Annotated in this window: 59 protein-coding genes and 1 pseudogene (1 of these 60 cut by a window edge); 32 read left to right on the top strand and 28 right to left on the bottom strand. The window is 67.4% G+C overall.

Annotated features, from left to right (window positions below; genetic code table 11):
- A pseudogene (locus tag GV044_RS22605) lies at nt 1-211 on the bottom strand (hypothetical protein); the annotation flags it as partial.
- Between the two features lie 124 nt (nt 212-335).
- Between GV044_RS22605 and GV044_RS16630 the strand changes: the two are divergent.
- Entirely contained in the window at nt 336-1223 is an 888-nt protein-coding gene (locus GV044_RS16630) for an SDR family NAD(P)-dependent oxidoreductase (protein WP_159872941.1), read from the top strand.
- A gap of 4 nt (nt 1224-1227) precedes the next feature.
- Here GV044_RS16630 and GV044_RS16635 read toward each other — a convergent pair whose 3' ends face one another.
- Nucleotides 1228-4233, bottom strand: coding sequence for a GAF domain-containing protein (locus tag GV044_RS16635; protein WP_159872943.1), 3006 nt, complete (start codon nt 4231-4233; stop codon nt 1228-1230).
- A gap of 268 nt (nt 4234-4501) precedes the next feature.
- Here GV044_RS16635 and GV044_RS16640 point away from each other — a divergent pair, with 268 nt between their 5' ends.
- The 7 genes from GV044_RS16640 to GV044_RS16670 all read left to right on the top strand — a co-directional run bounded on the left by GV044_RS16640 (nt 4502) and on the right by GV044_RS16670 (nt 9876).
- Complete coding sequence (locus tag GV044_RS16640) at nt 4502-6166, top strand: pilus assembly protein (protein WP_159872945.1); 1665 nt, start codon at nt 4502-4504, stop codon at nt 6164-6166.
- A complete protein-coding gene (locus tag GV044_RS16645; RefSeq protein ID WP_159872947.1) occupies nt 6163-6750 on the top strand; it encodes a TadE/TadG family type IV pilus assembly protein in 588 nt (195 codons plus the stop codon). The genes GV044_RS16640 and GV044_RS16645 overlap by 4 nt, the downstream gene beginning before the upstream one ends.
- A complete protein-coding gene (locus GV044_RS16650; RefSeq protein WP_159872949.1) occupies nt 6747-7418 on the top strand; it encodes a TadE/TadG family type IV pilus assembly protein in 672 nt (223 codons plus the stop codon). The genes GV044_RS16645 and GV044_RS16650 overlap by 4 nt, the downstream gene beginning before the upstream one ends.
- A 110-nt stretch (nt 7419-7528) precedes the next feature.
- The gene (locus GV044_RS16655) at nt 7529-8068 is read left to right on the top strand and encodes a nuclear transport factor 2 family protein (protein WP_159872951.1); all 540 of its coding nucleotides are present in this window, start codon (nt 7529-7531) and stop codon (nt 8066-8068) included.
- On the top strand, nt 8065-8961 hold the full coding sequence (locus tag GV044_RS16660; RefSeq protein ID WP_159872953.1) for an SDR family NAD(P)-dependent oxidoreductase: 897 nt from the start codon (nt 8065-8067) through the stop codon (nt 8959-8961). The genes GV044_RS16655 and GV044_RS16660 overlap by 4 nt, the downstream gene beginning before the upstream one ends.
- Nucleotides 8962-8968: 7 nt before the next feature.
- Nucleotides 8969-9517: a nuclear transport factor 2 family protein gene (locus tag GV044_RS16665; protein ID WP_159872955.1), complete on the top strand. Its 549-nt coding sequence runs from the start codon at nt 8969-8971 to the stop codon at nt 9515-9517.
- Nucleotides 9517-9876: an SDR family NAD(P)-dependent oxidoreductase gene (locus GV044_RS16670; protein ID WP_159873741.1), complete on the top strand. Its 360-nt coding sequence runs from the start codon at nt 9517-9519 to the stop codon at nt 9874-9876. Before GV044_RS16665 ends, GV044_RS16670 begins: the two co-directional genes overlap by 1 nt.
- Nucleotides 9877-9960: 84 nt before the next feature.
- On the opposite strand, the gene GV044_RS16675 is transcribed toward GV044_RS16670, so the two are convergent.
- From GV044_RS16675 to ubiA, 3 genes are all read right to left on the bottom strand, one after another.
- A complete protein-coding gene (locus GV044_RS16675) occupies nt 9961-10200 on the bottom strand; it encodes a hypothetical protein (protein ID WP_159872957.1) in 240 nt (79 codons plus the stop codon).
- 24 nt (nt 10201-10224) lie between these two features.
- Nucleotides 10225-10431: a hypothetical protein gene (locus GV044_RS16680; RefSeq protein ID WP_159872959.1), complete on the bottom strand. Its 207-nt coding sequence runs from the start codon at nt 10429-10431 to the stop codon at nt 10225-10227.
- Between the two features lie 108 nt (nt 10432-10539).
- Entirely contained in the window at nt 10540-11451 is a 912-nt protein-coding gene (gene ubiA, locus GV044_RS16685; RefSeq protein WP_159872961.1) for a 4-hydroxybenzoate octaprenyltransferase, read from the bottom strand.
- A 192-nt stretch (nt 11452-11643) separates the two neighbouring features.
- Between ubiA and GV044_RS16690 the strand changes: the two genes are divergently transcribed.
- From GV044_RS16690 to GV044_RS16700, 3 genes are all read left to right on the top strand, one after another.
- Nucleotides 11644-12420, top strand: a complete 777-nt coding sequence (locus GV044_RS16690) for a 16S rRNA (uracil(1498)-N(3))-methyltransferase (RefSeq protein WP_159872963.1) — start codon at nt 11644-11646, stop codon at nt 12418-12420.
- A 10-nt stretch (nt 12421-12430) separates the two neighbouring features.
- The gene (locus GV044_RS16695) at nt 12431-13816 is read left to right on the top strand and encodes a glutamate--cysteine ligase (RefSeq protein WP_159872965.1); all 1386 of its coding nucleotides are present in this window, start codon (nt 12431-12433) and stop codon (nt 13814-13816) included.
- Between the two features lie 98 nt (nt 13817-13914).
- The gene (locus GV044_RS16700; protein WP_159872967.1) at nt 13915-14523 is read left to right on the top strand and encodes a flavodoxin family protein; all 609 of its coding nucleotides are present in this window, start codon (nt 13915-13917) and stop codon (nt 14521-14523) included.
- Between the two features lie 15 nt (nt 14524-14538).
- Here the strand turns inward: GV044_RS16700 and GV044_RS16705 are convergent, their stop codons facing one another.
- The 5 genes from GV044_RS16705 to GV044_RS16725 form a co-directional block, all read right to left on the bottom strand.
- Nucleotides 14539-15879: an isoprenylcysteine carboxylmethyltransferase family protein gene (locus GV044_RS16705; RefSeq protein ID WP_159872969.1), complete on the bottom strand. Its 1341-nt coding sequence runs from the start codon at nt 15877-15879 to the stop codon at nt 14539-14541.
- Nucleotides 15880-15955: 76 nt separating this feature from the next.
- Nucleotides 15956-17311: a PQQ-binding-like beta-propeller repeat protein gene (locus GV044_RS16710; protein WP_236555044.1), complete on the bottom strand. Its 1356-nt coding sequence runs from the start codon at nt 17309-17311 to the stop codon at nt 15956-15958.
- Nucleotides 17308-18069 (bottom strand): tetratricopeptide repeat protein, encoded by a 762-nt coding sequence (locus tag GV044_RS16715; protein ID WP_236555045.1) that lies wholly within the window; start codon nt 18067-18069, stop codon nt 17308-17310. The genes GV044_RS16710 and GV044_RS16715 overlap by 4 nt, the downstream gene beginning before the upstream one ends.
- A gap of 176 nt (nt 18070-18245) precedes the next feature.
- Nucleotides 18246-19373 (bottom strand): glycosyltransferase, encoded by a 1128-nt coding sequence (locus tag GV044_RS16720; protein WP_236555046.1) that lies wholly within the window; start codon nt 19371-19373, stop codon nt 18246-18248.
- A gap of 8 nt (nt 19374-19381) precedes the next feature.
- The gene (locus tag GV044_RS16725) at nt 19382-20257 is read right to left on the bottom strand and encodes an alpha/beta fold hydrolase (RefSeq protein ID WP_159872973.1); all 876 of its coding nucleotides are present in this window, start codon (nt 20255-20257) and stop codon (nt 19382-19384) included.
- 207 nt (nt 20258-20464) lie between these two features.
- Here GV044_RS16725 and GV044_RS16730 point away from each other — a divergent pair, with 207 nt between their 5' ends.
- Nucleotides 20465-21934 carry a succinylglutamate-semialdehyde dehydrogenase gene (locus tag GV044_RS16730; protein WP_159872975.1) on the top strand — a complete coding sequence of 490 codons (1470 nt, stop codon included), beginning with the start codon at nt 20465-20467 and terminating at the stop codon, nt 21932-21934.
- Nucleotides 21935-22085: 151 nt separating this feature from the next.
- Here GV044_RS16730 and GV044_RS16735 read toward each other — a convergent pair whose 3' ends face one another.
- Entirely contained in the window at nt 22086-22823 is a 738-nt protein-coding gene (locus tag GV044_RS16735; RefSeq protein WP_236555047.1) for a hypothetical protein, read from the bottom strand.
- Between the two features lie 292 nt (nt 22824-23115).
- On the bottom strand, nt 23116-23538 hold the full coding sequence (locus GV044_RS16740) for a glycine zipper 2TM domain-containing protein (protein WP_159872977.1): 423 nt from the start codon (nt 23536-23538) through the stop codon (nt 23116-23118).
- A 177-nt stretch (nt 23539-23715) separates the two neighbouring features.
- On the opposite strand from GV044_RS16740, the gene rarD reads away from it, so the two are divergent.
- Nucleotides 23716-24612 (top strand): EamA family transporter RarD, encoded by an 897-nt coding sequence (gene rarD / locus GV044_RS16745; RefSeq protein ID WP_159872979.1) that lies wholly within the window; start codon nt 23716-23718, stop codon nt 24610-24612.
- A 51-nt stretch (nt 24613-24663) separates the two neighbouring features.
- Here rarD and GV044_RS16750 read toward each other — a convergent pair whose 3' ends face one another.
- The 5 genes from GV044_RS16750 to GV044_RS16770 form a co-directional block, all read right to left on the bottom strand.
- Nucleotides 24664-25986, bottom strand: coding sequence for a dihydroorotase (locus GV044_RS16750; protein ID WP_159872981.1), 1323 nt, complete (start codon nt 25984-25986; stop codon nt 24664-24666).
- A gap of 155 nt (nt 25987-26141) precedes the next feature.
- Nucleotides 26142-26642 (bottom strand): nuclear transport factor 2 family protein, encoded by a 501-nt coding sequence (locus tag GV044_RS16755; RefSeq protein ID WP_159872983.1) that lies wholly within the window; start codon nt 26640-26642, stop codon nt 26142-26144.
- A 97-nt stretch (nt 26643-26739) separates the two neighbouring features.
- On the bottom strand, nt 26740-27861 hold the full coding sequence (locus tag GV044_RS16760) for an ATP phosphoribosyltransferase regulatory subunit (protein ID WP_159872985.1): 1122 nt from the start codon (nt 27859-27861) through the stop codon (nt 26740-26742).
- A 177-nt stretch (nt 27862-28038) separates the two neighbouring features.
- A complete protein-coding gene (gene serA, locus GV044_RS16765) occupies nt 28039-29622 on the bottom strand; it encodes a phosphoglycerate dehydrogenase (protein WP_159872987.1) in 1584 nt (527 codons plus the stop codon).
- 137 nt (nt 29623-29759) lie between these two features.
- A complete protein-coding gene (locus GV044_RS16770; protein ID WP_159872989.1) occupies nt 29760-30890 on the bottom strand; it encodes a phosphoserine transaminase in 1131 nt (376 codons plus the stop codon).
- 213 nt (nt 30891-31103) lie between these two features.
- On the opposite strand from GV044_RS16770, the gene GV044_RS16775 reads away from it, so the two are divergent.
- The 4 genes from GV044_RS16775 to GV044_RS16790 all read left to right on the top strand — a co-directional run bounded on the left by GV044_RS16775 (nt 31104) and on the right by GV044_RS16790 (nt 33803).
- Nucleotides 31104-31763 (top strand): extensin family protein, encoded by a 660-nt coding sequence (locus GV044_RS16775; protein ID WP_159872991.1) that lies wholly within the window; start codon nt 31104-31106, stop codon nt 31761-31763.
- 120 nt (nt 31764-31883) lie between these two features.
- Nucleotides 31884-32564: a DUF2490 domain-containing protein gene (locus tag GV044_RS16780; RefSeq protein ID WP_159872993.1), complete on the top strand. Its 681-nt coding sequence runs from the start codon at nt 31884-31886 to the stop codon at nt 32562-32564.
- 112 nt (nt 32565-32676) lie between these two features.
- Nucleotides 32677-33216, top strand: coding sequence for a hypothetical protein (locus tag GV044_RS16785; protein WP_159872995.1), 540 nt, complete (start codon nt 32677-32679; stop codon nt 33214-33216).
- Nucleotides 33216-33803 (top strand): OmpA family protein, encoded by a 588-nt coding sequence (locus tag GV044_RS16790; RefSeq protein ID WP_159872997.1) that lies wholly within the window; start codon nt 33216-33218, stop codon nt 33801-33803. Before GV044_RS16785 ends, GV044_RS16790 begins: the two co-directional genes overlap by 1 nt.
- Nucleotides 33804-33917: 114 nt before the next feature.
- Here GV044_RS16790 and GV044_RS16795 read toward each other — a convergent pair whose 3' ends face one another.
- A complete protein-coding gene (locus GV044_RS16795) occupies nt 33918-35186 on the bottom strand; it encodes an amidohydrolase family protein (RefSeq protein WP_159872999.1) in 1269 nt (422 codons plus the stop codon).
- Nucleotides 35187-35376: 190 nt separating this feature from the next.
- Here GV044_RS16795 and GV044_RS16800 point away from each other — a divergent pair, with 190 nt between their 5' ends.
- Entirely contained in the window at nt 35377-36651 is a 1275-nt protein-coding gene (locus GV044_RS16800; protein ID WP_159873001.1) for a cytochrome P450, read from the top strand.
- A gap of 22 nt (nt 36652-36673) precedes the next feature.
- Here the strand turns inward: GV044_RS16800 and GV044_RS16805 are convergent, their stop codons facing one another.
- The 3 genes from GV044_RS16805 to GV044_RS16815 all read right to left on the bottom strand — a co-directional run bounded on the left by GV044_RS16805 (nt 36674) and on the right by GV044_RS16815 (nt 39406).
- Nucleotides 36674-37921 (bottom strand): dipeptidase, encoded by a 1248-nt coding sequence (locus GV044_RS16805; protein ID WP_159873003.1) that lies wholly within the window; start codon nt 37919-37921, stop codon nt 36674-36676.
- A 112-nt stretch (nt 37922-38033) separates the two neighbouring features.
- Nucleotides 38034-38549, bottom strand: a complete 516-nt coding sequence (locus tag GV044_RS16810) for an SRPBCC domain-containing protein (RefSeq protein WP_159873005.1) — start codon at nt 38547-38549, stop codon at nt 38034-38036.
- A complete protein-coding gene (locus GV044_RS16815; protein WP_159873007.1) occupies nt 38546-39406 on the bottom strand; it encodes a TIGR03620 family F420-dependent LLM class oxidoreductase in 861 nt (286 codons plus the stop codon). Before GV044_RS16815 ends, GV044_RS16810 begins: the two co-directional genes overlap by 4 nt.
- Nucleotides 39407-39540: 134 nt before the next feature.
- On the opposite strand from GV044_RS16815, the gene GV044_RS16820 reads away from it, so the two are divergent.
- The 3 genes from GV044_RS16820 to GV044_RS16830 are packed head-to-tail and all read left to right on the top strand — an operon-like array spanning nt 39541 to nt 41917.
- The gene (locus tag GV044_RS16820; protein ID WP_159873009.1) at nt 39541-41136 is read left to right on the top strand and encodes a GMC family oxidoreductase; all 1596 of its coding nucleotides are present in this window, start codon (nt 39541-39543) and stop codon (nt 41134-41136) included.
- A gap of 53 nt (nt 41137-41189) precedes the next feature.
- The gene (locus GV044_RS16825) at nt 41190-41471 is read left to right on the top strand and encodes a DUF427 domain-containing protein (RefSeq protein ID WP_159873011.1); all 282 of its coding nucleotides are present in this window, start codon (nt 41190-41192) and stop codon (nt 41469-41471) included.
- 5 nt (nt 41472-41476) lie between these two features.
- A complete protein-coding gene (locus tag GV044_RS16830; protein WP_159873013.1) occupies nt 41477-41917 on the top strand; it encodes a cupin domain-containing protein in 441 nt (146 codons plus the stop codon).
- Nucleotides 41918-42301: 384 nt separating this feature from the next.
- Here the strand turns inward: GV044_RS16830 and GV044_RS16835 are convergent, their stop codons facing one another.
- The 4 genes from GV044_RS16835 to GV044_RS16850 form a co-directional block, all read right to left on the bottom strand.
- Nucleotides 42302-42604, bottom strand: a complete 303-nt coding sequence (locus GV044_RS16835) for a hypothetical protein (protein WP_159873015.1) — start codon at nt 42602-42604, stop codon at nt 42302-42304.
- Nucleotides 42604-42975: a response regulator gene (locus GV044_RS16840; RefSeq protein ID WP_159873017.1), complete on the bottom strand. Its 372-nt coding sequence runs from the start codon at nt 42973-42975 to the stop codon at nt 42604-42606. The genes GV044_RS16835 and GV044_RS16840 overlap by 1 nt, the downstream gene beginning before the upstream one ends.
- A gap of 34 nt (nt 42976-43009) precedes the next feature.
- Nucleotides 43010-44098: a PAS domain-containing protein gene (locus tag GV044_RS16845; RefSeq protein WP_159873019.1), complete on the bottom strand. Its 1089-nt coding sequence runs from the start codon at nt 44096-44098 to the stop codon at nt 43010-43012.
- Between the two features lie 113 nt (nt 44099-44211).
- Nucleotides 44212-44541: a Rieske 2Fe-2S domain-containing protein gene (locus GV044_RS16850; RefSeq protein ID WP_159873021.1), complete on the bottom strand. Its 330-nt coding sequence runs from the start codon at nt 44539-44541 to the stop codon at nt 44212-44214.
- 123 nt (nt 44542-44664) lie between these two features.
- On the opposite strand from GV044_RS16850, the gene GV044_RS16855 reads away from it, so the two are divergent.
- Nucleotides 44665-45090, top strand: a complete 426-nt coding sequence (locus tag GV044_RS16855) for an OsmC family protein (RefSeq protein WP_159873023.1) — start codon at nt 44665-44667, stop codon at nt 45088-45090.
- Nucleotides 45091-45179: 89 nt separating this feature from the next.
- Here the strand turns inward: GV044_RS16855 and GV044_RS16860 are convergent, their stop codons facing one another.
- Both GV044_RS16860 and GV044_RS16865 read right to left on the bottom strand, forming a co-directional pair.
- Nucleotides 45180-45632, bottom strand: coding sequence for a COG3650 family protein (locus GV044_RS16860; protein ID WP_159873025.1), 453 nt, complete (start codon nt 45630-45632; stop codon nt 45180-45182).
- 10 nt (nt 45633-45642) lie between these two features.
- Nucleotides 45643-46416, bottom strand: a complete 774-nt coding sequence (locus tag GV044_RS16865) for a DUF72 domain-containing protein (RefSeq protein WP_159873027.1) — start codon at nt 46414-46416, stop codon at nt 45643-45645.
- 149 nt (nt 46417-46565) lie between these two features.
- Between GV044_RS16865 and GV044_RS16870 the strand changes: the two genes are divergently transcribed.
- Together GV044_RS16870 and GV044_RS16875 are read left to right on the top strand one after the other, a co-directional pair.
- A complete protein-coding gene (locus tag GV044_RS16870) occupies nt 46566-47129 on the top strand; it encodes a hypothetical protein (RefSeq protein ID WP_159873029.1) in 564 nt (187 codons plus the stop codon).
- 118 nt (nt 47130-47247) lie between these two features.
- Nucleotides 47248-47841: a hypothetical protein gene (locus GV044_RS16875; RefSeq protein WP_159873031.1), complete on the top strand. Its 594-nt coding sequence runs from the start codon at nt 47248-47250 to the stop codon at nt 47839-47841.
- Between the two features lie 99 nt (nt 47842-47940).
- On the opposite strand, the gene GV044_RS16880 is transcribed toward GV044_RS16875, so the two are convergent.
- Nucleotides 47941-48354, bottom strand: coding sequence for a DUF6491 family protein (locus GV044_RS16880; protein WP_159873033.1), 414 nt, complete (start codon nt 48352-48354; stop codon nt 47941-47943).
- Between the two features lie 121 nt (nt 48355-48475).
- Between GV044_RS16880 and GV044_RS16885 the strand changes: the two genes are divergently transcribed.
- The 8 genes from GV044_RS16885 to GV044_RS16920 form a co-directional block, all read left to right on the top strand.
- Entirely contained in the window at nt 48476-49930 is a 1455-nt protein-coding gene (locus GV044_RS16885) for an ATP-binding protein (RefSeq protein WP_159873035.1), read from the top strand.
- Nucleotides 49931-49940: 10 nt separating this feature from the next.
- A complete protein-coding gene (locus GV044_RS16890; RefSeq protein ID WP_159873037.1) occupies nt 49941-50120 on the top strand; it encodes a DUF4169 family protein in 180 nt (59 codons plus the stop codon).
- Nucleotides 50120-50320, top strand: coding sequence for a hypothetical protein (locus GV044_RS16895; protein ID WP_159873039.1), 201 nt, complete (start codon nt 50120-50122; stop codon nt 50318-50320). Before GV044_RS16890 ends, GV044_RS16895 begins: the two co-directional genes overlap by 1 nt.
- 197 nt (nt 50321-50517) lie before the next feature.
- On the top strand, nt 50518-51681 hold the full coding sequence (gene bioF, locus GV044_RS16900) for an 8-amino-7-oxononanoate synthase (protein ID WP_159873041.1): 1164 nt from the start codon (nt 50518-50520) through the stop codon (nt 51679-51681).
- Nucleotides 51672-52313, top strand: a complete 642-nt coding sequence (locus GV044_RS16905) for an alpha/beta fold hydrolase (RefSeq protein ID WP_236555048.1) — start codon at nt 51672-51674, stop codon at nt 52311-52313. Before bioF ends, GV044_RS16905 begins: the two co-directional genes overlap by 10 nt.
- The gene (locus GV044_RS16910; protein WP_236555049.1) at nt 52271-53062 is read left to right on the top strand and encodes a methyltransferase domain-containing protein; all 792 of its coding nucleotides are present in this window, start codon (nt 52271-52273) and stop codon (nt 53060-53062) included. The genes GV044_RS16905 and GV044_RS16910 overlap by 43 nt, the downstream gene beginning before the upstream one ends.
- Nucleotides 53063-53068: 6 nt before the next feature.
- The gene (gene bioD, locus GV044_RS16915) at nt 53069-53701 is read left to right on the top strand and encodes a dethiobiotin synthase (protein ID WP_159873043.1); all 633 of its coding nucleotides are present in this window, start codon (nt 53069-53071) and stop codon (nt 53699-53701) included.
- Nucleotides 53698-54568, top strand: the 5' portion of a protein-coding gene (locus GV044_RS16920; RefSeq protein WP_159873045.1) for an adenosylmethionine--8-amino-7-oxononanoate transaminase. The gene runs 383 nt beyond the window's last position; the window shows 871 of its 1254 coding nt (coding positions 1-871); its start codon is at nt 53698-53700; its stop codon lies beyond the right edge, outside the window. Before bioD ends, GV044_RS16920 begins: the two co-directional genes overlap by 4 nt.

Genomic DNA, 54568 nt, shown 5'->3' on the forward strand with positions numbered 1-54568 from the left:
CCAGGCTGGCGCCCCCTTGCGCGCGGCGGGCGTAGTATTCGGCCGCATCGTCGCCGGGCACGCCGCCTTCGCAGACTTCCAGGCCCATCGGCGGGAACACGAAGCGGTTGGGCAGCGTGAACTTGCCGAGCTGGAACGGCGTGAACAGGCCTGCGAAGCTGTGATTATCCATGCATCTCACCCACGTTGCCCATGTCACGAAGGCGCCCATCGGAGAGGCGCCGGCGCGCCGGGTAGCGATGTCCTATCGCGATTTGAGCAGTCGCTCAATAATGTGCACAAGAGCGCTCCCGACTCGCCTCGATCAAACAGGGCGGGCGGCAAGAGGAGAGGCCATGGGATTGCTCGGAGCGCATCGCGCACTCGCCGGAAAGATCGCCATCGTCGTGGGCGGTGCGGCCGGCCACCTGGGGCGTGGCGCCTCGCTCGCGCTGGCGCAGGCGGGCGTGCGAGTGATCTGTTGCGACAACGACCGCGAGGGCATCGCCGCGATCGGTGACGAGGCGGAAGCGCTCGGGGGCACGGTCGAAGCTCATTACGCGGACGTGGCGGACCCTGCCTCGCTCGACGCGTTCTACGACATGCTGCAGGCAGACATCGGCCGTGCCGACATCCTGATCAACATGGCGGGAGGCGTGCGTCGCAGCCTGTTCGACAAGACCATGCGCGAGGATCATGCCCGCGACATACGGCTGAACTACGGCTACGTGGTCGACAGCTGCCATCGCGCGCTGCCGCTGTTGCGCGCGAGCGGCAATGGCGGAGCGATCGTCAACTTCACCACGATCGAGGCACATCGCGGCGCTGCGACTTACGCGGTCTACGCCGGCGCCAAGGCCGCGACGACCAACTTCAGCCGCGCACTGGCGGTGGAATTGGGCGCCGAGCAGATCCGCGTGAACTGCGTCGCCACCGACACCACCCTCGCCCGCGCATCCAACGCCGCGCTCGCGCCGCAGGACTACGAGCGCCTCGCGGAACTGGGCGCGGATGCGCTGGCCAAGTCGATCGAGCTCTACGTGCCGCAAAAGCGCGCGCCGTCGATCGAGGACGTGATGAACGGCGTGCTGTTCCTGGTCAGCGATCTCGCCCGTGCGATCACCGGCACCACACTGCACATTGACGGCGGCACCATTGCCTCGCTCGGGTTCCTCGATTGGCCCTACGGCGACAGCTTCATGCCCGCGCCGCTGGGCGGAACGCTGAAGCGGCTGGTGGACTGACGGGTCAGTTCAGCATCTGCGCGGACGCCATCGCGCCGTCCAGCGCCGCGGCCAGGTCTTCGCTGCGGAACGGCTTGGCGAGGCGCGGCAAATCGGGCGCGATATCCTCCAACGCGGCATAGCCCGAGACCACCAGCACGCGCGTGTCGGGCGCGGCAGCAAGCACGTCGCGGGCAAGCTGCGTGCCGCTCATCCCCGGCATCAGGTGATCGGTCACGAGCACGCGCGGGCGCAAGCCTTCGCGCACGCGTTGCAGCGCTTCCTCCCCGCTAGATGCCTCGGTGACGGCGTAGCCCAAGTCGGCGAGCATCTCGGCCGTGCTCATGCGCACCAGTTCCTCGTCGTCGACCAGCAGCGCAGTGCCGCTGCCGGCCGGACCGGCGGCGAGCGCTTGGGCGGTGCCGTCGCTGGCATCCTCGTCCACGCAGACCGGCAGCCACAGGCGCACGTTGGTGCCGAGGCCTGGCCGGCTCTCGATGGTCATGGCACCGCCGAGCTGCAGCGCCAGGCCGTGGACCATCGACAAGCCAAGCCCGGTCCCCTTGCCCAGGCCCTTGGTGGAGAAGAACGGCTCGATCGCGCGGGCCGCAGTCGCCTCGTCCATGCCTTCGCCGGTGTCGGCAACCGAGAGCCGCAAGTAGTCGCCCGCCGGTAGTCCGAGCGCTCGTACCGCTGCAGCGGGAGCCGGCTCGGCGCTGATGCGCAAGGTGCCGCCATCGGGCATCGCATCGCGCGCGTTCACGGCCAGGTTGAGGAGCGCCATTTCCAGCTGGTTGCCGTCGGCGCGCGCACGGGCGAGGTCCGCGGCGATCTCCACCGCCACCTTGATCTGCGGCCCCGCCGTGCTCGCGATCAGGTCGGCCATGCCGCGCACCAGCTCGGCCAGATCGACCGCCGTGGTCTGCAGCGGCTGACGGCGCGCAAAGGCGAGCAGGCGTTGCACCAACACCTTGGCGCGTTCGGCGGACTGGCTGGCACCCGCGATCAGCCGCTGCTCGCGCTCACCACCCAGCTGCTTGCGCTGGAGCATGTCTAGGCTGCCGATGATCGGGGTCAGCAGGTTGTTGAAATCGTGCGCGACGCCGCCGGTCAGCTGGCCGATCGCCTCCATCTTCTGCGACTGGCGCAGCTGGTCCTCGGCCGCGGCCAGCCGCTCCTGCTCGCGATGGAGCTCGGTGATGTCGCGTCCGATGAGGTAGGCGGCGGTCACCTCACCCTCGCCGTCCCGAACCGGGCGGAAGCGCATCTCGTAAAGCTGCGCACTCGCGCCCTCGCCCCACCAGGCGAGCTGTTCGAAGGATTCGCCGCTCAAGGCACGGTGCCATACCCCCAAAGCCGCGGCGCGCTCCTCGGGGACCGAACTGATGAAGTTGGGCAGGCCATCGCCCACTTGGGGCCGCGCGCCGAAGATATTTTCGTAGTCCTCCTGCGCCGCGGCGTTGATCGCGAGGAAGCGCAGCTCCGTATCGACCATCTGGATGGGCGCGTCGGTGTCGGCGACGATGTCGGCGAACAGCTTGCGCTCGGCCAGGACCTCGTCGACGCGCTGCTCGAGCGTGGCGTTGAGGTGGCGCACCGCATCCTCGGCGCGTGCTCGTTCTACCGCCGCCCAGGTCCGCTCGGCGACTTCGAGGGCGATCTGTCCCTCCAGTTCCGACCACGCGCGCGGTTCGCCCTCGTGCAGGTAGAGGATCGCTGTCAGCTTGCCGTGCTTGATCAGCGGCACCACCAGCAGCGCCTTCGTGCCGATGCTGTCGTAGCCTGCCGAGTAGGGCGCCGAGAGCGGGTCCGCTTCGATCGAGGGCAGGCGCAGGATCTCGCCCGCTTTCAGCGCGTCGATGATGGCGGGGCCGAAGATCGCGAGCGGACGCGTCTCGCCCGCGAGCGAGCCCATGGTGCCATCGTGCCAATCCCGCTCGACGGTGACGTGTTCGACCGCCTCGTCGATCTCGCCATAGCCGACGCGGCCGACATGCAGCTCCTCGCCCAGCAGGCGCGCGGCGGTCTCCTGGATGGCGCCGGGATCGGACAGCAGCCGCACTTCGTCGCCCATGCGCAGCAGGAACGCCTGGCGCCGCGCGAGCGCCCGCAGGTCGGCTTGCGCATGCGCTCGCTCGACTGCGGACCAGGTGCGCTCGGCCACCTCCTCGATCAACGCGATGTCAGCCTTGGTCCAACGACGTGGCGAACGATCGTGGAGGTAGAGCACCGCGACGAGCCGCCCGCCCTTCACCAGCGAGACGGTCGCGGCGGAGCGCACCTCCAGCGCGGCGAAGGCGGCGCGCGCCTGCTCCGAGGCCGCACGGTCGTCCGCCAGGGTGTCGTCGACACTCAGCGTGATGCCGGCGCGCAGCGTGCCGAAGATCTCCGGGCCAAAGGCGGCAAGGTCGTGGGTGCCGTTGAAATTGGGGACCGAACCATCGGTCCAGTTGCCCTGCGTGGTAAAGTACCGCTCGCTCAGATCCAGGCTGCCATAGCCGACGCGGCTCACGCCGAAGTGCGTGCCCAGCGCGGCTTGCGCGGCGGAGACGATCTCCTCGGCTTCGGCGAGGTCCCGAAACGCCGCTTCCAGGCGCATCAGGAACTCCTGACGGGCGCGAGCGGCAACCGCGTCGGTGGTCTCGCTGCAGACGCACAACGCTGCGAAGACGGCGCCATCCTCGTCGCGAACCGGGCTGTAGCTGAACGTGAACCACGCCGTGCGCGGCTCGGGCCGGTGGAGGACGACCGGTAAATCCTCGTACAAGCTGGATTTGCCGGCAAACGCGCGGTCGATGACGGGCCCGATCGCCTTCTCGACCTCGGGCCACACCTCGAAGAACGGGCGCCCCATGGCTTTGGGATGATGCGGCCCCAGGATCGGGATGTAGGTATCGTTGTAGATCAGCCGCCGATCTTCGCCGAGCAGCACGAACATCGGCACGGGCGCTGCGCGGATCACGCCAACCAGCAGCCGGGCGCTTGCCGGTTGCCCCTCCAGGATCGCAGCCCATTGCGCTTGATCCGTCATGCCTGCCGTGTCGACCCCGTTGCCTCTGCGGCTGACCTCCCGATGCGGGCGTGGCAGTCAGCCGTCCATGTTTCGCGTATGTGCCGGAAAATAGCAACGCAAGACCCGTCCATCGGGGCAGCTAGCCCCGTGAAAACACGCGGCTTTGCGGCTCACCCGCGGGATCGTGGTTGGTGAAAATTTACCATGGCCGTTGCACGGGCAGTTACGCCTGAGAGCGCAGAGCAACCTTGGATCATAACCGGAGTCGCACCTCGTCATGCCTCGCGTGGCCTTATCCGTTTCAGCAGCCCGCATCGCGGGCTGGCTCCGGCGCCTGGGCAGGGACCAGCGCGGCAACACGTTCCTGATCGTTGCAGCGGCGGTGATCCCGATGCTGGCGGTGATCGGCGGCGGCGTCGACATCAGCCGCGGATACCTGTCGCGCACCCGACTTCAGCAGGCCTGCGATGCCGGCGTGCTGGCGACGCGCAAGAAGATCGGCGGCACTGTCATCACTACGGGCATTATCCCAACGGACGCCAATGCGGTGGGGACGCGGTTCTTCAACCTAAATTTCCAGGATGGCGCCTACGGCACGACCGGCAGGACCTTCGCGATGACCCTGTCATCCGATTACACCATCAACGGCTCGGCCAGCGTGAGCGTGCCGACCTCGGTAATGAAGCTGTTCAGCGTCGATACCCTGCCGGTGTCCGTGAACTGCTCGGCGCAGTTCCACTACGCCAACACCGACATCATGATGGTGCTCGACGTCACCGGGTCGATGAACGACACCAACCCCGGGGACAGCAGCAGCAAGATCTCCGTGCTACGCCAGACGGTGAAGGACTTTTACGCCTCAATCGAAAGCAACAAGACGCAAGGCACGCGCATCCGCTACGGCTTCGTGCCGTATTCGACAAACGTCAACGTCGGCTCGCTGCTGCAATCGAACTGGGTGGCGCAGACAGCCAACTACGAGAGCCGCGAGGCGGTCAGCACCCCCAGCGGCAAACAGTGGCAATACCACACCATGGCGATCAACGTCGGCCCGCTGCAGAACGGCGAGACCAACAAGCTGATCAAGGGCGGCTCGATCAAGATCAAGATGGGCGGCACGCCTTCGGCTCCGCTCGACGTCGACGTCCTTTTCGACGGCTGCATGGAAGAGCGAGCGACGTACGTCATCGACGATTACAACAACGTCGACCTGACCCGTGCGCGCGACCTCGACATCGATGCGGTGCCGATCAAGGGGACGCCCGACACCCAGTGGAAGCCGATGCTGGATGACGCGGCGTGGCTGCGCGCGTTCTCGATTACCAAGAACTGGAACGGCAGCCTCAGCATCAGCGGTTCCTGGCAGGGGACGACGACAGGCTCTGCATACAGCACGGGCAATTACGCGCAGGCCAATGCGGTCGGTCTCGCCGCCTGCCCCGCCGAAGCGCGCAAGCTGGCCGAGATGAGCGCCAGCGACGTCGCAACGTATGTTGACGGGCTGAATGCGGCGGGCAGTACTTACCACGACATCGGCATGATCTGGGGCGGACGCCTGATCTCGCCCACGGGCATCTTCGCCAGCGAGAACGGCGACGTGAACGGTCGGCCCAGCATGCGCCACCTGATCTTCCTGACCGACGGCGAAACGGCTCCCCTGGAGTATTCGTACACGTCCTATGGGGTGGAGCCGCTGTCCCAGCGTCGGTGGAATCCGAGCTCGAAGTACACTCTCACGCAAACCGTGGAAAAGCGCTTCAGCTATGCGTGTAATCAGGTGAAGAACAAGAACGTCACCGTGTGGGTGATCGGCTTCGGCACCAACGTGACCGACCTGATGAAGGACTGCGCGGGTTCTGGTCATTGGTTCCAAGCCGCCAATGCGACGCAGCTGGCCGATGCCTTCGCCGCGATCTCCGCTGCGATCGGCGACTTGCGGATCATCAAGTGAGCTGGCTCCGCAATCTCCGGCGTGATCGGCGCGGCGTCAGCGCGGTGGAGTTCGCGTTGTTGACGCCGGTCCTGCTGATCGCACTGCTGGGACTGCTGGACCTGGGATACAACATGTACACCTCCTCGATTCTTGAGGGCGCGATCCAGGCCGCAGCGCGCAGCTCGACACTGGAGAACGCCTCGTCCAAGTCGACCGCGATCGACGACGCCGTCACGCTGGCGGTCAAGGACATCGCGCCCAGCGCGACGCTCACCTTCAAGCGCACCGCCTATCCCTCGTTCTCCTCGACCGGCAAGCCCGAGGACTACGACGACAACAACCACAACAACAAGTGCGACAACGGCGAGCCGTTCGAGGACGTCAACGAGAACTCGGTGTGGGACTCGGACCAGGGCTCGGTCGGGATGGGCGGCGCGCGAGACGTTGTCGTCTACCTGGTGACGGTCACCTACCCGCGCCCATTCCCGGTCGCCAGCATGCTGGGCGCGCCGTCCACTTACACGCTCAGCTCCAAGACGGTGCTGACCAATCAGCCTTGGACCAACGTGATCAAGACGCCGCCGATAAGGAACTGCACTTGAGCCGCTGCCGCGCCATCTCGCGCCTGTTGCGCCGCCTGCGCTGGGACCGCTCGGGTCTGGCGATGACGGAGTTCGCGCTGATCATGCCGTTCTTCCTCACCGCCGGGCTATACGGCGTGGAACTGGCCAACTACTCGTACATGAACATGCGCGTGGGACAGCTCGCCGCGCAGATCGCCGACAACGCCTCGCGCATCGGCGATTATTCCAAGCTCCAGAACCGCAAGGTCTACGAAAGCGACATCGACGACCTGCTGATCGGCGCGGGGCTGCAGGCTGGCACGCAGATGGACCTGTTCAACCGCGGCCGGATCATCATCAGCAGCCTGGAGAAGAACAGCTCCGGCCAGCAGTACATTCATTGGCAGCGGTGCCTGGGCAAGAAGAACGTCACCTCAACCTATGGCATCCAGGGCGCAACCCGCACCGTCGGCATGGGGCCGGCTGGCAACGAGGTCTACGCACTGGACACCAAGGAAGCGGTGATGTTCGTCGAGGTGCAGTACGATTATCTGCCGCTCGTTAGTGCCAGCTTCATCGGCACGCCGAAGCTGGTGTCGATATCCTCATTCACGGTGCGCTCCAGCCGCGACCTGAGCCAGTTGTACCAGACCACGCCCTCGAGCCCGTCCATGACCTGCGACAAGTTCACCACCACGGTCGCGTGAAGCGCGGTGCGGATTGAACGGCTGTCCAAAAAGGTCAAGCAGATCTACGTGCGACGCGCTACTCCGTGTAGAAAGGGCACAACGCCCGCACACAAGGAGAGGCGTGCGCAATGGAAACAACTCTACGGGCGCTGCTGGACCGTGAGGCGATCCGCAGCTGCGTCATCCGCCTCGCTCGCGGCGAGGATCGGCGGAGCGCCAAGCTGATCCGCTCCTGCTGGTGGCCCGAGGCGAAGTTCGATTACGGCGTCCATGCGGGCGACTTCGAGGCCTATCTCGCCTGGGTCGCGCCGGGCGCCGACGCGATCAAGAACACGCAGCACGTGATCGGCCAGACGCATATCGAACTCTCCGGCGCGAGCGCCAAGGCGGAGACCCACGCGATCTCCTATCACCGTCTGGACCTGGGCGCGGAAGCGGGGGGCGAGCGCGACACTTGCATCGGCGGGCGCTACCTCGACAGCTTCGAGAAGCGCGGTGAGGAATGGCGCATCGCCGACCGCATCATGCTCTACGATTGGGAGCAGGACTGGGGAATGGCGGCCGACTGGTCGAAGGGCGTGATGGGCTACCCCTTCTCCGCCGAGCACTTCGCCGGCCGCGCCAAGGGCGACTTCAGCGAGCGCTGGTTTGCCGGAGAGCGCGCATGAGCGCTCCGCTCGCCGGCAAGGTCGCCGTGGTTACGGGCGCAAGCCGCGGCATCGGCAAGGGCATCGCCCTGGTCCTCGCCGAGCAGGGCGCAACCGTCTACGTCACCGGCCGCACCGTGCGCGAGGGTGACTACTACTTGCCCGGCACCGTCGGCGGCACCGCGGCCGAGTGCGCCGAACGCGGGCGCGATAGCGGCGGCACGGGCATCGCAGTCGCCTGCGATCACGGCGACGATGCCGCGGTCGCCGCCTTGTTCGAGCAAGTCCGTGCCGAGCAGGGCCGGCTCGACGTGCTGGTCAACAATGCCTTCACGCTCTCCGACGATCTGCTGGAGCCCAAGGGGTTCTGGGAGAAGCCGCTCTCGAACCTCGAGATGTGGGATGTGGGCGTGAAATCGAACTACGTCGCCGCCTGGCATGCGGCGCGCATCATGGTGCCGCAAGGCTCGGGTCTGATCGTCGCGATCAGTGGCTTCGCGGCGGTGACCTATACGTACGGCACGATCTTCGGCACGTCCAAGTCCGCAGTCGACCGCATGGCGCGCGACATGGCGATCGAACTGGAGCCGCACGGCGTCGCCAGCCTGGCGATCTGGCAAGGCCTGACGTTGACCGAAAAGGCGCAGGACAATCTCGCCAGGATGGGCGACAAGATGACCGCCTCGATCACCTCGATGCACGGCAGCACCGTCGAGCATCCCGGCCGGGTAGTCGCCGCGCTCGCCGCCGACCCGCAGATCATGAAGCGCTCGGGCGGGGAGTTCATCACTACGGAGCTCGCCATGGAATACGGCGTCACCGACACCGACGGATCGGTGATCCAGTCAGCCCGCGCGACGCGCGGCTCGCCCATATGGAAGCCCATTTCGGAGGTCGACTACCGTGGCAAGTGACTCGCCCATGAGCCGGGAAGCACAGCTCGACGCCTTGCTGGACAAGCAGGACATCCTGGAAGCGCTCGCCCGCTTCTCGCGCGGCATGGATCGGTTCGACCGGGACACTTACTTGTCCGCATTTTGGCCCGATGCCGAGATGGCAGCCGGACCCTTCGTAGGCAACGCGCAGGATTGCTGGGACTGGGCAATTCCGATGCACGAGGCAGGGCAGATCCTGACCCATCACGCCTTGCTCCAGACCACCATCCATCCGGATGGCGACACGGCGCATACCGAGACCTATTACCAGTTCGTCGGCCGCAACCGGGACGAGAGCCTATGGATTGCGGGCGGCCGCTACATCGACCGGCTGGAGAAGCGCGATGGCGCGTGGCGGATCGCGTTGCGCACCAACATCATCGAATGGGCCTGCCTGCCGCCGCCGATGCCGCTCCCCTTCGCCGACGTGCCCGACATCGCGGTGAACGGCGTCTCTTCACGCAATCGGGAGGACCCGTCGTACCAGCGCCCGCTGGTCAATCGGCGCGCTGCGGCCAACGCCGGCAAAGCTTGATGGGGGCGCTGTCGGGGAAGGTCGCGCTGGTCACCGGCGCCAGTCGCGGCATCGGCAAGGGCGTGGCCTGCGCGCTCGCCGAGCAGGGTGCAACGGTCTACGTCACCGGACGCACGGTCGCGGCGGGGCAGCAGCCCTTGCCGGGCACGCTGGCGCGGACCGTCGCCGAAGTGAACGCCCGCGGCGGTGTGGGCGTCGCCGCGCCGATGGACCTTGCCGACGACGCGCAGATCGCCGCCGTGTTCGATCGCATCCGTGCAGAGCAGGGCCGGCTCGACGTGCTGGTCAACAGTGCGATGGCGATCCCCGACGCCATGACGCAGCGTCGGCTTCTGAAAGAAGCCGCTCGACGAGTGTGAGATCTGGGAAATGGACCTGCGTGCCGCCTACCTCCTCCCTCACGGGAGGAGGGGCGCCCGATCTTAAATTGATTGTCCTTAAGATCAGGCTTGCGGCGCTGGCGGCTTCTTCACGACCTGCCCGGCCCACTCGATCTCACCCGCGTCCGGCGCAGGTTCGGAGTCCGGCCCGCCGGGTCGCAGCACGGCTTCAACGCCGTCATCGGCCTGCTCGTCCGGCGCCTCGCCCTGCACGCCGCCGACATCGTCGTTAACGCGCTCGCTCAAGGCGTCCGGGTCGGCGGGCTGCTTGGCCGATCCGTCGCTCGGCTTGTCTTGCGACATCGCGGTTCTCCTGCCGTCCTGAGTTCAGGGCATCGTGCTCAGGATATCGCCCGCAGCCGTGGCGCTGGCAGGCGGCGTGTCGGGATCGGATTGGATGCGCGCCTGGCTGCTCAGCGGCCCGCCGGCGAGCGCCACCTGGCCCGCGTTGCCGCCCTGCGTGGCCTGGTTCTTCTGGAGGTAACGGTATCCGGCATAGCCGAGCGCCCCAAGGGCCGCGAGTTTGACGAGCATGGCTCACTCCTGTTGTTGAGCAGGAAGAACGCACGGGCCCGTGCCAAAGTGCCGGTCGGCTGATCTCGCCTTTCGTTCGGCTCGCCCCGCCCCGCGTTGCAACGTCCGTCAGGCGTTCCCGACGACCCAGCATGCCAGCGCCATCAGCAAGCCGGCGAAGCGGTTGGAGCGGAAGCGGTCCAGCGCATTGCCGTCCCCGGCAAGCTCCAGAGTCGCGACCTGCCACAGCAGATGCGCCGCCATCGGCAGCAGCGCCGCAAGCGCCAGCCAGTCCGGTCGCAGCAACCAGAAGGCGCCCGCCCAATAGCCGATCGCCAGCACGTAGAACGCCGCAACGCCGCCGCGCACGTGCGAGCCCATCCGCAGGGCCGAAGAGCGCACCCCCACCAGCGCATCGTCCTCCCGGTCCTGAAGCGCATAGATCGTGTCGTAGCCGACCACCCAGGCGATCGATCCCGCATAGAGCAGCGCCAGCGTACCCAGGCCCCAATCTTTCGATGCGCCGCGCACCTCGACCCAGCCGACCAGTGCCGCCCAGGAGAACACCAGGCCAAGCCACGCCTGCGGCCACCAAGTGATCCGCTTCATGAAGGGATAGGCTGCGACGGGAGCCAGGCTGCCCAGCGCGACCAGCTGTGCCTGCCAACGTAGTTGCAGCAGCACCACGAGCCCGATCAGGCACAGCGTCAGGAGCCAGATCCAGGCCGCCTTGCCGCTCACCCGCCCGCTCGCGACCGGCCGCGCGGCAGTGCGGACGACCTGGCGGTCGATGTCGGCATCGACGATGTCGTTGTAGACGCAGCCGGCACCCCTCATGGCGATCGCGCCCAGCAGCAGCCAGGCGATCAGGCCCCACCGCTCCTCGCCGCCAGCTAGCAGCACGCCCCAAGCGCCCGGCCAGAACAACAGCCACCAGCCGATCGGCCGATCGAACCGCGCCAGCAGCGCAAGATCGCGCAAGGTGGGCGGCAGCGCGGCGACAAGGCCGCGGTGCTGGGTGTCGGGGACGATCTGGGACATGGGGACGGGATAGCGATAGCGCGTGCAGATCGCCACCTCGATCCTCCCCTGCAAGGGCAGGGAGATCACCAAGGTGGTGGAGGGGCGTAACTCCTGTCGTCTAAGCACTCCTTTAGCGGTGGAAACCTCCGTCAGTCCTTCGGACTGCCACCTCCCCTTGCAGCGGAGGACCTTGCGTTCCATGGAACCTCCATGCCCGCCACCCCCGCTTGGCCTCCGCGTAGCGCCCCGCGCCTGTTCGTCGACGGCCCGCTAGCCGAGGCCATGGTACTCACCATCGACGGCCCGCAAGCGCATTACCTCAGCCGCGTCATGCGCGCCGGCCCTGGCGATGCCGTGATCCTGTGCGACGACCAGACCGGCGAGTGGGCCGCTGAAGTCACCCAGGCCAACAAGCGCGACCTGACCCTGGCCTTGCGCTCCCATCTCCGCCCGCGCGAGCAAGTGCCTGACTTCTGGCTCTGCGCCGCACTGCTCAAGAAGCCGAACTTCGATCTCGTGCTCGAAAAGGCGACCGAGCTCGGCGTCCGGCGAATCCAGCCTATGCTCACCCGACGCGGCGTCGCCGACAAGCTTAACGACGAGCGCGCGCGCACGATCGTCACCGAAGCGGCCGAGCAGTGCGCCCGCACCGCTCTGCCCGAAGTGGCCGAGCCGGCCAAGCTGGACGCCTTGCTCCGCACCTGGCCTGAAGGCCGCGCGCTTTTCTTCGCCGACGAGACCGGCGGCGACCCTGCGGCCGAGGCGTTCCGCGCCCATTCCGGCCCCGCCGCGCTGCTGGTCGGCCCGGAAGGCGGCTTCGACCCCGCCGAGCGCGAGGCCATCCGCGCGCTGCCGCAAGCACGGCCCATAGGCCTCGGGCCTCGCATCCTGCGCGGCGAAACCGCAGCGATCGCAGCTACCGCCTTGTGGATGGCCGTCGCGGGCGATTGGCACAATTCGCTGGCGCAGCAATCGCCGCTCGCTTAACGGCTCGCGCATGAGCACGCGTGAGGTTTCGGATCGCGACGATCCGATGATCGAGTCCATTTCGCAACTGGCCGAGCCGATGGCCGCAGGCGAAAAGCCGCGCGAGCGCTGGCGAATCGGCACCGAGCACGAGAAGCAGGTCTATCGCCTGTCAGACCACCGCGCACCGTCCTACGATGAGCCCGGCGGCATTCGCGATTTGCTGAGCGGCCTCAACGCATTCGGCTGGGAGCCGATCGAGGAGATCGGCCCTGGCGGCACTAGCAATGTCATCGCGCTGAAGGGCGCGGACGGCAACGTCAGCCTGGAGCCTGCGGGCCAACTCGAGCTGTCAGGCGCGCCGTTGGAGACGCTGCACGACACCTGCAACGAAACCGGCCGCCACCTGGAACAGGTCAAGGCCGTGGGCGACAAGCTGGGACTGGGCTTCCTCGGCCTCGGCATGTGGCCGGACAAGACTCGCGCCGAACTGCCGATCATGCCCAAGGGCCGCTACGACATCATGCTGCGGCACATGCCGCGCGTAGGCTCGCTGGGGCTCGACATGATGCTGCGCACCTGCACCATCCAGGTCAACCTCGACTATGCGAGCGAGGCAGACATGGTGCAGAAGTTCCGGGTTTCGCTGGCGCTGCAGCCGCTGGCGACGGCGCTGTTCGCCAATTCGCCGTTCACTGAGGGCAAGCCCAACGGCATGCTCTCGTACCGCAGCCACATCTGGTCGGACACCGATTCGCACCGCACCGGCATGCTGCCGTTCGTGTTCGAGCAGGGGTTCGGCTACGAGCGCTATGTCGACTACATGCTCGACGTGCCGATGTACTTCGTGTTCCGCGAAGGGCGCTACATCGACGCAGCGGGACTTTCGTTCCGCGACTTCATGGCCGGCGAGCTCTCGGTCCTGCCAGGCGAACTTCCGCGGATGAGCGACTGGATCGATCATCTTTCCACCGCCTTCCCCGAAGTGCGCCTCAAGTCGTTCCTGGAGATGCGCGGCGCCGACGGCGGCCCCTGGAGCCGCATCTGCGCGCTCCCGGCGTTCTGGGTCGGCCTGCTCTATGACCAGGGCGCGCTCGATGCGGCTTGGGACCTGGTCAGGGACTGGGACATGGACGGCCGCGAGCGCCTCCGCAACGAAGTGCCGCGGCTCGGCCTCGATGCCCCGCTGCCTGGGGGCGGGACGCTGAAGGACATCGCTGCCGAGGTGGTGAACATCTCGCGCTCAGGCTTGGCGGCGCGGCGCAAGCTGAACTCCATGGGCGAGGACGAGACCGGCTTCCTCGCGCCGCTCGCCGAGATTGCGCAGTCGGGCAAAGTGCCGGCACAGCGCCTGCTCGACAAGTTCCACGGGGAGTGGGGCGGCGATATTGCCCGGGTCTACGAAGAGCGGTTCTGAGTTTCTCCGCCTGCCCCTGCCCCTGAGGTCAGCTGTAGCGGCGGCATGGCACATCTGACGACGGCATGGGTTCTCCTGCAAATCGCTGGAGAACAACAATGTCGCTCAAGGCCATAGCACTCAACTGCACGCTCAAGGCGGATACATCGCAGCCCTCATCCACGGATTCGATGATCGCCGTGCTAGCGCAAGCGCTCGCCGAAACAGACGTCGAGATCACCGAGACCGTCCGGATCGCCGCGCTCGACATCAAGCCAGGCGTCACCTCGGATGAAGGCGATGGGGACGACTGGCCGGCGCTGCGCCACAAGATTCTCGAACACGACATCCTGATCTTTGGCGGCCCGATCTGGATGGGGCAGATCGGCAGCGTGGCGAAGCGCGTGCTGGAGCGGATGGACGCGTTCCTGTCGGAAACCGACGACCATGGCCGCATGCCCAGCTACGGAAAAGTCGCGGTCGCGGCGATCGTCGGCAACGAGGATGGCGCGCACTTCTCAAGCGCGCAGCTGTTCCAGGCGCTCAACGATGTGGGCTGGACGATCCCCGCGGTGGCTGCCTGCTATTGGGTGGGCGAGGCGATGGGATCTCAGGATTTTCAGGATCTGAAGGAAACCCCGGAGATGGTCACCAAGACAGCCAAGATGGTGGCTTCCAACGCTGCCCACCTTGCAGGGCTGCTGAAACAAAGCCCATATCCGGGATGAAATGCGCGAGCGAAGCTACTCGGCAGGGTGCGGCATTGCCGCCCTCGGCCGCAGCAGGCGGACAACGGCCGCGATCGTCCGCGTGATCGGCGCATTGTCGGCCATCCAGGCATGATACGCGCGATACTTGGCGTCTTCGGCGAGCAAGTGCGCCTCTTCCGTGCGTGCGCGCCAGTAGTAGATCGCGCTCACCACGCCCAGCATCACCGTGTTGCGCACCATGTCGGTCAGCGAGCCGTTGGTGACCAAGAACGGCATCGTCGAGCACCACCAGAACAGGTTCTTGGACAAGTACGCCGGATGGCGCGTGAACCGGTAAGGCCCGTTCGTCAGCACGCCACGATACGTCAAATTCGAGAAGCGGATGCCGAACGCGAAGGTCGCCCAGGCGTAAACCCCGGTGAGGAACACCAGCAGTGCCCCCCAGGCCCACAGCAAGGGCGCGCTGCCCGCAAGCCAATGCGCCCAGTCCGCGGTCGCCGCCTGGTAGCCCAGCACGTCCGCCCGTCCCATCGTGCCCCAGACGAACGGCGGATAGCACATCAGGGCCGCTACCCATCCGGCGAGGAGTGGATTGCCGCTGCGGATATGGGCGTCCAGCGGGCGGAAAGTCAGGAGGTAGCCGACAGTCCCGATCTGCACGTCGATCAGGAATAGGGTCTCGATCAGGGTCTGCACCAGCCTCACCGGATCGTGCGCGATGGCCGCGAAGTCGGCGTTGACGACGATCGCGAAACCGGGCGGCAGAATCGAGATCATGAAGGCTCCGAAGAACCCCTTGATGATCCAGGCGCGCCAGTGCTTGGCGACTTGCGCGCGGTCCCAGTCCTCGCGACCGACCAGCATCGCACCGAAGTGCCAGGTGGCGTCCCGTGGGTCCACCAGCTTGCGATCGAGCCACAGGACGTAGGGAACCGAAAGCACGAACATCGGCACGGCGAACGTGCCGATCACATCCATGGCGAAGAGGTACTGCCCGTCCCAGTACCAGCGGCCCAGGCAATAGGAGAAGCCGATCGCAGCCCAGGTTGCCCAGTAGCCGGCGAGCTTGGTGATCGATACGTCGAACGTCTCGCGCCAGGCGCCGCGCAGGCTCCAGTCGATGCCGGTGGAAGGCCGGCGATGGACTTTGTCCACCAGCAGCGACCATGCGACCATCGGCAATGCGGTGAACAGCAGCGTCGCGACCGCGGCGTTGGGTCCAGCCATGGGCATACGCGGACCAGGGATGCCGAGCGCCTCGGCGACACTCGCCCAATTGCGGCAAATCGCGATCCAGCAGAACAGCCCCGCCACTCCGACCAGGCCGACGGCGGCGGAGACGTCGCTTTGCGGGCGTTGCGGGGCGCTGCTCATGGCGACCCGCTTAGCGCGCAAAGGTTAAGGGTGGTGAAATGACGAGAGATCCTCCCCTTGCAGGGAGGATCTTGGATCAACGATACGCCGTGATCCGACCGCCATCATCGAGCAGGTACAGCGTCTGGTTGGCAACGACCGGCGCCAGGCTGATCGAGTCCTTGAGCTCGGCATAGGGCGTCAGCGTGCCCTCGGACGGATCGGCATAAGCCAGTTCGCCGCGCGAGTTGGCCACCCACAGGCGATTGCCCGCGAGCACCGGGCCGACCCAGAACACCGGCCCCTTGCGCTTCTTCTCCTTGCGATAGCGCATCAGCTGATTCATCCAGCGCACCTTGCCGGTGGTCCGCGCGATGGCGAGCAGCTGCGCGTGATCGGTCAGCGTGAACACCCAGTCTCCGGCTACTGCGGGAGTCGAGATACCGGCGAGGTTCAGTTCCCAGATGCGCTGGCCGGTGACGAGCTCGTAAGCCGCCATGCGACCGCCCTGGCCCAGCGCGAACACGCGGCCCCGATCGATGATCGGGTCGGCATCGACGTCGGTCAGGCTGCCCACTTCGGTGGAGATCGAGGTGCGCGCCAGCGCGTCGGACCACAGCTGGCGGCCGTTCTCGTAGCGGTAGGCAACCAGTTCACCCGAGGAGTAGCCGGCGACGACGGTGCCCTGCCCGGCCGCCGGCGCAGCGACGCCGAACACGCCCGATTGCGCGGTCGAGGCCGATTCGTTCCACAACTGCTTGCCGTCCGCCGCGTTGAGCGCGACGATCTGGTTGTCCTGCGTCATCACGTAGACGGCCTCGAAGCCGATCGTCGGTGCGCCGCGCAGCGGGCCCGCAGGCTTGACCTTCCACTTCTCGGCCCCGTCGGCCGCGCCCAGCGCCGCGACTTCGCCGATGCCGGTGGTGACGTAGACGTTGCCCGAATCGTAGCTGACGCCGCCGCCGAAGATCGCCTTGCTGTCACCGCCAACGTCGAAGTTCTTGCTCCACACCTTGGCGCCGGTGTCGGCGTTGAAGGCGTTGACGACGCCGCTGGTGTCCATGACGTACACCCGGCCGTCACCCACCACGGGCGAGGCAGCCAGGCGGCGCTTATTGGTGGCGCCGGCCACTTGAGCGGTCCAGATGCGGGTCGGCGAGGCGCCGAGCGCCAGGTGGCCCGAAGCCTTGTTGGCCGGACCGCCGGCTTGCGCCCACTCGGTGTTCGCTTCGGCAGGCGGCAGGATCACCGATACGCCGGCGAGCGCCGGATCGACCTTGGCCCCCGACTCGATGCGCGAGAGGATCGGCACGCGATCACCTACGGTGGGCGTCTTGGGACCGCCCTTGCCCTTGAGAATGCCGCAACCCGACACGCCCAGCGCCAGAGCGAGGAGCAGGACCGGCGCCAGCTTGCGCGTCGTCATGTGGTCAGGCTTACGAGCCAAGTTCATTCTCCCCCGGCGCCCGGTGCAACTGCACCTGAGGACGCACCATCTTCACCCGACGCGCTCACGACATCGTCGATAGCGTCATAGCCGAGTTGCCCCGCCATCTGCCGCACGCGTGCGCGCAGGCCTTCGGGCTGGGTCTTGTCCTTTGCGATTCTGGCGAAAAGAGGGCCGGCCTGCTTGGGCTTGCCCTGCTTCAGGTAAGCGCCGCCGACCAGCTCTCCGGCCACGCCGAACCACGGGTTGCCGGGCTGCGCCAAGGCCGACAGGCGATCGATCACGGTCTGCGGCGGCAGCTTGTCGAACCCTGCGGCGACTTCGCGCACGGTCGCCAGATCGCGCAAGGGCTGCGCGACATCGCCGTTCTGCGCGACCTTGGAATACAGGTTCGCGGCCTCGTCGGTCCGCCCCTTGTCGAGCGCGATGCCCGCCTGCGCCAGTTGCGCGAGCGCGGCATGACCCGCATCACCCTGCGTCAACGGCGCCAGCTTGGTCTGCGCGGCAGCGGCGTTCCCGGCATCAAGGTCGTCGAGTGCGAGGATCAGCTGCTCGGACGCGGCGGCAGACTCGGCCTTCTGGCGGTGCTGCCAGTAGAGATAGCCGGCGAAGGCCAGCAGCCCGACCACGATGACGGCCAGCAGCGGCTTGCCGTAGCGACGCAGGAAGGTCTCGACCTGATCCTGGCGCAGCGCATCGTCGACTTCGCGCATGAACACGCCGCTCTGCTCGGCCTGTCGGCGAGCGGCGGCAGCATTGGTCACCGAATTCTGCGGAGGAACGGCCAAGAGCTTAGCGCTTTCTGGGTACTTGATAGGTCAGCGGCGCTGTTTAGCGGATGAGCGGCGCAATTCAACGTCCATCGTCTTTGCTGCGGCTCGGGTGAAGCGTGGGTGAATGGCGTCGGCTAAACCGAAGGAGCCGCTGGCCTGCTTCCGGCTCAGGGGAACTCGGCCCGACCCATGGCACGCGCATAGACGCTCCGATACGACCCAATCATCGCCGCCTCATCATAATGGGCCAAGGCATGAGCCCGGTTCGCCGCCCCTACCCGCGTCCGCAGCCCTGCATCGGCGGCTAGCTGCCCGAGCACCCCCGCCAAAGCCGCATCGTTGCCCGGCGCACAGATCAACGGCCGGTTCTCGGGCGCGACCATCTCGGCCACGTCGCCCACCGCGGGCGAGGCGACCGGCAGGCCCGCCGCCATCGCCTCGACCATCGAGATCGGAAACTGCTCGGAGTCCGAAGACAGCGCGAAGACGTCGAACAGGCCGACAGCCTTGCTCGGATCTGGTGCGAAGCCTGGCAAGTGCACGCGATCGGCAACGCCGCAGCTAAGCGCTTGCGCCTTGATCGCGCCTTTCTCCGGCCCGTCGCCCAGGATCACCAGCTGCCATTCGGACGGCAGCCCGGCAAAGGCGCGCACCAGCCGCGGCAGGTTCTTCACTGTGCGCAAGCCGGCCAGCGTGCCGACCCACAGCTCGCCCGGGCGTTTGACGATGCGCGGGAGAGCGTCGGCCTTGGGCTTCTTCGCATAAGTTCCGAGCGCGATGCCGTTGGGGATCAGGTGGACACGGCCGCGTGGTTGCTGCCAAGGCCCGAGCGCCACCGCCTCCAGCAGCCTCGAGGGCACAACCAGCGCCGCCACGCGCCCGAGTGCCAGGCGACGGTACCAGTTGCGCGTGGGTTTGAGCCGCTCCGCCTCGTCCTCGTTGAAACCGTCCTCGTGGTGAACCAGCGGCGGCAGCTTTAGGAGGTCGCGGAACACGGTGTGCGCCATGACCGCGTCCATCGCGCCCCAATTGTAGGTGAGCACCAGGTCATACCCACGCATCGCCGCAGCCAGGCGCTGCAGCCGCGTCGGCGTGGGCCGGCCCGAAAGGCTCGGGAAGTCTTCAGGATAGGCGACATCGATGCCTCGCTCGATCGCCGAGGCGGCGGCGAGCGCGCCCGGCACCGCGGAGACGACGTGGTGCGTGACGCCAGACCCGAACGCATTCATCAGCCGCGCCGCGCGCAGCTCCTTGCCTCCGCGATCGAAGCTGGAATGGAGATGGAGGATCCGCAAAGGCCGGCTCAGGCGACGCGTGCCAGCAGGCGATCGATGGCGGCCTCAGACCCCGGCTCGCTCAGCGTCGGCGGATGGCCGACGTCGGGAATGGTCACCGCCTCAGCCCCGGGCAGACGCTCCAGCATCCGGTCGAGCGTCGTCGTGCTGAGCAAGTCCGACAAGGCGCCCCTCAGGATCAGCACCGGCTTGTCTCGCAGCGCGTCCAAAGCGGGCCACATGTCGTACTGTTCGGCCGCAGGGTCGAGCTGCGCGAAGGGCTCGGCGATCTTCATGTCGTAATCGAAGACGATGCGTGCATTGCTGCCCAGCGTCATCACCCGCTTCGCCGCGGCGATCCAGAATGGCAGGTCCTTGCCCGGGTGCGCGGCGCCATGCATTTCCTCCAGCCCGCGCGCGGCGTGGACCCAGGTGGGGAAGCTGCGCCCCTGCCCGACATAGCTCTTGATGAATTCCAGCCCGCTCGGCTCCAGATAAGGGCCGACATCGTTGAGCACGGCCCCCGCGATCCGTTCCGGGGTCATCGCGGCGAACAGCATCGTCATCAGCCCGCCCAGCGAAGTGCCGACGGCCACGAAACGCTCGATCCCCAATTCGTCGAGCAGCAGCGTGACGTCTTCGACATACTGCTGCGGCTTGTAGCTGGCGCTTTCGCGCGCATACTCGCTCTCGCCACGGCCGCGCAGTTCGGGGCAGATCACGCGCCACTCGGGCGAGAGCCGTTCCGCCAGCGCCTCGAAGTCACGCGCGTTGCGGGTGAGGCCATGCAGACACAAGATCGGCGGCCGCCCATCGATCGGCACGGCGTCGCCGCCGGCGTAATCCCGGTAATGCAGCTTCAATCCGTCCCGGCTGGACCAGAACCGATCCTGGTAACGCGTCATTTCCAGCGGCGCCTTCGATCTGTCGCCCGGCTTGATCGGCGGGCACCTGACCCGTTATCGCCAAAGAGCGCACGATCCGCAAGCGAGTGCCTGCCTGCTACCTCGACGTGCAGGGTTAACGAGGACGTCGTTCATAACCCGGTAGGACTCCCCGTGGCATAGCGGCGCGCTCGCAAACTGGCGGCACGAAACGGAACATCAACCCTAATGGAACGCCTTTCGACCCGAGACGCGCCCGCGCAGAGCACGGGGTCCTTCCCTCGCGCCGCCTCGGTGCCCGAACTCGTGTCGTATGAGCCAGCGACTGGGGCGGAGGTCTGGCGAGGTCCCGTTGGCGATGTCGAGGACGTGGTCGAGCGCGCGCGCCGCGCCGCGCCGGCGTGGGCCGCGCAGCCGCTATCCACCCGCATGGAGCTGGTCCGCCGCTTCGCCAACGAAGTGCGCAAGGATGCGGAGAGCCTTGCCACGACCATCGCGCGCGAAACCGGCAAGCCGATGTGGGAGGCCAACGCCGAAGTCGAGAGCGTGCTGGTGAAGGTCGAAATCTCGATCCGCGCCTATGCCGAGCGAACCGCCCAGCGCAAGCTGGACAGCGCGCTGCAGGGCACCATGGCAGTGCGCCACAAGCCGCATGGCGTGCTGGTGGTGCTCGGCCCCTTCAACCTGCCTGCGCACTTGCCCAACGCGCATATCATCCCGGCCCTGATCGCGGGCAACACCGTGATCTTCAAGCCGAGCGAGAAGACCCCCGGGACCAGCGAACTGCTCGCCCGATGCTTTCACCGTGCTGGCATCTCGGCCGCCATCATGCAGGTCTGCCAGGGCGGTCCTGCCGAGGGCCAGAAGCTGGTTGCGCACGATGGCATCGATGGCGTGCTGTTCACCGGCTCCGCCAACATCGGCATCTCCATCAACCGCAAGCTGGCGGCGCGGCCGGACAAGCTGGTGACGCTCGAGATGAGCGGCAACAATCCGCTGGTGGTGTGGGATACGCCCAAGCTGACCGACGCCGCGGCGCTTGTCGTGCAGTCCGCCTTTGCCTCGGCCGGGCAGCGCTGCACCGCGGCGCGCCGCCTGATCGTCAAGGATTCGATGTACGAGCCGCTGCTCGCCGAGGTGAAGGCGCTGGCGGATCGCATCATCTTCGGCGCACCGTTCGACGATCCGGCTCCGTTCATGGGCCCGGTCATCGACAACATGGCCGCCGACGGGCTCACCGAAAGTTTCCTCTATCTGCTCAGTCACGGCGGGCGCGCGATCAAGCACTTGGTCCGACCCGACGAATCGCTGCCGTTCCTTTCGCCCGCGATCATCGATGTGACCGCCATGGTCGAGAAACCCGACGTCGAGCTGTTCGGCCCGATCCTCCAAGTGGTGCGCGTCAGCGACTTCGACGAGGCGATTGCCGAGGCCAATGCGACGCGCTTCGGCTTGGTCGCGGCCTTGGTGGGCGGCACACCGCAGGAGTACAATCGCTTCTGGGGCAGCGTCCGCGCCGGGATCGTCAATTGGAATCGGCCGACGATTGCGCCTTCTCACGCGGGACCGGTGGGCGGCACCGGTCTGTCCGGCAATCATCGTCCGACCGGGTACTACGCTGCGGATTACTGCGCCTATCCGGTTGCCTCGGGTGAGATGGAGCAGCCGCGCGCGGTGATCGGCGTGGGGCTTAAGTGATCTGAGATCCTCCCCTGCAAGGGGAGGTGGCGCGCGCGGAGCGTGACGGAGGGGTGTAACCCTATCGTCCGGGTACTACGCCAGCGGTGACACCCCTCCGTCAGCCGCTCCGCGTCTGCCACCTCCCCTTGCAGGGGAGGATCTAGACGGCTCACCCACCGCTGGCGATCAGGTCCACCTCCGTCAGTCCGTTCCCCTGCTTGCGCGCGTAGACCAGGTATGACTGACCGCCTTTGCGCCCGCCGAGCACATGGTCGGAGCCGTCCATTCGGTAATCCGCACCGTACCCTGCTGCCGTCGCCTTGGTGTAGTAGAAGTCCACCACATCCTTCGGGGCGACTGGGCTGACGAAGTTTACCACGCGCAAGTGGCAGCCGTCGGCATCGGTTCCGGCCGCTTCCTGGACCGCGCCGCGCGGGTAGACCGGCAGGTCCTTGGGCAACTTCGCTGCCCATGTCGCGGAATACTGCGCCTTTTGCGTGCAGTCGGTCGTGGCAGCCTTGGCCTCCTGGGCGACTTGCGCTGCCGTGGCGGCGTTCTCCACCAGAGAGGACGCCGCGCCGGGCTTGGGTGCAGGCGCGGACTTCAGCGTGCCGCCGGCTTGCAGCATCGCCTCTTCCCGCGCTGCCGCCGCCGCTTCGGGCGATCGCTGTTGTGCGGGCAGCTCTATCGCGCCACCGTTTGCCGCCACCGCAGCGCCGTTGTTGCCGGACATGTTGGGATCGACCATGATCTGCTCGCCAAGCGCGCCCGTTACTGCCGGGTCGCTCTCGACGGGGACCGGAGCATCTTGCTTCGACCCGCAAGCGGCGAGCAGAACCAGCATCGCCGCGGCGCTGCCGTTCAGGATAGGTCGGGCGGTGATGACGTAACGGGCGCGGCTCAACATCTTGGAGACTTTCCCCAGCGTGCTTAATGAGCCGTTAGCCTTGTGCGGCAATCGTTAACGACGAGTTGAGAAGCGTAGTTAATCCTCCGGCCGTCCCGATCCGGGAAGGTCGGCTGCGGAGACGTGAATGCCGAAAGGCGCGAGCGAGCACGTGCACTCCAGACATGCAAAGGAGGGCGCTCCCGCAGGATGGGAAGCGCCCCCCCGGCCCGGTCCGCGACGGATGTGAGGCCGCGGTTACCGGACCGTTCCCTCGCGCGTCGCCGTCCGCACGAGGAAACCGGTCAAAGGGTTAGCGGCAGCGCGAGTCGCTGCGATCGATGGCACGGCCGGCCAATGCACCGGCAGCGGCGCCGAGCACGGTGCCCAGGGTCTTGTCGCGGCCACCGTCGATGGTGCGGCCCAGAAGGGCGCCACCTACGCCACCGATCAGCAAGCCGGTGGTGCCATTCTCGCGACGGCAGTAGTAGCGGCCATCGTTACCGCGCCAGGTGCGGCCCTGGTTGCGGTAGCTGTTGCCGTAGCCGCGGCGGTAGTCGTCGCGCGAGTACCGGCGGTCGCCACGCCAGTCGCGGCGATCGTTGTAGGTCTGCTGCCCGGGCGCGGCGAACGCGGCCTCATGGGCGCTGTACGCAACGGCAGCGGTAGCTGGGATCGCGGTTGCGAGGGTGGCACTGGCAGCGGCGAGTGCGGAAACCTTCAGCAGAGTGTTCATCGTTATTCTCCTTGTCGGCGGCGGCACCGGGGAGATCATCCGCCTTACGCATTCATCTTTAGGCCACTTAATCTGAACAGATCGCAACGCGGCTGTCAGGATCGAAGATTGCGACGAACTGAGTTGAAGGCGTCGACGAGTTGTCACGCTGCCCGCCTCTGCCTAGAGCGCAGACCCATGCATTCTGGCTCACAACGCGCCAGCGGGCTCCCCCACGCTATCGGCGCGTACCTGATCTGGGGATTGATCCCGCTCTACTTCCGGCTGCTCAAGGCAGTGCCGCCGATGGAGGTCGTCGGCTGGCGAATCGTGTTCACGCTGCCGGTCTGCTTCGCGCTCGTGGCATTGCTGCGCCAATCCGGCGAGGTGCGCCGGGCACTTTCCGATCGACGCACGCTGGGCCTCCTTGCAGGCAGCGCGCTGCTGATCGGGACCAATTGGCTGATCTACGTCATCGCAATCGCCACCGGACACGTCTTCGCGGCAAGCCTGGGATACTACATCAACCCGCTGATGAACGTGCTCGCGGGCACGCTCTTCCTGCGCGAGAAGCTGTCACCGCGGCAGTGGGTGGCCGTAGCACTGGCGGCGGCAGGCGTCGCGGTGCTCGCGTGGGGCGCGGTGAGCACCTTGTGGATCAGCATGGGCCTGGCGCTCAGCTTCTGCGGCTATGGCCTGGTGCGGAAGCTGGCGCCGGTCGAGTCGCTGCCGGGTTTGACGGTCGAGACACTGGTGCTGGTCGTGCCAGCGCTGGCGATGATCGGTTGGCAGAGCACGCAGCAGGCCGGAGTTGCGCTGGGTCAAAACACGATGCAGGACATCACGCTCGCTCTTGCCGGCGTGGTCACCGGCGTGCCGCTGCTGCTGTTTGCCACCGCGGCGCGGCGGATGAGCTACTCGACGCTGGGCTTCGTGCAGTTCCTGTCGCCGACCCTGGTGTTCGTACTCGGCCTGTTCGTGTTCCACGAGCCGCTCCGTCCGGTGCAACTCACCAGCTTCGCGATGATCTGGGCCGCCATCGGGGTATTCTGCTGGGATCTATTGCGAGCAAGGCGGTCATTGGGCTCGGCTTGACGTTGGCGCGCTGCTAGCGGACTTAAACAAGTCTCGCGGCTTACCCGAGCGTCAAAGCGCCCCCGCGAAGCGCAGCGGCTCGCCTTGCGCGGCATTGCCCAGCTGCCCTTCCCACATGGCGAAATGTCCGCGCACGATGGTGCCCACCACCTTGCCCTGCAGTTCCATGCCGGTAAACGGCGACCAGCCACAGCGGCTTTCCAGCCAGTCCTCGGCGACGGTGAACGATCCCTTCCGATCCACCACGGTGAAATCCGCATCGTACCCCGCGGCGATGCGGCCCTTGCCGACCAGGCCGAACACGCGCTGCACCCCGGCGCTGGTCATGTCGATCAGCCGCTCCAGCGTCATGCGTCCCTTCGCCACATGGTCCAGCATCAGCGGCAGCAGCGTCTGCACGCCGGGCATGCCACTGGGGCTCGCCGGGTAGGTCTTGGCCTTTTCCTCGACCGTATGCGGCGCGTGGTCGGAGCCGAGCACGTCGGGCACGCCCTGCTGCAGCCAGTGCCACAGCCCGTCGCGGTGCGCGGAGGATCGGATCGGCGGGTTCATCTGCGCATAAGTGCCGAGCTTCGGATAAGCCTCCTCCGCCGCCAGCGTCAGGTGCTGCGGGGTGACTTCGCACGTGGCAATGTCGCGGTGGTGAGAGAGGAACTCCAGCTCGGCCGGGGTGGTGATGTGCAGCACGTGGATCGGCCGGCGCGCTTCCCGCGCAAGGCGGACGATGCGCTGGGTGGCCACCATCGCGCTCTCGTCGTCGCGCCAGACCGGGTGGCTGGAGGGGTCGCCTTCGACACGGATGTCCTTGCGCGCGTTCATCCGCGCCTCGTCCTCGGCATGGATGGCCACACGGCGGCGGCCGCTCGCCAGCACGCGCGCCAGCGCGGCGTCCTCCGCGACCAGCAGGCTGCCAGTCGATGCGCCCATGAAGATCTTGACCCCCGCAGTGCCCGGGATGCGCTCGAGCTCGGCCAACTCTTCGGCGTTCTCCGCTGTGGCGCCGACGTAGAAGGCATGGTCGCAGTGCATGCGGTGATGTCCGCGCGCCAGCTTGTCGAGCACGCGCTCGGCCGTGTCTGTGTTCGGGTTGGTGTTGGGCATCTCAAACACCGCGGTGATCCCGCCCATGACCGCCGCGCGGCTGCCGCTCTCCAGATCTTCCTTGTGCTCCAGCCCCGGCTCGCGGAAATGGACCTGGCTGTCGATCACGCCGGGCAGCACGTCGAGGCCGGTGCAGTCGATCCGGCGCGCAGCGTCCGGGTAGCTGCCCAGGCCCACAATCTTGCCGTCCCGCACCGCGACGTCGGCGTGGACCGGGCCCGAAGGCGTATGCACGAGGCCGCCGGTGAGGACCAGTTCGGGTGCAGCGCTCATCGACCGGCCTCCTGCTTGCCGCAATTGCCGGTGTCCTGAGCGGCGAAAAGCCGGGCTTCGTGGAGAGCTGCGATGCGGCGGAGCGAGTCGGTTTGGCTGGTCATGGCGCCCTCATGCACCGGATGGTGGCCTGTAGGACAGCCCCCACGTCGCACCTAGTCACGTCCAGGCGCCGCCGCGGGCACGGCATCACGCGGCGGCATGCCGGGCCACGCGCCATAGTCCGGGTGCTCATGGTATGCACCGGTGAGGTCCGGCGGCCCCGAGTAGAGCAGCTGGAACAGCCGCCAGGAGAACCGCCAGCGGTCGCCATCCAGTACCGCACGGTCGTAGTAGCGCCCGATGTTCATGTTTGGCGGCTTGTCGTGCCAGCTGCACTGCTCTGTGACGTAAGTCCGCGCACTCGCCCGACCGCGTCCGGTGAGATCGACTTGCGGATTGCGGAAGCTGATCAGCACGCGGTTGCAGCGGGCGACGACGCCACCAAACCCGCTCGCTATCTCATGACGCCCGCGCATTACCATGCCGGATATGCGCCACTCGGCATCGATCGTGAAGCAATCGCCAAATGCGGTCAGATCCTGGCGCCACGCAGAGTCGGTGTAGTGCGCGTGGAGCTGGCGGATGCCCGCCTCCGCTTCTAGGAACTCGATCATCGTGCGGCTCTCCTCGGCCGAGGATAAAGCGGGCGGCCAGGCGAGTGCAACGTGTTGAACACGCGTTGCGGATAGGCTTACGCGCGCTCAAGTCCGCTCAGAGCGGAACCGCCTCGCCACCCTCCAGCCGGTGCGAGCAGCCCAGCGCCACCGGGTCATCCTCGCCTGACAGTGCCGCCACCGTCCGCCAGCCCACCGCGCGCTGACGTGCCGCGATCTGCGGGTCGTGCCCGAGTGGCAGGAACAGCGCGGCCGGTTCGCTGGTCGTTTCGGCCAGCAGGTCGATCAAGCGGTCGGGATAGAGGGAGAAGCCGGTCGCGACTTCGCCCTCCGCGGTCTCGCCCAGGATCCGGTAAGTGCCGCCGCGGCCGAGCGCGCCCTGGACGCCGGTGGCGTAGATCATGAAGCCGAACCAGGATTGGTACTCGAAGCCGTGCCGCTCCGAGGGGTCGAGCGTCACGCGCGCTCGTCCGCCGATCCGGGCGGCGATATCGCGCAAGCCCGCAATGCGGCTGGCGAGGGCGCCACCGGCATCGAACGCAGCCAGCCGCGCGATCGCCTGCTCGAAGGGGCCGACTGCATAGAGCAGTGGCAGGTAACCTGCGCCACCGGCGTCGACGAGACCGCCAGCGTCCTTGGCATCGAGTTCGCGGCGCACCGCCTCGATCTGCGTCGGTGCGAGCGGCAGTGCCTCGGCGGCGAGCGTATCGACCAAGTCGGGAAGCGTGAGGTCGACCGAGATGCCAGTCGCGCCCGCCTGCTCCAGCGCCTCGATCGCGATGGCGACCACTTCGGCAGCCGCGCTGACGCTGTCGCTGCCGATCAACTCCGCGCCGAGCTGCAACCGCTCTCGCGCAGGGTCGAGGCCATCGCCCTTGATCGTCAGCACCTGCCCCGAATAGCACAGGCGCAGAGGGCGCGGCCGGCTCGCTAGACTAGTCGCGGCGATGCGCCCGAGCTGGACGGTGATGTCCGAACGCAGCGCCAGCGTGCGCAGCGAGACCGGGTCGACGAAGCGGAACATGCGCCGCGGCTCGATGCCGGCCATGCGGCTCGCCATCGACTTCTCGAACTCGATCGTCGGCGTCTCCACCCGCACATAGCCGTGGCTGGCGAACACATCGAGCGCGCCGCGCCGCACGCGGCTGGCAGCGGCGGCTTGCACAGGGGAGCGGTCGCCCAGGCCTTCGGGCAGGAGGTCGCGGTCGGTATCGTGCATCGAGAGAATCCTGCCCCGAAGGTGGCGGTCGCCAAGCTCCCCTTCCGCCTGCGGGAGGGGTCGGGGGAGGGCCTGTATCGCATGTCGCGCCTGCCCGCAAACAGGCCCTCCCCTAGCCCCTCCCGCAAGCGGGAGGGGACTTCGAAGAACCGGCCGCGCTTTGCGCGCCGATGCGTTCTAGAACGACAGCGCCTTCACCGTCTTCACGCCGGGCAGCCGCTGCGCCTTTTCCAGCACGTCCGCCGGCACCGCGCTGTCGACCGAGAGCAGCAGCACCGCCTCGCCCCCGGCATTGCGGCGGCCGAGGTTGAAGGTGCCGATGTTGATGCCGCTCTCGCCGAGCAAGGTACCGATCCGGCCGATGAAGCCCGGCGCGTCCTCGTTGACGATGTACATCATGTGCCCGGTCAGCTCGGCTTCGACCTTGATGCCGAACATCTCGACCAGGCGCGGCTCGACGTTGTTGAACAGCGTGCCGGCCACCGAGCGCTCGCCCGCCTCGGTCTTGACCGAGACGCGGATTAGCGTGTGGTAGTCACCCTCGCGCTCGGTCTTGACCTCGCGCACTTCGAGGCCGCGATCTTTCGCCAGGAATGGTGCGTTGACCATGTTCACCGTGGCCGACTGCACCCGCATGAAGCCCGCCAACACCGCGGCGGTGATCGGCTTGCCGTTCAGCTCGGTCGCCGCGCCTTCGGTGTGGATCGAAATCCGCGGCACCGAGTCGCGCGTCAGCTGGCCCACCAGGCTGCCCAGCTTCTCGGCCAGCGCCATGTAGGGCTTGAGCTTGGGCGCTTCCTCGGCGCTGAGCGATGGCATGTTGAGCGCGTTGGTGACGCCGCCGTTGACCAGGAAGTCGGCCATCTGCTCGGCCACCTGCAGCGCCACGTTGACCTGCGCCTCGGTGGTCGAGGCGCCGAGGTGCGGCGTGCAGATGAAGCCCGGCGTGCCGAACAGCGGCGAATCCTTGGCCGGCTCGGTCTGGAACACGTCGAGCGCGGCGCCGGCGATGTGGCCCGAATCGAGCCCGGCCTTCAGCGCCGCCTCGTCGATCAGGCCGCCACGCGCACAGTTGACGATGCGCACGCCCTTCTTGGTCTTGGCGAGGTTCTCGGCCGAGAGGATGTTGCGCGTCTGGTCGGTCAGCGGCGTGTGCAGCGTGATGAAGTCGGCCTTGGCCAGCAAGGTGTCGAGGTCCGCCTTCTCGACGCCCATCTCGATCGCGCGCTCGGGCGTGAGGAACGGATCGAAGGCGACGACCTTCATGCGCAGCCCCAGCGCGCGGCTGGCGACGATCGAACCGATGTTGCCCGCGCCGATCAGGCCCAGCGTCTTGCCGGTGACCTCGACGCCCATGAAGCCGTTCTTGGGCCACAGGCCGGCCTGCGTCTGGGCGTTGGCCTCGGGCAGCTGGCGGGCGAGCGCGAACATCAGCGCGATTGCGTGCTCGGCGGTGGTGATCGAGTTGCCGAACGGCGTGTTCATCACGACGACGCCCTGGGCCGAGGCTGCGGGGATATCGACGTTGTCGACGCCGATGCCGGCACGGCCGACGACCTTGAGGTTGGTCGCGGCGTCGAGGACGGCCTTAGTCACCTTGGTCGAGGAGCGGATTGCCAGGCCGTCGTACTGACCGATGCGGGCGATGAGCTCTTCGGGCGTCTCGCCGGTGATAACGTCGACGTCGCAGCCACGCTCCTGGAAGATGCGCGTGGCGTTGGGGTCCATCTTGTCGGAGATGAGGACTTTGGGCTTGGTCATGGGTGTTGTTCCTGTCCTTGCACTCCTTCCCTCGTCATCCCGGACTTGATCCGGGATCCCGCTTGTTCTTTGCGGGCGAGAGGAAGGAAGCGGGGCCCCGGGTCAAGCCCGGGGCGACGGTAATGGGTGGGGTTGGGTCAGCCGGCCTTCACGGTCGCATAGGCCCAGTCGAGCCACGGCCCGAGCGCCTCGATATCGGCGGTCTCGACGGTGGCGCCGCACCAGATGCGCAGGCCGGCCGGCGCGTCGCGATAGCCGGCGACGTCGTAGGCTGCGCCTTCCTTCTCCAGCAAGGCAGCGAACTGCTTGATGAAGTCAGCATTAGCACCTTCGACGGTCAGGCAGACCGAGGTCTTGGACCGGCTGGCCTCATCCGTTGCGAGGTGACCAAGCCAGTCGCGCTCCTGCACAAGCTTGTCGAGCGCGGCGGCATTGGCATCCGAGCGCGCCTTCAGGCCGTTCAGACCACCCAGCGACTTGGCCCACTCGAGCGCGAAGATCGCGTCTTCAACCGCCAGCATCGAGGGCGTGTTGATCGTCTCGCCCTTGAAGATGCCCTCGGACAGCTTGCCCTTCGAAACCAGGCGGAACACCTTGGGTAGCGGCCACGCCGGGGTGTAACTCTCCAGCCGCTCGACCGCGCGGGGCCCGAGGATCAGGACGCCATGTCCGCCCTCGCCGCCCAGCACCTTCTGCCAGGAGAAGGTGGCGACGTCGATCTTTGACCAGTCGATGTCGTAGGCGAACACCGCCGAAGTCGCATCGGCAAAGGAGAGGCCCGCACGGTCCTCTGCGATCCAATCGGCGTTCGGCACGCGCACGCCCGAGGTGGTGCCGTTCCAGGTGAACAGCACGTCGTTCGACCAGTCGACCTGGCCGAGATCGGGCAGCTGGCCGTAATCGGCGCGGATCACGGTGGGGTCGATCTTGAGCTGCTTGACCGCGTCGGTCACCCAACCTTCGCCGAAGCTCTCCCAAGCCATCGTGGTGACAGGCCGCGCGCCCAGCATCGTCCACATCGCCATCTCGAACGCGCCGGTGTCGGAGCCGGGCACGATACCGATGCGGTGCGTATCAGGCAGCTGCAGCACTTCGCGCATCAGGTCGATGCAGAGCTGGAGGCGCGTCTTGCCGATCTTCGCGCGGTGCGAGCGGCCGAGCGATGCGGTGGCGAGCTTTTCGGGGGAGTAGCCCGGAGGCTTGGCGCAGGGACCCGAGGAAAAGAACGGGCGCGCCGGCTTAACCGACGGCTTGGTATGCTCAGTCATGTAGTCTCTCCTTGCAGAGAGCACGCGCGGCGTTGGGACCGCGTGGCCCGGCGCCGGCTCTAGTGGCGGCCGCCCCCAAGTCAAGGAAGATATCCCCGGCTTACCCGCGCACCATTTCGGCCCATGGCTCGCGTGGCTCGCTCTGGCCGCATACAATGAGCCAGCCAACTATCGGTTAACTAAGTAGAAACCATAGACGGGAATACCGCGAGTATGCGACGGATCCTGACGCTCCTTCCGCTCCTCGCCGTGCTGCACGGCTGCATCGACATCCCCAAGGTGTCGCGACGAGAGCCGGCACGCCGACCCGTTCAGGCCTCGCGGCCGGGCATCGACAATCGCCAGTGCATGATGCAGCTCGGCTTGCTGCAGGCGAACTTCACGCCGATCCCGGATCGCGTGTTCTCGCCCGGCTGCCGCAATGTCGGCACCGTGCGGTTGGCGAGCCTGCGCAGCGACACCGCGCAACTCGCGCTCTCGAACCTCGGCCCGGTGACCTGCACCATGGCACAGCAGTTCGCCGCCTGGGCCCGGTTCGGGGTTGACCGGGCGGCCGAGCAGATCCTCGGCTCGCGGGTCGCGCGGATCGAGACCTTCGGCAGCTACTCGTGCCGTACGGTCGCGGGCACCAGCCGCTTGTCCGGCCACGCCACTGCCAACGCCATCGATGTCTCGGGCTTCGTGCTGGAGGATGGGCGGCGGATCACCGTTCTCGCCGACTGGGACGGCGGCACGGCCGACGAACGCCGGTTCCTGCGCGTCGTTCACGCCAGCGCCTGCAAGCGCTTCGGCACCACACTGGGTCCGGGCTACAACGCGGCGCACAAGAACCACTTCCACCTGGAGGCCGACGGCGCCGATTTTTGTCGGTAGCGTCAGCACGGCCGTTCCCGAGCCGCAGTTCGGATCGTGATCGGCATGCCAACCCGGACCGGCAACAATATGTGACAATGGGGCAAGCGCCCGGAGGCCGACGCGACATAGGCGCGCGGCATGAACCGCCTGCGCCTGATCGCCCTCTCCGCCTTGACCTTCTGGACCAGCCCCGCGCTTGCCGAGACCGAGCATGACGAACAAGCCTGGGTCAATCTCACCGCGCTGGGTTCGGTGTCGGGCGACCTCGTCTACTTCGCCGAGGTCCAGCCGCGTTTCGGCAATGGCGCCCGGCTCGACCAGCTGCTGTTGCGCGGCGCCGTGGGATGGAAGCTCTCTCCCTCCGCGACGCTCTACCAGGGTTATGCCCACGTGGTGACCGCCATCGAGGGCAGGCGCGACATCAACGAGGAGCGCAGCTTCCAGCAGCTGAACCTCGCCCTGGGTAAGCCGGCGGGCGGCGAACTGTCCTCGCGCACCCGGCTGGAACAACGCTGGCGCAGCAACGGCAGCGACACTGGCTGGCGCCTGCGAGAGATGCTGCGCTACGAGCACCCGCTGAAAGCCCGAAGTGACGCCGTGAACGCGCTGGTCTGGACCGAGGCCTTCCTGGCATTCAACGACACCGACTGGGGTGCCCGCAGCGGCTTCGACCAACTGCGTACCTTTGTGGGCGCTGAAGTAGGCCTGCCCGGCGCCTCGACCGTCGAGATCGGCTACCTCAACCAGACCATCAACCAGACCGCCGGCCGCACCCGCATGAACCACGCGGCGTCGGTGACGCTGTGGTATCGGCATTGAATAACGACGAACACGACAATCGCCACCGGTTGAAGCCCAACTTGCCGAAGCTCCGCTGGCAACCGAACTGCCGCACAAGCGTATCCTTCTCACATTTGTTGAGGAGCACGCGATGGCACGGTTGATCGGGCACGCCGCCCTGGCGGGACTTCTCTTCCTGGCCGGATGCAACAGCAGCACCCAGCCCACCACCGCCACGCCGGACACGGGCACGACGCCAAGCGTCACGCGCGAGACTGCGACGCCCGAAGCGGAGACCCCGCCTGTCACGCCGATGCCGGCGCAGACGGTAATCCAAAGCCAGCCCGGCCCCGACGGTTCGCAAGTCGACCTGATGAAGGTGGCGGTGACGGGAGACATCCTCACGGTCACACTGCGCTGCTCCAGCTCCGAAAAGATCAATTCCGAAAGCTTCCGCGTGCCCAGCATCAGCGTGATCGACGACGCCACGGCACAGCGCATCGCAGTGCTCAAGGACAACGAGGGCAACTGGCTTGCGTCCAACGTCGGCGGCGATGCGATCATGGCGCAATGCGAGATCAAGCCGGGCGTGATCTGGGCCAAGTTCGCCGCGCCTTCGCCTCAGAGCAAGACGGTGTCGATCAACTTCCCGGGCGTGGCGCCGTTCGATGGCATTCCGGTCACCCGGTAATGCGAGTCGTCGCGTGCGCTGCGCTCTGCCTAGTCTTGGGCGCCTGCTCGGGTGAGCGTGAGCCCGAGGGCACGCAAGCCGATGCGCCCGCCGTTGCATCGCAAGCGGCGACAGCGCCCTCCGATGTGTCTGCACCGGCACGGTCCGGCCCGGGTCTCGTCGGTCAGGTGAGCTCGCTGAAGAGCGCGGTGAGCGGCCTCAACGTTCGTGTGACCGACATGGGCACGATCATCGACTTGCCCACCGACGCCCTCTTCGCGTTCGACAGTGCCGAGCTCAACCCTGCTGCCACGGAGCAGCTAAAGGCATCGGCGCAGCTGATCCTGGCCGCACCGGCCGGTCCGATCAAGGTCATCGGCCACACGGACAGCAAGGGCGACGATGCCTACAACCAGAAGCTGTCGGAGGCACGGGCCCGTGCCGTGGTCGCCTGGTTCTCCGGAGAGGTCGGGGTTCGCCAGCGTTCGTTCGAGGCCAGCGGCAAAGGCGAGACGGCGCCGATCGCGCCCAATGAGACGCTGACGGGGAAGGACGATCCTGCTGGGCGCGCCCGAAACCGGCGGGTCGAAGTGGTCCTTCCCAAGTAGCCGGCGTGCGGCAGAGCGCCGTACCCGAGCCATTGGCGCTAACCGCCCAGCACCACGAAAAAAAGCCGGAGTGCATCGCTGCACCCCGGCTTTTCGTCAGCTTGCGCCGGCCGATCAGAACGGCAGGTTGTACAGCTTGGTCGCGTTGTCCTGCAGGACCTTCTTCTGCGTCTCGTAGCTGTAGCCGCCGAGCACGTCCTTCAAGTGCGCCTGGACGCCCGGATAGAGCGAGGTCGGGTGCGGAAAGTCGGTTTCGAACATCAGCTTGTCCTCACCGATGGTCTCCAGCAGGATCTTGGGCGCGACCTTCTCGAACCAGAAGGTGCACCAGAAGTGATCGCGGAAGTACTCGGCCGGGCGTCGATTGAGCGTCTTGGAGAAGCGCGGCAGCATCTCGTTGAACTGGTGCTCCAGCGCCTCGATGGCGAAGGGCACCCAGCCCGCACCGCTCTCGATCAGGCCGATCTTGAGCTTGGGATGCTGGTCGAGCCGGCCCGAGACGCACCAGTTGCCCAGCGTAGCGGCGTTGCCGATCGAGAACATCGTGGCGACCACGGACAGCGTCTGCTCGAACTGGAAGCCTTCCCAGGTCAGCGTGTTGGGATCCACCGCCGAATTGAGGTGGAAGTTCAGCGGCATGCCCGTGGCCTCGCACATCTCGAGGAAGCCGGTCCAGTAGTCGTGCATGAAGCTGGGCACGCCGACGCGCTCGGGCGTATCCGGCAACACGAAACCACGCAGGCCGATGTCGTGGCAGCGGCGCGCCTCGGCTTCCATCGCCTTCTGGTCCCAGAACGGCAGGTGCGCCATGTTGAAGATGCGCTGGCCCGAGGCGTTCTGGAAGTCCGCCGAGGCATCGTTGTACATCTGCACGATGGCGAGCGCGAGTTCGTTGTCGCCCAGGCTCATCAGCGAGCCGGCCTGCGTCACGCCCGAGTTCTGGAAGCCGATCTGGGCATAGACGCCCATGTCGTCCATCGCCTGCAGGCGCTCCTTCAGCTGGTGGCCACCCGGGTGCGCCTGCTCCAGCAACGGGAACGCGAGCCGGCCGAGCAGCTTGTTGTTGTCCGCACGGATCACGTTGCCGCCCATCGAGCCGAAGTTGCGGTCACCCACGTACCAGCGCTCGACCCCGTCCTTGTCGAGCTTGACCTGCGGCACCTTGTCCTTCCACTTGGCCGGTGCGCGGCTGGTGAACAGGTCCGGCGCTTCGGTGATGTGGGTGTCGGTGTCGACGATCTTGATGCCTTCGAACATCGGATCGAGGCCGCCCGACTGGGTCGCATAGTCGACCTCGCGGATCACGCCGCCTGGTGTGTACCCTTCAGCGGACCAGTACTTGCGCGCGTTCTGCGCGATATCGTTGTTGTCGGCATCTGCCATGGCACGTCTCCCGGGAATGCAAAAAGCTGATTATGTCTCATTTTGTCAGCCCATCCCCCTAAATACAATGCTTCGGCCAACGCGGCCACGATGAATCGCCCGGGGCGTCGCGATAGTGGGTCCGCTGTTCCCGGGCCCGCTTGCGAGCGGGCACCACGCGCGGCACAGTCTGCCCATAAGGGAGACGAGGATGCCTGATACCGCCACGCTCGATGCCATCCGCATCGACTTCGACGCGCCCGACAACGTACCCAAGGACCGCATCGTCGACCTGAGCTTTGCCATGGGCAACGTGCCCAACGATCTGGTCGATCCCTACGCGCCGGTCGGCTGGCTTGCCGGCGCGGAGATCCCGCGGCTGCTGTTCAACCCGCCCGCGAGCCATGGCCTGGGCGCAATCTCGGGCAACCGCACCGGCAGCTGGGTGGTCAGCCACTACGAGGATATCGAGCGGGTCTATTCGGACAACGCGCATTTCTCCAACGCCGGCACTGCCGAGTTCCAGCGGCTGATCGGAGAGACCTTCAAGTCGATCCCGCTGGCGATCGACCCGCCGGATCACCAGAAGTACCGGCTGTTCCTGATGCCCTACTTCTCGCCCGCGCGGATCACGCGCGACCTGGAGCCGCGCATCCGCCGCATCTGCGTCGAGATGATCGAGGCTGTCGTCGACAAAGGCGAGGTCGACATGGCCTGGGATTTCGCGCGCGTGTTCCCGGTGCGGATCTTCATGGGGCTGATGGGCTTTCCGGACGAGAAGTTCACCCAGTTCCTCGATTGGGAGTGGGACATCCTGCACTCCGGCTCGCTGGAAAAGATGCAGGCGGCGCTGCGCGGCGTGCTCGACTACTTGCGCGGCTTCATCGCAGAGAAGGAGCGCGAGCCCGACGAGCACCTCGTCTCCGCGATCGTTCACGGCAAGGTCGAGGGCCGCGCGCTGACGGATGACGAGAAGATCGGCATGGTCTGGTTCTTGTGGCTGGGGGGGCTCGACACCGTGGCCGCGACGATCGCGCAGATGTTCCGCCGCCTCGCGCTCCAGCCCGAGCTGCAGACGCGCATCCGGCAGGAACCGGGGATCATCAACTCGGCAGTCGAGGAGTTCCTGCGCACGCAGCCGATCCTCTCGTCGGCACGCACGGCCAAGCTCGACTTCGAGTGGCACGGCATCCAGGTGCGCAAGGGCGACTCGTTCCAGTGCCTGAACCCGGCAGGCAACTTCGACCCGGCCCGCTTCGACAACCCGCGCGAGTTCGACCCTGAGCGCAAGGCCAACCGCCACTTCACCTTCGTGGGCGGCGTGCACATTTGCCTCGGCGCTCACCTCGCCCGCCGCGAACTGCGCGTACTGCTGGAAGAATGGTTCGCGCGCGTGCCTAAATTCCGGGTCAAGCCAGGCGCCGATACGACGGTGTTCCCGGGGCTGCTGTCGATCCGCAACCTGCCGCTAGTGTGGGAGGCATGACCCTCTCCCACCGGGGAGAGGGTCAGAATGTCGTCGGCGACTCGATCGGCGCATCATTGCGATGCGCGGCCGCGTAAGCCTCGGCCGCCTTCATTACCCGCAGCATGTTGCGGCTGGCGATCTTCTCCAGGTCGGCGCGCGTATAACCGCGGCGGGCCAGTTCGGTGAATAGCGCCGGATACGCCGCGACGTCCTCCAGCCCCGTCGGCAACGAGCCGACGCCGTCGAAATCGCCGCCCAAGCCGACGTGGTCGACTCCGGCGATCTTCACCGCATGGTCGATGTGATCGGCCACTTGCGCCAAGGTCGCTTTGGGCGCGGGATGCGCGGCAAGCCAATCCGCATCGGCCTTCTTCAGCGCATCGGGATCTCCGATCCAGATCGCGGCGCTGCGTGCGCTTTCGGCCTTCTTCGCCGCGCTCCACGCGCGGACCTCTTCGCTGACGTAGTCGGGCGCGAAATCGACCATGACGATGCCGCCGTTCGCCTTCAGCCGTGCCAGCACATCGTCGGGCACGTTGCGCGGATGCGTGTTGATCGCGCGCGCGCCCGAGTGGCTGAAGATCACCGGTGCTTTCGCCACCTCCAGCGTGTCGCGCATGGTGTCGGCGCTGACGTGGCTCAAGTCGACCAACATGCCGATGCGCTGCATCTCGCGTACCACGTCACGGCCGAAATCGGTCAGGCCGCCATGCCTGGGCGCATCGGTGGCGGCATCGGCCCAGGCGAGCGTGTTGAAGTGCGTCAGCGTCATGTAGCGCGCACCCAGCGCATACATCTGCCGTAGCACGCCGAGCGAGCCGCCGATCGAGTGCCCGCCTTCCATGCCGATCAGCGAGGCGACCTTGCCCGCCTTCCACGCCTTCTCGACCTCGGCCGCGCTGGTGCACAGCTGCATGTCCGCAGGATAGCGCGCGATCAGGCGCTTGGTGACGTCGATCTGCTCGAGCGTCGCCTGCACCGCCTGCGGCTCGGGCAGATCGGCGGAGACGTAGACCGACCAGAACTGCGCGCCCACCCGGCCTCGGCGCAGGCGCGCAAGGTCGGTGTGCATCGCCTGCTGGTTCTTCGCGGGATCTGCGGTGGCGCTGGTGTCGCGAAAGTCGAACCCGTCCAGCAGGTCCTTGCGCCGCTCGCGCAGCTGCTCGGGCACGTCGTTGTGGCCATCCCACACAGGCGCTGTCTTGAGCGCGGCCTGCGCCGTCTGTTCGGGCGTGGCGGCGAGCGCAGGGTTGGCGATGAGCGCGAGGGTCAGGAGAGCTGTGCGCATGAGGATCCTTTGCGGTGCGTTTCCAGATGCGCGAGAGTGTGGGTGAGCGTCAATGCTGGCTTGCTTCACGCAGAAAGCGCAGCCGGCCGGCTTCGCGGTTCACCCCCGAGCCCTAGCCCGGCCGCCCCCGCCACTTGCGCTCGGCCACGCGCTTGAGTGCTTCGTTCATCGCCTTGAGCCCCTCGCCCACCTTGGCGCCGACCGCGCGGTACACCAGCCCACCCAACGGACCGCCCATGATCTCGCCGTTGACCACCCGGCAGCGCACAGGTGAGAGTTCCTCGATCTCGACGTACCGGTAGGCTTTCACCAACCCGCCCATGCTGGATACGGCATATTCCAGCAGCGTGTCCGCCTCCGCCTTGCGGACCACGGCCTGGCCCTTCTGCGGCTTCATGCCCGCCAGTTGCACGCTGAAGCGCAAGCGTTCGCCTTCTTCCGCGGCGCCCACCGTGTCGCCGTAAAGCGGGTTCCAGCTCGACCAACCCTGGAAGTCGGCGACGAAGTCCCACACCAGCTCGGGCGGGGCGTCGATGGTGATGCGGTGGCCGACACAGCGTCCGCGCAACCGACCGGGATCGTCGCAGGCGCCCGAGAACTCCCAGCCTTCCCCCTCGCCGTCGCTCAAAGCAGCGCCTCGGCGAGGTCGCGCCAGTGCCGGCGCAAGGCGGCGAAGCCCGCCTCGCGGTCGGCGATCACCTGGAGGCAGACATGGTCGGCGCCGGCATCGAGGTGCGCCTGCACCCGCTGCGCCACCGCTTCGACCGAGCCGATCGCGAACAGCGCCTCAAGCAGACGATCACTGCAGGCGTCGATCTCGGCATCCTCGAAGCCAAGCCGCTTCCAGTTGTTGCGGTAGTTGGGCAGCCGCGCATAGTGCTCCACCGCACCGAGCGCCAAGGCGCGCGCCTTGGCCGGATCGGCTTCCAGCACCACGCCCTGCTCGGGCGCGAGTAGTTTGCCCGGGCCCAGGATCTCGCGCGCTTGTGCGGTGTGCTCTGGCGTGACGAGGTAGGGATGCGCGCCAGCCGAACGCTCGCCGGACAGCGCGACCATCTTGGGTCCCAGCGCTGCGAGACAGACATGGTCCATCGCCATGCCGCCTGCCTCCAGCCCGTCGAGAAAGCTTCCGGTCGCCTCCAGCGGCTTGCGCCACTGTTCGCCGATGATCGGTCCGTGGCTGACGCCGATGCCGAGCAGCAGGCGCGCCTTGTCCGCCTCACCGAGGCCTGCATACCAGGCGGCGACGTCCGCTGGCTCATGCTTCCAGATGTTGAGGATGCCGCTGGCGATGACGGTGCGCTTGCTGGCCCCCAGCAGCGCTTCCATGTCCGCCAGCACGCCGGAGTCGATGCCGCCCGGGACCCACAAGGCGCCATAGCCCAGCTCGTCGAGCTCGGCAGTTGCCTCCAGCGCCTGCGCACGATCTCCGTACCGCAATTCCAGCGACCATATGCCGACTTTGCCGATAACCGGTGTGCTCACGCGAGGCTCCTTGCATGCTTTGCGCGCATCTAGGGTCGGCAGGCGCGCGGCTTCAAGCGATTTGCAGCCCGGAGCTTCGCGGCATCGTCGGAGCGAGACTTGATCGGGATCGCGTGCGGTCCTAGCGCACCTGCATGGACGAGTTCGACTACATCGTCGCCGGCGGCGGCAGCGCCGGATGCGTGCTGGCCAATCGCTTGAGCGCAGACCCGCGCAACCGGGTATTGCTGCTCGAAGCCGGCGGACGCGACAACTACATCTGGATCCGCGTGCCGGTCGGCTACCTGTACTGCATCGGCAATCCGCGCACCGACTGGTGCATGTCGACGCAGGCGGAGGAAGGCCTGGGTGGTCGCACGCTCAAGTACCCGCGCGGCAAGGTGCTGGGCGGCTGCTCGTCGATCAACGGCATGATTTACATGCGCGGGCAGGCCGCAGATTACGATGGCTGGCGCCAGGCCGGCCAGACCGGCTGGGGTTGGGACGATGTGCTGCCCTACTTCACGCGCGCCGAGGACCATTACGAAGGCGGCCAGTTCCACGGCACCGGCGGCGAGATCCGGGTGGAGAAGCAGCGCCTGCGCTGGGACATCCTCGAAGCGTTCCGCGAGGCGGCCGAGCAATACGGGCTGCCCGCGATCGCCGACTTCAACACGGGCGATAACGAAGGCTCCAGCTTCTTCCAGGTGACTCAACGCGGCGGCTGGCGCTGGAGCGCGTCCGACGCGTTCCTCAAGCCCGTGCGTGGCCGCGCGAACTTGCGCGTGGTCACCGGCGCGCATGTCGACAAGGTCGTGGTCGAGAATGGCCGTGCGGTCGGCATCGCCTGGCGCCAAGGCAATGAGCAGCGCTCCGCCCGCGCTCGGTGCGAGGTGATCCTGTCCTCGGGCGCGATCGGCTCGCCCGCGATCCTGGAGCGCAGCGGCATCGGCGATGCGGCGCGACTGAAGGACCTCGGCATCGCGCCGCTGGTCGACAGGCCGGAAGTGGGTGCCAACCTGCAGGACCACTTGCAGCTGCGCTGTGCCTACAAGGTCTCGGGTGTGGCGACGCTCAACCAACGCGCCGGGCATCTGTTCGGCAAGGCGCTGATCGGGCTGGAGTATTTGGCGCGGCGCACCGGGCCAATGGCGATGGCGCCCAGCCAGCTAGGCCTGTTCTGCAAGAGCGACCCGCGCTTCGCCACCGCCAACCTGGAATATCACGTGCAGCCGCTCAGCCTGGAGGCGTTCGGCGGCGCGCTCGACGTGTTTCCCGCCTTCACCGCCAGTGTCTGCAACCTGCGGCCCGAGAGCCGCGGCACCACGCGCATTGCCGATCGTGATCCCGACAGCGCGCCGATGATCCGCCCAAACTATCTCTCGGCGCCCGAGGACCGGCGTGTCGCTGCCGAGGCGATCCGCGTCACCCGCCGGATTGTCGCCCAGCCCGCACTGGCCAAGTACCACCCAGAGGAGACCAGGCCCGGCATGCAGTTCCAGACCGAAGAGGAACTGGAACGCGCTGCGGGCGAGATCGGCACGACGATCTTCCACCCGGTCGGCACCGCCGCAATGGGGACGGTGCTCGACTCGCGGCTGCGGGTGCGGGGACTAGAGGGTCTGCGGGTGATCGACGCTTCGTCGATGCCGACGATCGTATCGGGCAACACCAATGCTCCCACGATGATGATCGCCGAAAAAGGCGCCGAGATGGTGCTGCAGGACGCCCGCGCCTTCGTGGCGGCTTGATCGCTTCCTCCTTCGCGCGCAGCCTGCGCGCTGTATCGCGAAAGGAGCATGCCATGATCGAAGCCCGCTGGAACGGCGCCGTCATCGCCCGCAGCGACGACACCGTCGTGGTCGAAGGCAACCACTACTTCCCGCGCGAGGCGGTCGATGCGGCGCTGTTGCGGCCGAGCGCCACCACCAGCGTGTGCCCGTGGAAGGGGACGGCAAGCTACCACTCGCTCGAAGTCGACGGCGCAACCAACAAGGACGCGGCCTGGTACTACCCCGATCCCAAAGCCGCCGCCGCCGAGATCCGCGACCGCATCGCGTTCTGGAAGGGTGTGGAAGTCGGCTGAGGAGGATGGCGACCGGCGACACCGCGCAGGCGATCATCGCTCGCCTCGATCTGCAGCCTCATCCTGAGGGCGGGTGGTACCGCCAGACCTGGCGCGGCGAGGATGGACGGGACGGACGGGCATCGGGCACCGCGATCCATTTCCTGCTGGAGGCGCACCAGCGCTCGCATTGGCACAAGGTCGATGCAGCGGAGATCTGGCTGTGGCACGCCGGCGCGCCGATCACGCTGTCAATCGCGCCCGGCGATGACGGGCCGGTCGCGGAACACCGGCTCGGACCCGATGTGCTGGCGGGCGAGGCGCCGCAAGTGCTGGTGCCGGTGGGGCACTGGCAAGCCGCGGCTCCGCTCGGCGGCTGGGCGCTGGTGAGCTGCGTGGTGGTGCCCGGGTTCTCGTTCAATGGGTTCGAGCTGGCGCCGCAGGGGTGGGCGCCTAGCATAGCTTGAAGATCCTCCCCTGCGAGGGGAGGTGGCAGTCTGCAGGACTGACGGAGGGGTGTAACCGCTGGTGTAGTGCGCTGCCGAGAGGGTTACACCCCTCCACCACCGCCTACGGCGGCGGTCCCCCTCCCCTTGCAGTGGAGCTTCTTAGAGCATGATCATCTGCAACTGTTCCCCCTCCCGGCCGGTTGGGATTGGGGGTGGGGGAGCGATGCCGCCAGGCAGCGCGTCCACGCTGGCGTGGGGTACACTCACCTCCCGACCTCCTCCCTCAAGAAAGGAGGAGCAAATCGCGCAATCGAACGAAATCTTGCATCAGGAGGAGCCGCTTACTCAAACACCGCCAGGGCCGAGCTTGTCGAAGCCGCCAGCCGCCCTCCCGCTTTACCTCTACCCCCGCGTCAGACGCGAGCGATTGGCCCGCACGCGCTGGCGGTAGTGGTCGATCGTCCGTCCCGCCACCTGGCTCAGGTCGGTGCCGAAACGGCCGGTTGCAAGCGCGGCAGCAAGGTCGACTTGCGCCCGCCACTTCTCTTCCACCATGCGCACCGCCTCGCGGTTGGCCGAGTCGCCGCCTTGGGCTAGGCGGGCACAGCGCAGGCCGATGACCCAGCTCGCCTCGACGCCGAGCCACCAGGCCTGCGTAGCGACCAGCGGCCAGGCGAATGCGTCGTCGGTGCCGCTCTTGGCCATCACCCGTTCGCCGCCTGGCGCGAACCGTTGCGTGCGTACTTGATGGCGCGGGCGATCACCGCGGCGGCGCTGGCCGGCTTGGCAACCAGTTCGGCGCCGAGCGCGCGCACCGTCTCGTCATGCCGGTCGAGGTCGCCGGAGTGCAGCAGGTAAGGGATGCGCCGCTCGTCCAGCGCGCGCGCGACCGGCACGCACGTCTCGCCATCCTTCAGCGTCACGTCCAGGATTGCGCTGTCGACCGGCTTCGCATCGAGGATCGCCAGCGCCTCGCTGACGCTGGAGGCGCACAGCGCCTGGCACCCTTCGTCCTCCGCGGCGAACTCCAGGTCCATCAGGATCAGCGGCTCGTCCTCGAGCATCAGGATGTTCATGCCGCGCGGCCTCTTGGGGTTGGAGCGTGTCCGCTCATGCCGGGATCACGATGGTGGCTTCGAGGCCGTCGCTGTGCCATTGCCGCGTCATCGAGCCGCCGCCGTGGCGAAGCATGCGATCGACGATCTGGCTGCCCGTGCCGCGCTCTTCGGGCGGTGTGGGGATATGCGGACCATCGTGCTCGCGCCAGCGCACCATGAGCTTGCCCGGATCGTCGCCCTTGGTCTCGCGCCAATCCACTTCGACGCGGCCCCCGTCCTGCGACCAGGCGCCGAACTTGGTGGCATTCGCGGCCAGTTCGTGCAGCACCAGCCCGACCACCGAGACTGTCGCGAAGTGGACGCGCAAGCCGTTGCCCAGGAACTGCAGACGCTCCTTGTCGGCGTCGTAGGGCGCCAGGATCGCGCGGATCGCCGGGCCGATCTCGATCGTGCCGCTGAACGCCTCGTCCAGCGTCGTCTCGTAGGCGCGGCCGAGCGCCTGGATGCGCCCGTTGATCTCCGCCGCTTCCTTGGGGATGCCACGCACGCGACCCGTGATGTTTACGATGCCGGAGATCACCGCGAACATGTTCTTGATGCGGTGCGACAATTCGCGCGCCATGATCCGGGCGTGGCGCTCCTCGGCCCGCGCGGCACGCACTTCCGAGACGTCCCACTGGCTGCCGAAAAAGAACGCCAGGCTGCCGTCGGAACGGTAGATCGGCCCCAAGTGCAGCGCGTTCCAGAACGTCGTGCCATCCTTGCGGTAATTCAGCAGCTCGACCACCACGACGTCCTCGGACGCGAGCGCGGCGCGGATCTTGTCGACCTCTCGCTGGTCGGTGTCGGGTCCCTGGAGCAGCCGGCAGTTCCTGCCGATGACCTCGTGCTCTTCGTAGCCGGTCAGGTTGCGGAATGCGCGATTGGCAAAGACGATCGGAATGTCGGGCTGGTGCGGGTCGCACAGGCACACCGCCATGCGCGTCTGCGCCATCGCCTGCTCGAACAGCACGCCCGACGCCTCGAAGAAGCTGTCCTCGGGGAGTTGGGAGCCGCGCGCCTCGCCACCTGGGTTGTAATGCGATTGATCCGCATTCCACCCTGGCCGGACACTCGAAGTCACATCATCATCGTGCGACATCGATCGCCCTTGCACTCCATCCGCGGCACCATGCCCGGGTTCCACAATGCACGTTCAAGCCCGGAGTTCCCCGCATTGCCCTTTGGTGCGCTGCAACTGCGAAGGAAGCGTCGTCATACACCGACCAGCACGTCGCCGCCCTCTACCCGCACCGGGTAAGTCTGCAAGCCGGACTTGGCCTTCATGCCGATGATCCAGAGCCGCGGATCGCGCTCGATCTCACCCGTGGCTAGGTCGAACCGCGCCTTGTGCAGCGGACAGACGGTCGCCCGATCCTCAAGCTTGCCGCGGCACAAGTTGAAACCCAGGTGCGGACACCTGCGCTGGGTGGCGTAGACCGTGCCGGCGACTTTCGCGAGCAGCAGCTTGTGCCCGCCCGCCTCCGCCGCCAGCGGCTTGCCCTCACTTACGTCGGCAACCGCCGCGACCTTCACGAATTCCATCGCATGCTCCCGTCAGTCGCGCGATGATGCCTTGCCGGCGGCATCGCTGTCCATAGCTGTCGGCAAGACCGGCTCGGCCGACCCGTCCCGAACCGAAACTCTCACTTGCAAGGATGACCCAAGATGACCGTCAACACCGCCACTGCTCGCTACGAAGGCCTCGGCAAGGAAGGCAAGGGCCATGTCACCAGCCGCTCGGGCGTGATCGACGCACCTTACGGCTTTGCCACCCGCTTCGAGGACGCGCCCGGCACCAACCCCGAGGAGATGATCGCCGCCGCCCACGCCAGCTGCTTCACCATGGCGACCAGCTTCGCGCTCGCCAAGGCCGGACACACAGACGGCTCGCTGGAGACCGAGTGCAAGGTGACGCTGGTGCCCGCAGACGGCGGCTTCAAGGTCACCAAGTCCGAACTCGCGCTGAAGGGCAAGGTCGCCGGGCTGTCGCAGGACGAATTCGAGGCGATCGCGGCGGAGGCCAAGGCCGGGTGCCCGATCTCCAAGCTGCTCAACTGCGAGATCACGCTGGCGACTTCGTTCGAGAGCTAAGCTTCGGGCGCCTCCCTACTGTGGTGGGGAGGTGCCGCACCGTCGCGGGTAGGCTCCGACAGGCTCAGCCCACAACGTTGCGGCACAGCTCAGTGCTTCACTTGCGTAAACCGCTTGCTATCCGTCCACCCGCAGCCCTGACGCACCTCGCTGGCGATCCGCAGCGTCACCGAGAACGGAAACCGCCGGTCCGACATGCCGTCGCTGCAGGTGCCCGGCGTCACCGTCATGTCGAAGGCCTGCCCATCCAGCGTGCCGCTCAGCCCCAGCCCGTTGCGGCCGGCGAAACGCGACACCGCCAGCTTGGTGCCTTCCGGCTTGGCGGGGGTGGTGTAGGTCAGCGAGCCCTCGTGCGCGCTGCCGCCCCAGAACGGTTCGGTGCCGACGAAGTGCAGCGTATCCTGCGGGGCGATTCCACTGAAGGGCTTGGACGAGTCGCCATCGCCCGGAACGCCGCCGTTGTCCTCCCCTCGCCGCGCATGACAGGCGGAGAGCGCTGCCAGCGCGATCAAGGACAGGGCGGCGGTTCGCAAGGTGGTCATGCCGCGCGCCCTAGCACTCGGCCGGCGGCACCGCATCCCCTCCGAGCGCGGCGATCAACGCCTGCGCCGCAGCGGGTGCGCGCTCCTTCGCGCCGGAGATGAAGAAGGCGTAGACCTCACGCCCGTCTTTCGCCCACCCTCTTGCCCGATCGGCCCACTCGGTGATCTCCTGCGGCGGATAGCCGGTGGCCTCTTCGGCACGACATCGCTGCAGGCGGGCGTAGACGAATGGGCCATCGTCTCGCGCGAAGTCGGCGAACTTCTCGCTCTCGCTTACCACCACGGCAACGCCCGCCGCCTTGGCAAGCGCGTAGAAGGCCGGATCGTCGAAGCTCTCGTGCCTGGGCTCGATCGCATGGCGCAGCGCCACGCCCTCGTGGCTGGTGGGAAGGAGCGCCAGGAACGTTTCGATCTCGTCGGGGTCGAAGCGCTTGGTGTCGCGCAGCTGCCAGTTGATCGGGCCGAGCCGATCGCCCAGCTCCACCAGTCCCTGCCCGACGAACTTGGCGATGCCCTGTCCTGCCTCGGCAAGGTTCTTGCGGTTGGTGCAGTAGTTCGAGCCCTTGAGCGCGAAGCGGAAGCTGCCGGGCACCGCATCGCGCCACTTGGCGAAGGTCGCCGGCTTCTGCAGGCGGTAGGCAGTGGCGTTGATCTCGGTCGCAGTGAGATGCGCGCCGAGGTAGGCGAGCTCGCGCGCGTGCGCCAAGCCGGCGGGGTAGAAGGTGTCGCGCCACGGCTCGTACACCCAGCCGCCGACGCCGATGCGGATCGATCCATGAGGCATGGTTGGGGCATGGCACGGCGGGGTGGCAGGCACCAGCGCCCAGCCGCACGAAATGACCAATGTTAATCCGCAAGCCCGGAACACCCGCGCCACAAACGACGTTCAAGCGACACAAACACACAGGACTCATCAGCACAGGGCAATGTCCGATGACCAAGAGCGACAAGGCGAAGGCACTCCGGCTTACCGGCGGCATCATGGGCGGCGGCCTCGTCGCCGGAATGCTCATGGCGCTCGCGATCCCCACCACGATGGCACACAAGGGCGAGACTCTGCGCGATCTGATTGGCGTTCCCGATGCCCAAGCGGACACCACGCCGGTGCTGGCCTTCGAAGCGCCGCCTGAGGACCTGACGCCGGTGAACTGGCAGACGGCGCAACAGGAATATCCTTCCGAAGCCTACGTGACCCCGGTGGCCGATTACGGCGCCGATCTGCTCGACAATTCCGCGCCGCTGCCGGGTGAGGGCGAACCGCTCCCACCTGAATCGCTCGATGCCCCCGAGCGGCCGAGCACCGTGATCCTGGCCAGCGTCGGCGATGCGGCTGACGATTCGGCACAGGCAGCGCGCGATGCCGCCGCCGACGTGCGCCACGCGGAGAGCGCCGCAAGCGAGCCACAGCCAGCGCGGGCCGCGGCGAACGCAAGCGCGAACGCAAGCGCGCCCGTCGTCGTCACCGACCTGACGCCCGCCTCCGTCACACCCAGCTGAGCTGGCGCTGCGACAATGTCGCAATTGTCCGGCATTCAGCCATGCGTCAGCCGCATCGCGCTACAGACGTGCGCTGTTCGACCGGTTTGACAAGGTGCTTATGGGCGCTGTGCGCTTGATGTTTTCGCTGGGTGTCGTGGGGATCGCGGCGGGGGCCTACCTCGCATTCGCGACGGTGCCGAGCTTTGCGCCTTATCAGGACCGCCGCGCGTCGGCGCCGGTCGTGCTCAGCCAGCCGATCCAGGGCGACCGGCAAAATGCGGACCTCGCAGCGCCCGCCGAGGAGCGCGGCAATGGAGTGCGTCTGCGGCCCGACTTCGAGCAAGGCACGCTGGTGCTCGAACTGCCGCGCTGGGCGCAGGAGACCGGCTCTTGGTTCGCGCTGGGACGCCGCGCCCTGCAGGACTGGAGTGGCGAGGTCGGTCCTGAGAACGGGGCAGACGGCCGTAGCTGGAACGATCGCGCTCCGCACGGATCCCAGCGAAAAGATGATAGCGAGCCGGGCTATTCGATGCCGCGTCCACGATACGACGACGGCGGCTACGGCTATCGGTCACATGGGCAAGACGAAGCGGACGACAGTTACGCGCCGGAAGGCTGGTCAGCCGCCGAGCAGGACTGGGCCGAGCGCGGCAGCGACGCCGCCGCCGATGCCGCAGATCGCGCGCGCGAAGTCGCTCGCGACGTCCACGACGCCTTGCAGGACCTCTGAGGCAAAGCTGTCCGTCTCGTAACTGCGCAACGAAGCCCCCCCCCTCCTTTGAGGCGGAAAATGGGTGGGGTTTTTCCAACGCCGGCGTGAATGCGCCCGCTACAGCGTCTTCGCTTCCTCGCGCGTGATCGGGCGGATCATCTGCACGGCGCAGCGTCGAGGGCCGATCGTGCTAGGCACCACCAGCGTGACGTCAAGGCCGTCGCAGATCTGCCCTGGACCGGTCTGATCGAAGCCGATCGTCTCCGACCAGTCGATATCGGGACACGGCCCCAGCGTCTCGAACAAGTAGCGCTGGTTCGCGCCGACCGAGACGATCACGCCGTCGCTGCCGCGCGCCTGCTTGCGCACGTGCTGGAAGCCGTTGACCTGCGAGCGGTAGAAGCACTGCCGCCCCGCGCTCGCGCCCGCCGAGGCCACGCTCGTCGGCTCGGTGGTAGCGGCACAGGCGGACAGCACCGCTCCGCCGCCGAACGCCGCCACTGCGGCCAGGATGATCGAACGTGCGTGCATGGGCGTGCCTTCCGGATGTTAACTGGCTAACGGTCCGGACCATCCGAGAGTTTCCGAAAAGCTCTGGAAAACTGCGGCCTTGCGGTTCCGAATCGCTGGCACCCCGGCCTATGCGCGGGCGGTGAGCGCAACCATCGTCATCGGCCATGATCCCCATGGCGGCCCGATCGAGATCGACGTCGGCGAACTGCTGGCGACGCGCTTGCTCGTCCAGGGCAATTCCGGCTCGGGCAAGTCGCACTTGCTGCGCCGCCTTCTGGAAGAGAGCGCCCCGCTGGTGCAGCAAGTAGTGATCGATCCCGAAGGCGATTTCGTGACTCTGGCCGAGGAGTTCGGCCATGTGGTGATCGATGGCGCCGCCTATGCCGAAGCGGAGATCGGCAAGCTCGCCGCCCGCATCCGCAAGCATCGCGCCTCGGTCGTCCTTGCGCTGGACGAGCTGGAGGTGGACAGCCAGATGAAGTGCGCCGGGCAGTTCCTCTCGGCGCTGTTCGACGCCCCGCGCGAGGAGTGGTACCCCGCGCTGGTGGTGGTCGACGAAGCGCAGATGTTCGCGCCGGCTGCGGCCGGCGAGGTGAGTGAGGAGGCGCGCCGCGTGAGCCTCGCCGCCATGACCAACCTCATGTGCCGCGGCCGCAAGCGCGGGCTTGCCGGCGTGATCGCCACCCAGCGCCTCGCCAAGCTGGCCAAGAACGTCGCGGCCGAGGCTAGCAATTTCCTGATGGGCCGCACTTTCCTCGACATCGACATGGCCCGCGCCGCCGACCTGCTGGGCATGGAGCGCCGCCAGGCCGAAGCGATCCGCGATCTCGCGCGCGGTCAGTTCCTGGGCCTTGGCCCCGCGATCAGCCGCCGCCCGGTTGCCGTCAACATCGGCGCGGTGCGCACCGGCAGCCGCGCGGTGGTGCAGAGCTATGCCCCGCCCCCGGTCGCCAGCCAGGAAGAGCTGCACGCGCTGCTTCACGACAATCTGGCCGAGCCGGTCCGCGAAGTCGTGCGTCCTGTGCCGGTGCGGGCCGATCCCGAGGAGCTGGTCGAACGCATCGTCGCCACCGATACACCCGCGCCGCGCCGACCCGAACTGCCCGAAGTCGATCCGGCCGAGACTGAGGCCGCCATTGCCGAGATCCTCGCCGCCATGGCCGCGGAGGAAGGTTGCACCTTCCAACCTGCCGCCACGCTGTTCCAGGACTTCACCTTGCGCTGCCGCATGCGGGGATTGTCGGTGCGCGGCTTCGACGTGGTGCGCTTCCGTCGCGGCTTCGCCATGGCGGTCGCCGGCATCGAGAACCCTGCGGATGAGCGCTGGGCCGGCCTGCTGGAACTCGCGGCCGGCGTGCCCGACGACTTGCTCGCCCCGTTCCTGCTGATCGGCCGGGCGGCGCTCGAAGGCCGCCCCTGCCCCGACGACGCCGAGCTGGCGCAAGTCTACGGCACCAGCTCGCCCCGCCGCATCCAGCGCCTGCTCGACTATCTGGAAAAAGATGGATTGCTGGTGGTGCGCACCGACTTCTCGGGCAAGCGCTCGGTTGGGCTGCCGCACCTGGGGCTCGCCACCGCCGCCGTCGAGGCGTAGAACGCAAGCCATGGCCGAGATCGTCAACCTCAGGCAGGCGCGCAAGACGAAGCAGCGGGCCGATGCTGCCGCCGAGGCGGATGCCAACCGCGCCCGCCATGGCGCCTCCAAGGCCCAACGCCGCCTCGCGCGCGACGAGGCAGAACGGCTCGCCCGCAGCGTCGACGGCGCCCGGCGGGAGCCCGACTGATGCGCACCACGTACCAGGACGCGAGCGTGCGGCTCTACCACCTCGACGATGCCGGCGAGGGCGGCACGGCGACGACGCTGTTCTATGGGCCATTGTCGGAGGCGCTGGCACTCGCCGCGCAGCAGGACGAGGCGGTGCAGGAAGGCCTGTGGATCGCGACGGACAATGACGTGGTGGCGTACCTCGATCTCGATGAGTGAGGTAACCAGATCCTGCCCTGCAAGGGGAGGGGGACCGTCCGCGTAGCGGATGGTGGAGAAGTGTCACCGCCAGCGTAGTGCGCGACTGAGAAGGCTACCCCCCCGTCAGTCCTGCGGACTGCCACTTCCTCCTCAAGGGAGGATCTGGAAGACAGCACCGTTGTCACCCCCGCCCCAATCCCCTACCGCGCAGCGCAATGGCGAGCCTGGACGAGCACCTCGAAGCGGCACTGGCGAAAGTCGAGCAGGCGGGCCGCCGCCGCACTCTGCGCGCCGCCACGCTCGCGCCGCAGGGTCACATCGTCCGCGATGGCCGAAGCCTGGTCGACTTCTCCAGCAACGACTACCTCGGCCTCGCCACTCACCCGTTGCTGGCGGAGCGTGCACGCGAGTGGACGCAGCGGCATGGCACCGGCAGCGGCGCCTCGCGCCTCGTCACCGGGACAAGCGCCCAAGTGCTCGCGCTGGAAGAGCGCATCGCCGCGTTCAAGGGCACCAAGGCTGCGCTGATCTTCGCCTCCGGCTGGCAGGCCAACGCCGCTGCACTACCCGCGCTGCTGAGCGCCTTGCCGGGGGCAGCGGTGTTCTGCGACCGGCTGAACCACGCCAGCATGCACGCCGGGCTCGCGATTGCCGGCACGCGCCAGCACCGCTTCAGACACAATGACCTGACACACCTCGAAGAGCTGCTCGCCGCCAAGGGCGCCGAGGCACCCGCGCGCGTGATCGTCACTGAGAGCGTGTTCAGCATGGACGGCGACGTGGCCGATCTGCCGCGCCTGGTCGCCCTCGCCCGCGCGTACGACGCAGTGCTCTACATCGACGAGGCGCATGCGACCGGCGTGATGGGGCTGGGCGGCGCGGGCCTCTCCAGCACCGTTCCAGCCAGGGTGGACGTGATCATGGGCACGTTCAGCAAGGCGCTGGGCGGCTTCGGCGCCTACATTGCCGGCTCCCGCGCGCTGATAGACTGGCTTACCAACGCCGCGAGCGGCTTCGTGTTCTCCACCGCGCTGCCGCCCGCCGTGCTCGGCGGGATCGATGCGGCGCTGGATCTCGTGCCGACAATGGACGCGGAACGTGCGCATCTCAGGTCCCTCGCCGATCGCTTGCGAGCGGGGCTGGATCAGCTCGGCCTCGATCACGCGGGCTCGGCCAGCCAGATCGTGCCCGCGGTGATCGGCGGCGAGGCGGAGACGCTGGCGCTCGCCGCTAGGCTGGAGCAACGCGGCTTCCTCGCCGCCGCGATCCGTCCCCCGACGGTGCCGCCGGGAACCAGCCGGCTGCGTCTGGCCCTGCGCGCCGCGCACCGGCACGAAGACATCGATGCATTGCTGGAGGCCATCGCCGCATGCCGCTGAGCCTGCTGTTCTGCCATGGTTGGGGCTTCGACGCAGGCGTGTGGGACCCGCTCGCGGCGCTGCTGCCCGAGTTCACCCAGTTGCGCGACGACGCCGGCTACTTCGGCGCGAGTGCCGCACCCGTGCCCTCTGAGCCGGTGCTCGCGGTGACGCACAGCTTCGGCACCATGCGCCTGCTTGCCGCGCCGCCGGAGGGACTTGCCGGCATGGTCGCGATCAACGGCTTTGATCGCTTCACCGCGGCACCGGACTTCCCCGGCACCCCCGCGCGCGTGGTCGACCGCATGGTCAGCGCCGTCGCGCAGGAGCCCGAGACCGTGCTCGCCGACTTCCATGCGCGTATCGGCAGCGCCGTCCCGATGGGCGAGCCCGATGCCGAGCGCCTGCAGGCCAGCCTCGTGACCATGCGCGATGGCGACTTGCGCGCGATCGTCGGGCAGGTGCGCCTGCCGATCCTCTCGCTTCAGGGCGCACACGACACGCTGCTGCCGATGGCTTTGCGCGAAACGGTCTTCGCGGCGGTGCCCGGTGTCATGCGGCGGACCCATCCGGACGCCGGCCACCTCCTGCAGCGCGAGGACCCTGGCTGGTGCGCCGACGCGATCCGCTCTTTCGCGGCCACGCTGGCGTGAGCCAAGGCCAGGGCGATGTCTCGCGCGCATTCGGCGCGGCGGCCGAGTACGACCGCCATGCCCGTGTCCAGCGTCTCGCCGCGCGCGAGCTCGCCCGCCGGATCGCAGCGCTGCCCCTGCCACGTGACCTCAAGGTGCTGGAGATCGGCTGCGGCACCGGCTTCCTGACGCAGGCCTTGCGCGACGAAGGTCTCTCGGGCGACTGGCTGCTGACCGACATCGCCCCTGCCATGCTCGAGCGTGCCCGCGCGCGGATGGGGGACGCGGTGCGATACGCCGTGCTCGATGGCGAAAACGGCACGCCCCCGGCGCGCGACTTCGATCTCATCTGCGCCAGCCTGGCGACCCAATGGTTCGCGCAAGAGGCCGATGCGCTTGCCCGGTGGCGCGAGTGGCTGGCGCCCGTCGGGCACGTGATGGTCGCAACGCTAGGCCCCGGCACCTTTGCCGAGTGGCGCGAGGCCCATGCGGCCGAGGACCTTGCACCGGGTACTCCGCAGTTCACGCAAGCGACGGAATGGGCCGCGATCGGCCTGGCCGAGCCGCTTGCAACCGATCTCTATCGCGAGCGCCATGCCGACGCCGCTGCCTTCCTCCATGCTCTGCGCGGCATCGGCGCGACGACCGCGGCGCCGGGTCACCGCCCGCTCGGCGCAGGAGCGCTGCGCCGCGTCATGCGCCGATTCGAGGCCGGCGGCGCCATCGCCACTTACGAAGTGATGACCTGCCACCTGACCCGCGCTAGGTAGCGGGCCATGAGCACCATCGTCGTCACCGGCACCGATACCGGCATTGGCAAGACCGTCTTCGCCGCCGCCCTCACCGGCGCGTTGCAGGCGCATTACTGGAAGCCGATCCAGGCCGGCCTCGAGGCGGACGGCACCGGCGACGCCGACGCCGTGGCTCGCCTATCAGGGGTGCAGCGCGAGCGTGTTCTGCCCAACGCCTACTGCCTGGCCACGCCCTGCTCGCCCCACCGCGCTGCCGAGATCGACGGCGTCACCATCGACCTCGACGCGCTCACACCTCCCTCCCTGGCCGGCCCGCTGGTCGTGGAGGGCGCCGGCGGGGCGCTGGTGCCAGTCGACCGCAGCACCACCTTTGCGGACCTTTTCGCGCGCTGGGGCCATCCGGTGGTGCTGGTCGCCCGTACCGAGCTGGGGACCATCAACCACAGCCTGCTCAGCATGGAGGCCTTGCGCGCACGCCAGGTGCCGCTGCTCGGCATAGCCTTCGTCGGCGATGCCAACCCGGACAGCGAGGAGACGATCGCGGCGATGGGCCGGATCAAGCGCCTGGGTCGCCTGCCCAGGCTGGACCACCTCGATGCGGCGTCGCTGGAGAGCGCATTTGCCGCGAACTTCTCGCTGCAGGATTTCGCCGTATGAGTTCGCCGATCTGGCATCCCTTCACTCAACACGGCCTGCAGGAGCCAATCCCGCTCGTCCAGGCCGCGCAAGGTGCACTGCTGCACACGCGGGACAGCCGTGCGGTGATCGACGCGATCTCGTCCTGGTGGGTCACCACGCACGGGCACTGCCACCCGCGCATCATGGCCGCGATCGCCGAGCAGACGCAGCACCTCGACCAGCTGATCTTCGCAGGCTGGACGCACGAGCCCGCCGAACAGCTCGCCGCCGGGCTCGTCGCGTTAATGCCCGAGAGCCTGACGCGGGTGTTCTTCTCCGACTCGGGTTCCACGAGCGTCGAGGTCGCGCTGAAGATGGCGCTCGGTTACTGGGCGGCGCGGGGTGAGGCGCGCCACAGGATCGTGGTCATGGACCACTCCTATCACGGCGACACCATCGGCGCGATGTCGGTGGGCGCGCGAGGCGTGTTCAACCGCACGTACGAGCCGCTGCTGTTCGATGTCGCGCGCATCCCGTTCCCCGCCGCCGGGGCCGAGCAGGCAACTCTGGATGCGCTGGACACCGTGTGCCGCGCAGGCGATGCGGCCGCGCTGATCGTCGAACCGCTGATCCTCGGCTCGGGCGGCATGCTGATCTACCCGCCGCAGATCCTCGCGCAGATGCGCGACATCTGCGCTGGCCATGGCGTGCTGTTCATCGCCGACGAGGTGATGACCGGATGGGGTCGCACCGGCACTCTACTCGCCTGCGAGCAGGCCGGCGTGGTCCCTGACATCCTGTGCCTCTCCAAGGGCCTGACCGGCGGCGCGGTACCGCTGGCGGTCACCATGGCGAGCGAAGCGGTGTTCCAGGCCCACTGGTCGACAGACCGCGCGCGCATGTTCT

It is taken from the genome of Novosphingobium sp. 9U, assembly GCF_902506425.1.
In the GTDB taxonomy this organism is placed as follows: Bacteria; Pseudomonadota; Alphaproteobacteria; order Sphingomonadales; family Sphingomonadaceae; genus Novosphingobium.

What these genes read in the sequence shown, in the direction of transcription:
- GV044_RS16630 (WP_159872941.1), top strand. Translation starts at nt 336, where the DNA reads ATGGGATTGCTCGGAGCGCATCGCGCACTCGCCGGAAAGATCGCCATC.
- GV044_RS16635 (WP_159872943.1), bottom strand. Translation starts at nt 4,233, where the DNA reads ATGACGGATCAAGCGCAATGGGCTGCGATCCTGGAGGGGCAACCGGCA.
- GV044_RS16655 (WP_159872951.1), top strand. Translation starts at nt 7,529, where the DNA reads ATGGAAACAACTCTACGGGCGCTGCTGGACCGTGAGGCGATCCGCAGC.
- GV044_RS16660 (WP_159872953.1), top strand. Translation starts at nt 8,065, where the DNA reads ATGAGCGCTCCGCTCGCCGGCAAGGTCGCCGTGGTTACGGGCGCAAGC.
- GV044_RS16665 (WP_159872955.1), top strand. Translation starts at nt 8,969, where the DNA reads ATGAGCCGGGAAGCACAGCTCGACGCCTTGCTGGACAAGCAGGACATC.
- GV044_RS16670 (WP_159873741.1), top strand. Translation starts at nt 9,517, where the DNA reads ATGGGGGCGCTGTCGGGGAAGGTCGCGCTGGTCACCGGCGCCAGTCGC.
- GV044_RS16675 (WP_159872957.1), bottom strand. Translation starts at nt 10,200, where the DNA reads ATGTCGCAAGACAAGCCGAGCGACGGATCGGCCAAGCAGCCCGCCGAC.
- GV044_RS16680 (WP_159872959.1), bottom strand. Translation starts at nt 10,431, where the DNA reads ATGCTCGTCAAACTCGCGGCCCTTGGGGCGCTCGGCTATGCCGGATAC.
- ubiA (WP_159872961.1), bottom strand. Translation starts at nt 11,451, where the DNA reads ATGTCCCAGATCGTCCCCGACACCCAGCACCGCGGCCTTGTCGCCGCG.
- GV044_RS16690 (WP_159872963.1), top strand. Translation starts at nt 11,644, where the DNA reads ATGCCCGCCACCCCCGCTTGGCCTCCGCGTAGCGCCCCGCGCCTGTTC.
- GV044_RS16695 (WP_159872965.1), top strand. Translation starts at nt 12,431, where the DNA reads ATGAGCACGCGTGAGGTTTCGGATCGCGACGATCCGATGATCGAGTCC.
- GV044_RS16700 (WP_159872967.1), top strand. Translation starts at nt 13,915, where the DNA reads ATGTCGCTCAAGGCCATAGCACTCAACTGCACGCTCAAGGCGGATACA.
- GV044_RS16705 (WP_159872969.1), bottom strand. Translation starts at nt 15,879, where the DNA reads ATGAGCAGCGCCCCGCAACGCCCGCAAAGCGACGTCTCCGCCGCCGTC.
- GV044_RS16710 (WP_236555044.1), bottom strand. Translation starts at nt 17,311, where the DNA reads ATGAACTTGGCTCGTAAGCCTGACCACATGACGACGCGCAAGCTGGCG.
- GV044_RS16725 (WP_159872973.1), bottom strand. Translation starts at nt 20,257, where the DNA reads ATGACGCGTTACCAGGATCGGTTCTGGTCCAGCCGGGACGGATTGAAG.
- GV044_RS16730 (WP_159872975.1), top strand. Translation starts at nt 20,465, where the DNA reads ATGGAACGCCTTTCGACCCGAGACGCGCCCGCGCAGAGCACGGGGTCC.
- GV044_RS16735 (WP_236555047.1), bottom strand. Translation starts at nt 22,823, where the DNA reads ATGTTGAGCCGCGCCCGTTACGTCATCACCGCCCGACCTATCCTGAAC.
- GV044_RS16740 (WP_159872977.1), bottom strand. Translation starts at nt 23,538, where the DNA reads ATGAACACTCTGCTGAAGGTTTCCGCACTCGCCGCTGCCAGTGCCACC.
- rarD (WP_159872979.1), top strand. Translation starts at nt 23,716, where the DNA reads ATGCATTCTGGCTCACAACGCGCCAGCGGGCTCCCCCACGCTATCGGC.
- GV044_RS16750 (WP_159872981.1), bottom strand. Translation starts at nt 25,986, where the DNA reads ATGAGCGCTGCACCCGAACTGGTCCTCACCGGCGGCCTCGTGCATACG.
- GV044_RS16755 (WP_159872983.1), bottom strand. Translation starts at nt 26,642, where the DNA reads ATGATCGAGTTCCTAGAAGCGGAGGCGGGCATCCGCCAGCTCCACGCG.
- GV044_RS16760 (WP_159872985.1), bottom strand. Translation starts at nt 27,861, where the DNA reads ATGCACGATACCGACCGCGACCTCCTGCCCGAAGGCCTGGGCGACCGC.
- serA (WP_159872987.1), bottom strand. Translation starts at nt 29,622, where the DNA reads ATGACCAAGCCCAAAGTCCTCATCTCCGACAAGATGGACCCCAACGCC.
- GV044_RS16770 (WP_159872989.1), bottom strand. Translation starts at nt 30,890, where the DNA reads ATGACTGAGCATACCAAGCCGTCGGTTAAGCCGGCGCGCCCGTTCTTT.
- GV044_RS16775 (WP_159872991.1), top strand. Translation starts at nt 31,104, where the DNA reads ATGCGACGGATCCTGACGCTCCTTCCGCTCCTCGCCGTGCTGCACGGC.
- GV044_RS16780 (WP_159872993.1), top strand. Translation starts at nt 31,884, where the DNA reads ATGAACCGCCTGCGCCTGATCGCCCTCTCCGCCTTGACCTTCTGGACC.
- GV044_RS16785 (WP_159872995.1), top strand. Translation starts at nt 32,677, where the DNA reads ATGGCACGGTTGATCGGGCACGCCGCCCTGGCGGGACTTCTCTTCCTG.
- GV044_RS16790 (WP_159872997.1), top strand. Translation starts at nt 33,216, where the DNA reads ATGCGAGTCGTCGCGTGCGCTGCGCTCTGCCTAGTCTTGGGCGCCTGC.
- GV044_RS16795 (WP_159872999.1), bottom strand. Translation starts at nt 35,186, where the DNA reads ATGGCAGATGCCGACAACAACGATATCGCGCAGAACGCGCGCAAGTAC.
- GV044_RS16800 (WP_159873001.1), top strand. Translation starts at nt 35,377, where the DNA reads ATGCCTGATACCGCCACGCTCGATGCCATCCGCATCGACTTCGACGCG.
- GV044_RS16805 (WP_159873003.1), bottom strand. Translation starts at nt 37,921, where the DNA reads ATGCGCACAGCTCTCCTGACCCTCGCGCTCATCGCCAACCCTGCGCTC.
- GV044_RS16820 (WP_159873009.1), top strand. Translation starts at nt 39,541, where the DNA reads ATGGACGAGTTCGACTACATCGTCGCCGGCGGCGGCAGCGCCGGATGC.
- GV044_RS16825 (WP_159873011.1), top strand. Translation starts at nt 41,190, where the DNA reads ATGATCGAAGCCCGCTGGAACGGCGCCGTCATCGCCCGCAGCGACGAC.
- GV044_RS16830 (WP_159873013.1), top strand. Translation starts at nt 41,477, where the DNA reads ATGGCGACCGGCGACACCGCGCAGGCGATCATCGCTCGCCTCGATCTG.
- GV044_RS16835 (WP_159873015.1), bottom strand. Translation starts at nt 42,604, where the DNA reads ATGGCCAAGAGCGGCACCGACGACGCATTCGCCTGGCCGCTGGTCGCT.
- GV044_RS16840 (WP_159873017.1), bottom strand. Translation starts at nt 42,975, where the DNA reads ATGAACATCCTGATGCTCGAGGACGAGCCGCTGATCCTGATGGACCTG.
- GV044_RS16845 (WP_159873019.1), bottom strand. Translation starts at nt 44,098, where the DNA reads ATGTCGCACGATGATGATGTGACTTCGAGTGTCCGGCCAGGGTGGAAT.
- GV044_RS16850 (WP_159873021.1), bottom strand. Translation starts at nt 44,541, where the DNA reads ATGGAATTCGTGAAGGTCGCGGCGGTTGCCGACGTAAGTGAGGGCAAG.
- GV044_RS16855 (WP_159873023.1), top strand. Translation starts at nt 44,665, where the DNA reads ATGACCGTCAACACCGCCACTGCTCGCTACGAAGGCCTCGGCAAGGAA.
- GV044_RS16860 (WP_159873025.1), bottom strand. Translation starts at nt 45,632, where the DNA reads ATGACCACCTTGCGAACCGCCGCCCTGTCCTTGATCGCGCTGGCAGCG.
- GV044_RS16865 (WP_159873027.1), bottom strand. Translation starts at nt 46,416, where the DNA reads ATGCCTCATGGATCGATCCGCATCGGCGTCGGCGGCTGGGTGTACGAG.
- GV044_RS16870 (WP_159873029.1), top strand. Translation starts at nt 46,566, where the DNA reads ATGACCAAGAGCGACAAGGCGAAGGCACTCCGGCTTACCGGCGGCATC.
- GV044_RS16875 (WP_159873031.1), top strand. Translation starts at nt 47,248, where the DNA reads ATGTTTTCGCTGGGTGTCGTGGGGATCGCGGCGGGGGCCTACCTCGCA.
- GV044_RS16880 (WP_159873033.1), bottom strand. Translation starts at nt 48,354, where the DNA reads ATGCACGCACGTTCGATCATCCTGGCCGCAGTGGCGGCGTTCGGCGGC.
- GV044_RS16890 (WP_159873037.1), top strand. Translation starts at nt 49,941, where the DNA reads ATGGCCGAGATCGTCAACCTCAGGCAGGCGCGCAAGACGAAGCAGCGG.
- GV044_RS16895 (WP_159873039.1), top strand. Translation starts at nt 50,120, where the DNA reads ATGCGCACCACGTACCAGGACGCGAGCGTGCGGCTCTACCACCTCGAC.
- bioF (WP_159873041.1), top strand. Translation starts at nt 50,518, where the DNA reads ATGGCGAGCCTGGACGAGCACCTCGAAGCGGCACTGGCGAAAGTCGAG.
- GV044_RS16905 (WP_236555048.1), top strand. Translation starts at nt 51,672, where the DNA reads ATGCCGCTGAGCCTGCTGTTCTGCCATGGTTGGGGCTTCGACGCAGGC.
- bioD (WP_159873043.1), top strand. Translation starts at nt 53,069, where the DNA reads ATGAGCACCATCGTCGTCACCGGCACCGATACCGGCATTGGCAAGACC.